This window comes from Nitrospirota bacterium, assembly GCA_016180645.1.
GTDB lineage: Bacteria > JACPQY01 > JACPQY01 > JACPQY01 > JACPQY01 > JACPAV01.
The window spans coordinates 1-57,671 of the sequence record JACPAV010000026.1 but is presented as its reverse complement, the minus strand read 5'-3'; the positions used below and the strand labels follow the sequence as shown (position 1 = coordinate 57,671).

The following is a 57,671-nucleotide window of genomic DNA, read 5'->3' as shown; positions in this document are numbered from 1 at the left end:
TCGAAGGGAAAGCCGATGCTTTGGCTCATGGGGGCGCACTCCATCAAGGTCGGATTGAGCCTCGTCCTTCGCCGGCTCATTCAAGATGGATTTGTTTCCCACCTCGCGGCCAACGGCGCCGTACCCATTCACGAATATGAACTCGCGACCTTTGGTCGGACGTCCGAGGAGGTCGGCGATACGCTGCCGGATGGAACGTTTGGAATGGTCGAGGAAACCCTCCGCGACATCAACCGTGCTATTCGCGACGGCGCCGCCCGCGGGATCGGGCTGGGGCAGGCGCTTGCGGAATTCCTCTCCGAACAAAAACCACCCCACGCCGAAGTGAGCGTCCTGCTTCGTGCCCGCGAGAAAGACGTCCCGATCACGATCCACGCCGCCATCGGGACGGATACCATCTACCAATCTCCCCACTGCGACGGCGCCGCGATCGGCCAGACCAGCTACCTCGATTTCAAGATCCTCGCGCATTCCATTTCGCGGCTCGGCGATGGAGGCGTGGTGGTCAATCTCGGAAGCAGCGTGATACTCCCGGAGGTGTTTGTGAAGGCGCTTTCCGTAGCCCGAAATGTGAAGGGCCCCATCGGCGGTTTCACGGCGGCGGTGTTCGACATGATCGATCACTACCGACCGCGCGTCAATGTACTCCAGCGGCCGACGAAGGACGGCGGTCGCTCCCTCTTCGTTCAAGGCCGTTTCGAGCAGACGCTGCCCCAACTCGCCCGGGAGCTGTGCGGACGAACATGACCGCGCCGAGTCCCACGCTCTCTCGGGCGCGCAGCTTGGCGCTCATTCGCGCGTTCCGTGGAAAACGGATCCTCGTCCTGGGCGATGTGATGCTCGATCGATACGTCCGAGGCAACGTCAGCCGTATCTCCCCGGAGGCTCCGGTTCAAGTCGTCCACGTCCAAAAGGAGGAATACTCGTTGGGAGGATCCGGCAATACCGCGAGAAACATCGTAGCCCTCGGAGGTCAGGCTTCCGGAATCGGCGTCCGCGGCGCCGATGCGCACGGTCGGGAGCTGGCAAGCCAGTACCGAAAGGCCGGGATGGCGCCGCACAACCTGGTGGTCGACCGCACGCGTCCGACCACCGTCAAAGTGCGCGTCGTCGGTCACAGCCAGCAGCTTTTGCGGCTCGACTATGAATCCGCCCGCCCCATCGATGGATCCCTCCAAATCGCCCTCGTTCGCTGTCTCAAACGCGAGGTCCCTCGATCGGATCTCATCGTGGTTTCGGACTACCAGAAAGGCACCGTAACCAGAGAAACCATGACCGCCTTGATGCGGTTCGCCCGGCGTCACCGCAAGGCCGTGGTTGTGGACCCCAAGCCCGCAAACGCCCTCCTCTACAAGCACGTCTCGCTCCTCACTCCCAACTGGTCGGAGGCCCGACTGATGAGCGGCCTCGACGAGGCCGGAGCGGAAGACCCGCATGCGGTGGGCGTGGCCCTGCGGAAACGTTTCGGAAGTTCGATCCTCATCACGCAGGGGGAGAAGGGCATGATGCTTTTCGAACGCTCCAACCGCGGCGGTCGATCGACGGTAGCCCCGGTTTCCATCCCCACCCAGGCGCGCGAGGTCTATGACGTGACCGGCGCGGGCGATACGGTTATTGCCACGCTGGCACTGGCCCTCGCCGCCGGAGCCGGCGCCATCGAAGCCGCGCTGCTGGCCAACGCAGCCGCGGGCGTTGCCGTGGGCCGTGTCGGTACGACAGCCGTTACCGCGGAAGATCTGATCCGTGCCACGCAAGACCAACCCTGAGCCCGGCGTCAGGAAGATCCTCCCTCGCAACCGGCTCTTGGCGCGAGTGCGACAGCTCCGCCGCGAAGGCCGAAGCATTGTGACCACGAATGGTTCTTTCGATCTCCTTCATGCGGGACACGTTCGATACCTGGAGGAGGCGCGGCGCCAGGGGGACATCCTCGTCGTGGGGCTCAATACGGATGCTTCGGTTCGCCGGAACAAAGGGCCGAATCGCCCCATCGTCCCTCAGGCGTTCAGAGCTCAAATGCTCGCCGCGCTTACATGCGTGGACTACGTCACTCTGTTCGATGAGAAGGATCCCCGGCGTCTGCTCGGCCTGATTCGTCCGGATGTGCACGTGAATGGCGCCGAGTACGGTAAGAATTGCATCGAAAGCGGTGTGGTCCGGAAGGCCGGTGGGCGGCTTCATCTCATCCCGAAATTCCACGGCCTCTCCACCAGCCGCCTGCTTCGGAAGATCCGCAGCCTTCCCAAGATTTAGTGCGTCTAACAGAATGCGTAGGGGAGGGTCTTCAGACCCTCCCGACAAGAGGGAGCATCTGAAGAAGCTCCCCTACGAATCGGCATTCTGTTAGAGGCTCTTCGTTCCGCGGTCGACTGTCATCGCCGCCGTTTTCTTTATCTTCAAACGGTGGTGAATCCCGATTTGACGCTCCGTAGCCCGCTCGCTATCATGAAACCATCATGAAAAACGGGTTCGTCGCCAACTATTTTTCCGCCTTGAAAGGATTGATGGATCGGATCCCTGCGGAGAAGTTCGACCATCTGTGCGAGCGGTTCCTGGAAGCGTACCGGGAGGACCGGCAGGTTTTCACCTTCGGCAACGGGGGTAGCGCCACCACCGCTTCCCACTTCACGCAGGACGTCAACAAGAGCGTCTCTTCGGAACTGCCCAAGAGGTTTCGCGTCATCTGCCTCAACGACAATCTTTCGATCCTCATGGCCTACGCCAACGACGTGTCCTATGAGGAAGTATTCGTTCAGCAGCTGATCAATTTCCTCCGCCCAGGAGACTTCGTTCTAGCCATATCCGGAAGCGGCAATTCAAAAAATGTTCTGAAAGCGGTTGATTACGCGAATTCGCACGGCGCCAAGACCTTCGGCCTGACCGGATTCAGCGGCGGCAAACTGATTGGCATGGCCCACGAGTCCATCCACGTTCCCGCCCACGACATGCAGAAAGTGGAGGACCTCCACCTCGTCATTCTCCACATGGCCGTTCAGAAACTTTACGGCGTGCTGCACAAGGACGAATCCGTCACCGGCGGCCTTTGCCACATCCGCTGCTGACCCCCTTCCTCTCCTTTCTTCCTCCCTCTCTCTGAACAAAGGCCCAGCCCCAGTGACCCGTATCCGGGGATGGCGCCGCCGTTCTTATTTTCGGAACTTGGAAAACTCGGGAGGCCGCTTTTCTTTGAACGCGTTGAGACCCTCGTGGGCTTCGGGGGTTTGGACGAACAAGGCCAGCGCGCTTTCGCTCATGCGGCCGATGCCTTCGATATGGTCCGTATCGGCGTTGAAAGACTGCTTAAGAACCTGGATGGCCGTGCCGCTCTTGGAAAGGATTTCCCGGCCCCACGCCCATGCTTCATCCATGAGCTTGTCGGGAGCGACAACCTTGTTCACCAGCCCCATGGCCAGAGCTTCCTGCGCGGTGTACTGGCGGCAGAGGTACCATATCTCGCGCGCCTTCTTTTCACCCACCACCCTCGCGAGGTAGGCCGAACCGAAGCCGGCGTCGAAACTCCCCACCTTCGGGCCCACCTGTCCGAACTTCGCCGTGTCCGATGCAATCGTCAGGTCGCAGATGACATGGAGGACGTGACCTCCCCCGATGGCGTATCCATTCACGGCGGCGATCACGGGTTTTGGAACGGCGCGAATGATCCAATGCAACGTTTCCATGTCGAGCCCGATGCCGGTCTTCGCATCCCCGTACCCCTTCTCTCCACGGTCTTTCTGGTCGCCGCCCGTGCAAAACGCCTTGTCGCCGGTCCCCGTCAAGACGACCGCCCCGATTGCCGAATCGTGCCATGAGTCTTTGAAGGCCGCGATCATTTCGTCCACCGTCTTCCCCCGAAAGGCGTTGTAGACTTTCGGTCGGTTGATCGTGATGACGGCGATACCGTCTTTCTTCTCGTACAGGATATCTTCGTAGCTCATGGCCGCTCCTATCGTTTCAACCCACCATCGTCAGTCCGCCGCTGACGCTCAGAACCTGTCCGGTGACAAAATCCGCATCCGGCGACGCGAAATAAAGCACCGCACCGGCGATATCTTCGGGCTTCGCCAGCCGCCGCAGCGGAGTGGCCTTGATCATGGCATCGATCACTTTCGCACCCATCTCACCGCCGGTGACACGTTTGAGAAAGGGAGTATCGGTCGGCCCCGGACAAACCACGTTCACGGTGACCTGGTGGCGGGCCAGTTCACGTGCCAGCGTCTTTGACAAAGCGATGATCGCCGCCTTGCAGCCGGCGTAGACCGATTCGCCACTCGACCCTACCCGACCGGCATCCGACGATATGCTGATGATTTTCCCCTTCTTGTTCCGGATCATGCCTTCCACCACCGCGCGACACAGGTGGAGAGGTCCTTTGTAGTTGATGTCGATGACTTTGTTCCAGTAATCCTCCGTCATCTCAGCGAAGGGAAGAATCATGTCCCACCCGGCGTTGTTCACAAGAACGTCGATCGACCCCCGCGCCTCCTCGATCTTCGTCACGCACGATTGGACCGCGGCGTATTGAGTGATGTCCGCCCTGAAGGCGCCGCCCGCACCTCCACGCGATTCGATTTCCTTCACGGCCTCGAGAGCGCCTTCTTCATTCAGGTCGACGACACCGACCCAGGCTCCTTCCTGAGCAAGACGCCCCGCGATGGCGCGGCCGATTCCGCTCGCCCCGCCGGTCACGATCGCTGTCTTCCCTTGCAACACACCCATAGAACCCTCCTTCTTATCCAGCGGAAACGCCGCAGGGGATCCCTCCCGAAACCCGGCGACGGATCGGCACGCCTCCGTGTTTCCAACACATCGGATCCGACCCGGTGATGTCGCCCGAGTAAAAGTACGCATTGGCCCGGCAGCCCCAGCACACGTCGCTGTCCGCGCACTTCGCGCACGGTCCGTGGATGTCAAAGTCGTAGCACAGTTTGGTCGCATTTTTCGACACAATTTCCTTCAACGGCTCCCGGTTCACATTCCCAACTTCAAAATCATACAACACCGCGCAGGGCAGCACTCGCCCGTCGTATGTAATGTGGAACTTCGAACGACAGTAGAATTTGCCGCATTCCGTCGGACCGATTCTCAGCCAATGATCGCCCATCTTCTTCGCCCGATACTCATAGGCCCGTCGGATTTCATCCCTGTTCGGCGTAAAAGCATCGTCGGTCCCCTGCCCGATTGGATGGTAAACGAACATCGGCACGTATCCGGCGCCCCACTCGTCCACCAGGTAGTCCAGCGTCCGTTCGATCGACCGCGCGATGGGCTTGGTCAGTGTGAGGCAGGGCATGATCCGACTCGGATGAAACCCCGCTTCCTTCAGATTCTCCAGCGCCTGGTATTTGATCTTCAACACCCTGCCCTGCGTGTGCGTCTTCGCGAACTCTTCAGGGTCGATGGTATCGAAATTAATCCCTACGAGGTGGAGGTTGGGAAGCGAGGCGAGGATTGTCGCGACCCGCTTGGAGACGATGCCCGCGACGAAGACACTGTTGTTGAGGCCTTTCTCCCCCGCGTACGTCACGACCTTCTCCCAGTCCGCGTGGAGGATCGGATCGCCCCCGCACCACTGCACCTGCGAAATCCCCAGTTCCACCAGCTCATCCACCAAACGGAGCGCCAGCTCGGTGGGCATGTCCTGCCCCTTGAAGAACGGGCTGCTCGTGTAGCAATACGTGCAGGCGCCCGCGCACTTCGATGTCAGTTCGAAATCCACGATCCTCGGCCGAAGATTCTCCGCGGCGTGCCGCTTTCTCGGACTGAGGTAGCGTTCGAAGTAGTACTTGCTCGAAGGGATGGGTTTGGAGATGAGCGAGTGACTCACGGGGCTTCCTCAAGGTCCTTCATTTCCAATGCTTCGCCCGTAATCACGATCTCACCCTTCTGGTTGGTCAGGGTGTGCTTCACCCGAAGCTGACGCTTTTCGGGGATCAGCTCCGTGATTTCGGCCACCGCCGATATCGTGTCGCCCGGACGAACGGGCTTTCGGAACTCCAGGGTTTGCTTCAGCGATATCCCACCCCCGATGCCCAACAGCCATCCGTTCAAAGTGGACACGAAGCTTCCCACCAGCATTCCATGGGCGATCCGCCCGCCGAAACGGGTATGCCTGGCGTACTCCTCGTCGATGTGGACCGGGTAGTTGTCCCCGGTGAGACCCGCGAACAGAATGATGTCCGTTTCCGTAATGGTGCGCGTCAATGCGACACGATCTCCGACTTTCAGATCCTCGTACCGTTTTCGGGTCAGCATGGATTCAAATCACCGAATCGATCCGCCGCACGATTTCCTCCACCAGCGTTCCCGCGGGAAAAACATCGTCCGCCCCGGCAGACTTGATCTTCGGGATGTCTGTGTTGGGAAACACGCCGCCTACGAACAGTTTGACCACGGGGCCTTTCTTTCCCACCAATCCCCGCTTCTTCATCAGACGGATGACGTCCCGGGTGTACGTGACGTGCTCGCCGGACAGGAATGAAAGGCCGATCGCATCGGCACTCTCCTGGATGGCGGCCTCGACCACGGTATCCGCGGTGAGGAGCTTTCCGAGATACACCACTTCGAAGCCTGCTTCACGAAGGAGCGTGCTCACCACCTTCACGCCCCGGTCATGGCCATCCATGCCCACCTTGGCCATCAGGATTCTACGTCGCCTCATTCGAACGGATTCATCAAGACACCCATGGGATCGTACGGTTCCCCAAATCCCTCGCGAACGACGCCGAGGACCTCGCCCAGCGTGGCCCCGTATCGAACGGCGTCACGCATCGCGGGAATCAGATTCACATCGGAGATCTCGCCATGGCCGGGCGAGGCGATGGGGGCAAGAGGTGTCGACCGCCCTTTCAACGACTCCCGCACTTTCATCGAGAATTCCCGGGCGCGCCTGGCCCTCTCACCGAGTTTCCGGAGGGCCGTATTCACGGACCCACCATCCCGGCCCTCCCGGAGGAAGACCAGCCTCCGGATCTGCTCCTTCTTTGATGACGCCGGCGCCTCTTCTCCGACAACCTGCGTATCCTCCGTGGGAGAAATCGTGAACGCATTAACCCCCACGATTGTCCGCTCCCCCGATTCAACTTCTTTCTGGTGCTGGAGCGCCGCCTTGTCCATCTCCCGATCGATCCAACCCGAATCGATCGCCTCGACCATTCCTCCTTGTTCGACGATCGTATTCAGAACCTGGCGCGCCTCCTCCTCCAGCCGATCGGTAAGCGATTCTACGTAATAAGATCCTCCCAAGGGGTCGGCCGTATTGGCCACGCCCGTTTCGTAGGCCAGAACTTGCTGCGTTCGAAGCGCCAGGCGATGTGACTCCCGGGTGGGCAAGGCAAACGGTTCATCGTACGCGCAGCAGTGGAGCGAGCCGGCGCCGGCCAGAGTGGCGGCGAGCGCCTGATAGGCGATACGGACGACGTTGACCATCGGCTGTTGCGGATACAACGCGCAACCCGCGGTGTGAACGGCAAAGTGGAATTTCATGGAATCGGGATTCTTCGCTCCGTATTTCTCCATCATCATCCGGGCCCACATTCTTCGGATGGCGCGCAGCTTGGCCACTTCCTCGAGGATGTCGATATGGGCGGACATGTAGAAAGCGAACCGCGGCGCGAAGGAATCGATCGGAAGTCCTCGCGCCAAGGCGGCCTGGATGTACGCCTCGGCCTGCGCGAGGGCGAAGGCCATTTCCTGCGGCGCATTGATCCCGCTCTCCCGGAAATCGTATCCGTTCACGTTGATCGGATGCCAGCCGGGAACCTTCCGCGTCGTGTATTCCATAATGTCGACCGCCGTATGCAGAGCGAGGCCGATCGGCGCAAAGGCCGCGGGGTAGCCGCAGTATCGGTGATGCAACGGATCGTTTTGAACGGTTCCCCGGAGCTTCGAAGTGTCCACCCCCCGTTTCGCCGCCAACTCCAGGAACATGGAGAGAATGACCGGCGCGGCGGAAGAAGTGACGACAAGCGAAACGCTCAACTCCTCGATAGGGATTCCGGCGAAGAGGTCCACCATATCTTGAAACGAAGAGACGGAGGTTCCCTGCACGCCGATTTCATGGGGAACGCGCGGATGATCCGCATCCAACCCCGTCATGGTTGGAATGTCGAAGATGACATTGACACCGGTCTGACCCTCTCGCTGAAGATACTTGATGAGTTCATTCGTATCCTTGGGCCCGCCGATCCCACAGACCTCCCGGCGCGTCCAGAACCGGCCGCGGTACATGTTCGGATGAATGCCGCGAGTGAAGGGATATTCCCCCGGCGGTTCGCGGTCGGACGGTGCGTCCTTCCGCGAGTAGGATTCCTGAACCTCCAGCCCGGACCAAGTGGTCGTTCGCTTGGGACGCTCACGGTAGCCATCCGACCGTGATCCCGGCCGCTCCGGACTCCTGTCCTCCCGCGGCACTTCCTCCTTCCTGGAGGTCGTGATCCCGTGATCCCGTGATCCGGCCTTCTTCTTTCGGTTCACTGGATCACCGCTCACTGGCTCACACCCCCCGTGGCTCCCGCCAGGAGGGACCGGGCGATGACCAGACGCTGGATCTGGTTCGTTCCCTCAAAAATCTGGGTCACCTTGGCGTCCCGCATGTAACGCTCGACGGGATACTCCTTGGAATAGCCGTACCCTCCGAGGATCTGCACCGCATCCGTGGTCACCCGCATGGCCGTGTCGGAGGCGAAAAGTTTCGCCATCGAAGCCCCGGATCGGGATCCATCCGATCCTCGGTCGGTCTGCATGGCCGCATGGTAAACGAGCAACCTGGAGGCGGCAATCGACGTGGCCATGTCCGCCAGCAGGAACTGAATCGCCTGGAAATCCGCGATCGGCCGGCCGAACTGCTTCCTCTCCAGAGCGTAGGCGGCGGCATAGTCCAAGGCCGCCTGGGCAATACCCACCGATAGGGCGCCGATGCCCGGGCGCGATCGGTCGAAGAACCGGAAGGCCAGCGCGAATCCATCCCCTTCATTGCCGAGACGATGGTCTTCGGGAACGACACAGTCCTGGAACTCCAGGGAGCAGGTGACCGATCCGCGGATGCCCATCTTGTCCTCCGCGGGACCCGCGTGGAGACCCCTGGTCCCGCCCTCGACAACGAAGGCGGTGAATCCCTTCTTGCCGGCGGCCTTGTCCGTTGAAGCGAAGACGACGAAAATCCCGGCTTCTGTTCCGTTGGTGATGAACATCTTCCGGCCATTCAGGAGATATTCTCCAGAACGCCTTTCCGCTGTGGCTGCCATGGCTCCGATATCGCTTCCCGCCTGTGGCTCGGTGAAAGCAATGGCGCCGATTTTCTCGCCGGTGGCCAGGGCCGGAAGCCAACGCTGTCTTTGTTCCTCCGAGCCGGCCATCATGATCGGATATGCGCAGTGAGTTTGGGTGGCGTAGGCCGTCGCGGTTGAGGCGCACGCTTTCGCGATCTCTTCAATCGCCAGGCAGAAACTCAGCGCGCCCTCTCCGCTCCCACCGTTCTCCTTCGGCATGGCCAACCCGAGAAGGCCGAGTCGAGCCAGCAGATCCATGTTCTCCCTGGGGAATGATCCGGTGGCATCCGTCTTCGCGGCACGCGGGGCAATCTCCTTTTGCGCAATCTGGCGCACATGGCCGCGGATCTCTCTCTGCTCCCCGGTCAGCCACTGGTCCGCGTCCCCTACCACGAGGCCGTTTCCCCGCCATCGATTGTGAATACCGAGCCGGTTACGAATGAAGAAGCCTCCGAGGCAAGGTAGACAACGAGCGGGCCCAACTCCTCCGGCCGGCCAATTCTTCGCATCGGTATCCGCCCGAGAATGGCGTCTTTCACCCGAGGCACCTTCATGGCCTCGTCGGTCATGCCCGAATCAAAGTATCCCGGCGAGATGGCGTTCACGCGCACTCCGAAGCGGGCCCACTCCACCGCAAGGGCATAGGTGAGACTCACCACCCCGCCCTTTGAGGCGGAATAGGCGGCCATCCGGTTCACCCCCATCTCCGACCAGATCGATGTGATGTTGATCACGCTGCCCGACCCGGCTTGGACCATGTGTTTTCCCGCACCGCGGCACAGCCGGTAGCATGCGCCCAGATTGGTTTCGATGACCTGTTGCCACTCCCGCTCTTCGATCTCCAGGAAGGGTTTCTCGAGTAGAACTCCCGCATTGTTCACCAGAATGTCAATCTTGCCGAATTGCTTGTGGGTCTGGTCGACGATGGAGACACAGTCGGCGGAAGAGGACACATCGGCGGGGATGGCGAGAAATTCACCGCCGGCTCGTTTGACCGCCTCACCGGTTTCGTCCAGGCCCTTCCCGCTTCGCGCCGCCGCGGCCACCTTCGCACCCGCCTCGGCCAGCGCGATGCAAATCGCGCGTCCGAGTCCCCGGCTGGCTCCAGTGACAATCGCAACCTTGCCCTCCAAGGAAGTGTTCATGCCGGCGGCTCGCTTTCGCTTCGAACAGCAGCGATGGCCTCCGGCGTCAATCCGGCGGAGCGGAGAACTTCTTCCGTGTGCTCCCCCAAGACGGGTGGCGGGCTCGCGGCGGTTTCCGTCAGTCCCCCCAGTTTCCAGGGCGCACCTGCAAGCCGAATCCTTCCCAGGCTGGCGTGTTCCAGTTCCGTGATCATCTTCCGTGCGATGACCTGTTCATCTCCTACCACATCTTCGCAGGTGTTCACCGGACCGCAAGGCACGCCGGCCTCGGAGAAGATACGAATCCAATCGCGTCGCGTCTTGGTCTGAACTTCACGCTCAAGGGCATCGAATATCACATCCTGGTTTTGCTTTCGGTCCGCGTTCGTTCCGAGACGCGGGTCATTCATCCAACTTTTCATTCCGAGAACCTTGCACAATCGGGCCCAGATCTGATCGTTCCCCACGGCCAGCGTCAAGTATCCATCCTTTGCCTTGAAGGATCGATAAATGGCAATGGGTGATTCCGCGCCACCCCTGCATCGCTGTGGTTCATCCCCCACCAGGAATGCCGCCAGGCGCGGCGCCATGAAAGCGATCTGTCCGTCGAGCAACGAGATGTCGATGAACTCACCGCGGCCCGTCCTTTGTCTTCGGTGGAGGCAACTGACGATCGCGAATGCCGCAAACATTCCGGCAACGATATCCGAAACCGCCGTTCCCACCTTGAGAGGCCGCCGCCCCTCTTCCGTGCTCACACTCATGATTCCGCCGTATCCCTCCCCAAGGAGATCGTAGGCTGGAGAATCTCGGAGCGGCCCGTCCATGCCGAATCCGGTGATGGCACAGTAAATCAACGCGGCGTGGTTCTTCGACAGTTCCTCATACCCGAGTTCGCTTCGTTCCAGGGCGCCCGGTCGCATGTTCTCCACGAATACGTCGGCCGATTCCACGAGCGCATTTAGCGCGCTCCGACCGGCGGGCGACTTCACGTTGAGGAGAACGCTCTTCTTATTGCGATTGGCGGATAGAAACCACGGACTCTCACCGCCCCTGAATGGCGGGCCCCACGTGCGACACTCGTCTCCTCCGGGCGGACGCTCTACTTTGATGATCTCCGCCCCCATATCCCCAAGCATCATGGTGCAGTAGGGCCCCGCGTAGGAGCCCGTGAGATCCACGACTCGAACGCCGGCGAGTGGCAGTGATGGATCTGAGACGGACATGCCCCTACGGTACTTCGTCCTCCTCAGCCTCGTCCCCGGAGTCCACGCTGCCCCGCCGCCCCGCGGCCACCAGTTCCATGAACCGACCTGTCGCCTGATCCATGCTTGCTTCCGCCGGCGACGCACCACGCGGCCCGGAGACCACCCCCACGAATAGCGTAAACGGGTACAACAGCAGAAAACACCCTACGAACAATGTGAGCTTCACGAAAAGCATCAGTCGTTTTGGTGTAGCCATGTATCCCGCCATACGCGGACTGAGCGCAATCGAAAAGAAGTCGTCCCAGCACTGCTTTTGCATGCCGATGACATAGTTCCAGTTCACGGGAGCTTTGACCGCTCCGGTGAGAACCAACTCCCGCCCATCGTCTTCGACGTTTTCCGTGCCGATCTCGATGACCATGCTTCGTCGCCCCAGACCTTTGGACCAGAATTCCATTCGTAGCTCTCAGCTTTCAGCGGTCAGCTTTCGGCCTGGGCTTTCGCCCGCCGGAGGCGAATCGCCGGCGTCCATCGATGCCGAGGACGGCTGACGGCTGATCGCTGACGGCTTCCTCAACCAGCTCATCACGTAGTACCCCACGAACTTCGCGCTGTCCATCACCACCTTGATCCACAACCTCATGCCTCCGTGGCGGGCTAGAAAGGCGCGGACGTCGTTTCGGTTGACGAACCGCACGAATCGGATCATGTCGTCCTCCGACAACGCCATCTTGTACCACCACCGCACCTTGCGAACGGGAATGATCCCCTTCAGGACGACACCGCCATCGCCGAGCGCCACTTCGGCTTCACAAAGATTCAGCGGTAGGATGTACTTCGATCCCAAGCCCTTGGACCAGAGCCTCATGGCGAACTCTTTCGGTCTCCCCCCCCACCCTTTCCCTCCCCCGCCGGGGGGGAGGGAGTGTTGAGGGGCGGCAGATAGCCTTTTTGCCGGGCTTCGGCCACCGAAGAGTCGTCGCTCTCAATCGTTCCCAGCGATAGATCGGCGGCGACGACGCGCGCCGCGTTGTACCCCGGTCCGAGAATTACCATTCCTCCGGGATGCGCGCTCGCCCCGGCCACGTAGAGTCCGGGAATCGGGGTTCGATAACCCGAGCAGTCCGGCGAGGGCCGGTTGTACCCCATCTGAAGCGTCACGTAGGCGCCGTGTTTGATCGCCCCTCGCTTCATCGTGGGAATCTCACGCTCGATATCCAGGGGCGACCAAGGGATGCGGACACGGACATTGTTCATCCGGATGTTGGGCGCATACCGAGCCCACGTTTCCATACACTTATCCGCGAAGGGTTCCTTCTTTCCTTCCCAATCTTCACGGTAGGGCGCCCAGCACTCCCAGCGAAGGACGTGATGCTCGCCGAACGGCACATGGTTGGGCGCCAAAAGGGGATCGAAGAGGGACAGGCAGCTTCCGTGTCCGGCGATCGTTTCCGGAAGCTTACCCTCCCGCAGTTCGGCCGCATGTTGGAGGACGTCCTCCGCGGAATCGAATCCCATCACGACGACGAGGGCGCGGTTCGCCTCCTCTGCGTAGCCTTCGTAAAGTGGGGCCTGCCCCACCACGCCGGAGCTGCACACAAAGAGGCTCCACTCATCCCATTGCCATTCCTCCGCCATCTCCTTCAACTCGCCATCCTTCATGGCTGGAAGGAGTTCACTGAATGTCTGGAGTGGATTCAGAGTACTCACGACCGCCCGCGCGCGGAGTTCTCCATCCCGCAGCCGGATTCCGACGACACGTCCGTTTTCAAGAACGAACGATTGGACCTGGCTGTTCGTGATCACCCGTCCGCCCGACTCCTCCACCGTGCGACGCAATCCCGAAGCCAATTGGTGCGACCCGCCGCGGACGAGGGCATTCTGCGTCAGCCGGTGAACATAGATCGGCGCCATGAATCCCATCCCGCTCTCCTCCGGATCGAGGCCGAACATCGAAGCCAGGTAAAGGACACCGGCCTTCACTCGCCGATCGGAAAACTTATATCGATTGATCACTTCGAGGGGAGAACATTCTGAGATATCGGCGATGACTTTCCCGAGCTGGTCGGCGTTCTGGAGCAATTCCACCTGCTCCAGCGGTTCAACCGGCGGGGCGTACGTCGCGGGAATCAGAAAGGCGTCGCACATCCTCTGAAACTCATCATGGAGCCTTCCGTAGGCTTCGGCATCCTTGGCGGACAGGCGCGCGATCGATTCCTGAGATTTCTTGACGTCGGTGTAGAGTGTGAACGAGGATTTGTCCTTGAACAGGAAGGCCGCCTGGGCTTCAGGCCGCACGAAGGCCACACCGCGGTCGGCGAGATTCAAATCCGCATAGGGGATCATCCGCTCGGCGAGCATCATGTACGTCGCGTGATGGTTGAGTTTGAATCCCGAGATTTCCTGCGTTAGAAGGCCGCCTCCGGATTCCACGTTTTTTTCAACGACCGCCACCTTGCCTCCGGCTCGGGCCAGATAGGCCGCGCAGGCCAACCCGTTGGGTCCGGCGCCGATGACCAGGACATCGAGATCAGGTATTGCGCTTGTCGCCATCATCGGTTCCTCAGAAGCTTCCCGTGAGGAATCCGCGCCCCTGGAAATAATCCAACGGTCGATGATTCCACCAGGGCTGCTTCCGGACACCGAGATCCTCGGCCACGGCGCATGCCGCCACATATCCATTGCCGAGGTGTGTGAGCGAGGCGGGCCAGACTCCCTGGCTGAAGTAGAGACCGCCGATCTTGGACCTCGAAGGCATCCGTCCGAAGTACCACTGACCTCCGCTCACGTCTCCGCCGAGTTCGTGGCCGTAGATGGCCGAGGGATTCCGGCGCCAGTTGTCGATCGGTGTGTAGTAGGTGTGCGCGAGGAGTTGGTCCTTGAATCCGGTAATCAGTGAACCCAGATCTTCGAGATGCGATTGGTGAAGCCGATCCGTCAGTTCGCGGTTGTCCCACGCCTTGATTCCGCCGTATCGGCGGAGATTCATGGGGTATTCGACCTCGTAGACGACGACGGTCCGCCCTTCCGGCGAGACCCGGCTGGGATCGACCGACGAGAGGTTGTACATCTCGCCCACATCGCCCGCCACGGAAAACAGTTCCTCGTTCTTCGCATATTGGAAGGATCGCTTCGCGTGGTCCCACGAGTCCCACGCTCGCAACGGGAAGGCGCAGAGATTCACATCCGGGTCCCACGTTTCCGAATCCCATCGAGGCGGTTTCTTGAGGAGGACGTAGGAGGTGAACGCGCAGTGGCCGGTCATGTCCCAATCCTCCATCTTGCCCCACAGTTCGGGATCCTTCGTCGCGATCGCATCTTTCCCCAGCATGTTTTTCGCCAAGGGCGGGCTGACGTGCATCACCACGGCCTGGCGGGCCTTGAACTCGCGCGTGGGATACGGCGCCGCATCGTTCAGAACGATTCGGCGGGGCGCCCCGTTTTCGAACTCCACGTGCTCCACGGGCGCGTTGTAGAAGAGCGATCCGCCGTGGTGGCGGAAGCATCGGACAAGCGAGTGGACCAGATTGTGCATGCCTCCCCGGGGGACGCCGAAGGCAAGCGTGAAGCCCAGGAGCGACATCAGCATGCCCTCGCCTTTTTCGGCGGGATCACCGAAGACGCCGATGGCGGAGCCGCCCATGCAACTCATCCGCACGTAGTCGTTTTCATAAATCAGGTCGAACAGTTCGAAGCTGTTCATCGTCTTCGCGTCCCGCGCGCTGAATCCCGCGTGCTTTCCCAGCTCCCACATGTATTCGAGATTTTCCTCCGAGGGGGCGCTGAACACGGCGCGTTCGAGAATCTCGGGGGCCTGCGGGATGAGAGAACCGGCCACGCGGAAGAACGTGTCCGCGTCCTTCTTTGAAAACCGGGCGAAGGCGTCGTAGGTTCGAACCGGATCGGTGCTGTAGAGCAGATTCTTCCCATCTTTCCATACCGTGCCCGCCGGCACTTTTGGGATGATGAGATCGAGACCGAACTTCTCGAGTTCCAGATCGCCCCAGGCGGGGCTCATCACGATGAAGCAGACGCCGGCGTGCGTGTCGACCGGCACGCCTGCGCCGAAAATATCCTCGGTGAGCGCGAAGGGTCCACATTCGTTCCGTTTTTCGAAGACGGCCACTTGGAGACCGGCTTTCTGGAGGTAGCATCCACAGGCGAGGCCGTTGATGCCGCCGCCGACCACGATAACGTCGAACTCGGTTTTCATTGAATTTCCCCTTTGCCTTTGGCCTGCGCTACCGATGCGATCGGATCGGCTAGAATGGGTTTCAGCAGCGCCTGCATCAGCTCGGCGTTCGCTTCGGGCAACCGCCCCAGCTGCCGCGCCACAATCATGTAGTGGTAGCCGCTCACGAAAATCCAGCGCACGAGTTCAAGATTCACGTCTTTTCGGAAGACTCCCGCGTCGATTCCACGTTGGATGCCTCCGAGAAGGATACTCTCCGCCCGCGCGATGTTGTCCTCGAGGACCCCGCGGAACCGTTCATCGCCGGAATCGGCAAGCGCCGAAAGCACGAGCCGTCCATACCCTGGAAAGCGGTTCAGGTGGTCGTAGAAATAGATGTATGCTTTCGCGAACGCGGCGAGCGGGTCTTCCACATGGTCAGACAGGATCCGCTCAAGTTGGTCGTTGAGCTCCTGACTCGCCTGCCGGAGTGTCTCGACAAAAAGATCCTCCTTGTTCTTGAAATGCTGGAAGAGGAGGGCCTCGGAGATTCCCGCTTCAATCGCGACGGTCTTGGTCGTGGTCCGGTGGAAGTTGGTTTTTCCGAATGCCCGTACCGCACGGTGGAGGATGTCGATTCTGCGATGGTCTCTTGAGAGGCGATGCTCGATGCCCATTTATAAGTGAGTACACACTCAGCAATGACCACGCCAAGACACGTATGGATTTCATAGCAGTGACGCGACAGATGGAGGGGTTGCCGAGGGATCTCTTATTCATGAGAGGACGTATCGCCACTCCTCTCCGGCCATGGGAAATAGCTGAAATGGGTGAATCTGATTGAGAGGGAACAGCCACACGTGCTTTGGTACAGCCCTTGCTAACTAACTGTTCAGACAGTCTCCATATGCAACAGGAAGTGCGTTCAATAGCGATCAGCGATCAGCGTTCAGCTTTCAGCCGGGCAAGATGAAAGAGCAGGATTCGGAGAGGACTACGACTTCGGCGAGACGGGGCGGGCGATCCGGAACCGTCCGGATTTGGAAACGCGGTCGCGTGGTCCTCGTCTACCCCGCCTCGAGTCGTTACTCCGGTTTCATGTCCACCAACCGCTTCCCGCTCATGTACACGGCCCACGCAGGCCTCCCCATCCTGGCGGAAATCCTCGAAAGAGATGGGCACCAAGTGGACGTTCGCGATGAAATGATCACGCCCTTCTCCCCCTCTTGGTTTGACGGCGCGGGGGTTTCATCGCCATTCCATTCGCCGTCCTCAAAGCGAAGCGGAGAGGGCGGCGTCGCATTGGTGGGTGTCTCCATCGAAACACTGTGGGCCGTTCGCGGCTACGAAATTGCCGCCGAAGCACGGAAGAGAGGCATACCCGTCATCTTCGGCGGGCCCCACGCCACGCTCAATCCCGACGACGCGTTGAAGCACGGCGACTATGTCGTGCGCAATGAAGGCGAAGAGACGCTGCCGGACCTTCTCGACGCGCTGGAACGGGGCCGTCCGCTGGAAAGCGTCAAAGGGCTGTCCTTCAAATCGAATGCCGGCGCCCACATCCACAACCCCGCCCGCCCTTTCCTGACCTCCGAACAACTCGACACGATTCCCTGGCCGAGACTCGGCAAGATCCACGGCTGGAACTCCCGGACCAACTGGGTCAGCCGATTCATCCACTTCACGATGGTCTCGCGCGGCTGCCCGTTCCACTGCAATTTCTGCTCGATTACACCGGAATTCGGCAAAGCCTACCGAAGCCGCTCAGTAGAAAGCGTTATCGACGAACTGACCGAACGATTCGACCCCGAACAACAGTTCCTCTTCTTCATGGACGATTCGATCTCAGGCGATAAGGAGTACCTCAAGGGTCTGCTGGACCGGATGCTCACGAAGAACCTCGTCCCCCGTCTCGGATGGCATTCCCAGATGCGATCGGACACGGCGAAAGACAAGACGCTCATGAAGCTCCTCCAAAGGACCAACTGTTTCTTCGCCACGTTCGGATTTGAGTCGATCGACGACCGAACCCTCCGCTACATGCGGAAAGGTCAGAACTCCAAGCTCATCCGCGAGTGCATCAAGACCATGCAGGACCACGGGATCATCGTGAATGGCTTCTTCATGTTCGGGTCAGATCACGACACGCTTGAATCCATCGACAAAACGCTGGAGTTCGCCAAGGAGAACTGTGTCCTCGCGGGCTTCATGCCGATGACGCCCTTCCCCGGCACGCCTTTCTACGACGATCTGGAACGACAGGGGCGCATCTTCACCAAACACTGGGAGTTCTACGACGTGCAGCACGTCGTCTATCAGCCGAAAAACATGACCCCGTATGAGTTGTACATGGGATGCCTCAACGCGTACCGGCGGTTCTACTCGGACCGCCGCAGCATGGTGACGGTGAAAATCCGCCGCGCCGCGCCCCGATTGTGGAAATCCCTCGGCCTCTCCAATCCTCTTAATCTGTTGCAACCCCGAACGTACGCCTTCAACTTCATCACACTTTGGCCCCTCTTCAAGCTCGTCGATTACGGGAAGGAAATCGCCGCCAACTTGGATTACATCCATTACATCCGGAATCTCGACCCGGACCGGCCCAAGGAGTTCGTTCCCCACACCGCCCCGCTGCAAAACGTCCTCAACTGGAAGCACGCCAAGTCCCTCGCGAGCAACATCTTCGGGTCCCGGGCCCTGCCCTCGTAGCACTCCCGGTCGCCTCCACAATGGCCGGATCCCCTTCGCGACCGCACCGTGCGGCTGCTCATTTGACCTCACGTCGGGAATTTCTCCGACGCGGTGTTCAGGGCGCCGGCGCCCTCTATCTCACTCGTTTGCTGCCCATCCGGGCCAAGTTCGCCCACGCCCAAACTAAACTACCCAAGGCGCCCTCGCCGAATGTGTTCGAAGACGCCTACCGAAGCCGATGGACGTGGGACCGGATCGAGAAAGGCACACACGGCTGGCTCAATTGCGCCTCCGCCTGCGAGTTCGATCTCTACATCAAGAACGGCCTCATCGTCCGCGAGGAGCAGACGGCGGCGTATGAGCCCGTGCGATCCGATGTGCCCGACTTCAATCCTCGCGGATGCAACAAGGGAAGTTGTTTCACCAACCTCGTCTATTCCAGCTCGCGGCCGATCCATCCGCTGCGTCGTGCCGGAGACCGGGGAAAGAACCGGTGGAACCGGGCTTCGTGGGACGAAGCCGTTACGGACATCGCCCGGCGTCTCCTCGACATCATCGAGAAGGACGGGGCGGAGTGCATCATTCACGATCTCGGCCCGCATTTCGATGTGGGGCCGACGACGGCCGCACGGGTGCGATTCTTCAACTTGCTCGGGGCCACCCTGCTCGATTCGTGGGGCGAGATCGGCGACCTCAGCTACGGCGCAGCGCTCACCATGGGGATCACGCACGTGGGTGGCACTTCGGACAACTGGTATCTCTCCGATTTCATCGTGCTGTGGAACTTCAATCCCTCGGTGACCCGGATTCCGGATGCCCATTTTCTCTGGGAGGCGCAATATCGGGGATCGACCGTCGTTTCCATCTCGCCGGAGCAGAACGCCTCGTCCATCCACGCCGATTATTGGATCAACCCGAAACCGGGCACCGACGCCGCGCTCGCCCTCGCGATGGCGCACGTCATGATCGAGGAGAAGCTCATCAACCGGGATTTTATCGCCGAGCAGACCGACCTGCCCTTTCTGGTCGATCCCGCTACCGGCACGTTTCTTCGCAAAGAAGGACAGGACGTCTACTACGTCTGGGATGCTCCATCAGGGAATCCCATCGAGACGCCGGGATCGAAAGCATCGGAAGAACGCACTCTGCGATGGCGCGGACAGCAGCCGGTCCTCGAAGGGGAATGGGATTGGGAGGGACGGCATATCACAACGGTGTTCACTCTTCTCAAAAGGGAGTTGGCGCGCTGGACGCCGGAGCAAGCCCATTCCATCACCGGAATTCATCCCGACACGATCCGATCTCTCGCACGCCGGTTTGCCGGCGCGAAGAGTGCGCTGATCATCTCTAGCTGGGGCGCGAACCGCTACTACCACAGCGACCTCATGATTCGATCAAGGATCCTCCTGGCCGCGCTCACGGGAAACATCGGCCGCCCCGGCGGCGGATTCGACGTCATCGGCTGGTTCCCCGTCGAAGGTTTCGAATTCCTGTGCGCCGCCGAAGACGCGGGCTTGCGCGGTTCGATGGGGATGATGATGCAGAAAAAGGACCTCGGACGGAACCTGTTCCGCATCGCCACCGGCCGGCAGACGGTGGCGGAGTTCCTGTATGCCTTCCAGAAGGAACATTTTGAAGGCCGGCCTCTCACATTCAACTCGACATTCAACTACGCGCACGGAGGATTGCGCGAAGTTCTCAACCGCAAAGAGTACCACGACCCGTCATACCGCAAGTCGATGGACGACATCTTCAAGGAGGCTGCGGAGCGTGGAGAAACGCCGGTGTACCCGGCGCTTTCGAAAACACCGCGTGCGTGGTTCACGGGAGGAAACAATGTGCTTCGACGAACCGGCGACTACCCCGTGCTCCTGGAAAAGCTCTGGCCGAAACTCGATCTGGTGGTGGACGTCAACTTCAAGATGACCTTCACCGGAATGTGGTCCGATTACGTTCTCCCTGCCGCCACGCCCTACGAAAAAGTCACGCTCAAATACCCCATCTCGTACGTGCCCTATCTCCACTTCTCCAGCCGGGTTGTGAGTCCGCTCGGCGAATCGAAATCGGAATGGGAGATCTATTCCCTCCTGGCGAGAGCCATCCAGGAGGAGGCCCGGCGGCGGGGGAACATGAAGTATTCGGATTTCCACGATCGGTTCTCGTTCGGCGGGCGGTTTGGTCCCGGCGAAGAAGAAAAGGTTTGCCAGGAGATCCTCACCCTCACCTACTCCACCATGGGCACCACCGTGAAGGAAATGAAACGGAAAGGCATCAAGCGATTCCGGAACTCCATGTTTGTGTCGTATCACGCGCAGACGCATTCGGATTTGAGGCGAGATCAGCCGCTCTCCCCATGCCAGGACTTCACACTTCACAAAAAGCCATGGCCGACGGCGACGGGGCGCGTCCAGTTTCTCATCGATCAGGGCCGCTTCAGGGAGGTCGGTGAAAGCCTGCCCACCTTCAAGCCGCCCGTGAACGCCGGGGGTCGTTTTCCGTTCCGGCTGACCTCCGGTCACACGCGCTGGAGCATCCACTCCATCTGGCGCGACGATCCCGTGCTGCTGAGGCTTCAGAGAGGCGTGCCCCTCCTGTACATCAGCGCCGAGGACGCGGCTCGGAAACACATCCAAGATTTCGGTTTAGTCCGGGTATTCAACGAGCTCGGTTCGTTCGAGATCCATGCGAAAGTCTCGCCCCAGCTCCAGCCCGGCCAGCTCTTTCTTTTCCACGCCTGGGAGCCGTACCAGTTCAAGCGACACCGTTCGTACAAGTCCATTCAGCCCGGCATGATCAAGCCGCTCCATTTCACGGGCCGATGGGGGCACCTCCACCAGATCATGGGCCAGGCGCAGCCGGGACAGCATGTCAATGACACGCTGTGCGATTTCGAGAGCGCATAGGGCAATGAGCCGGATCAGCATTCGGCTCAAGGCATTCGCAGGCTTAAGCCTGCGCCTACCCCGGATTGGGATCTCCGGTAGCCGCGGGCCATGTTCCATGCCGCACCATCCGTGGTGCGGCGACATATCATGGTCCCATACCCTCCGTGGCATGGGGCTTCAGCCCGCGCCATAGCGCCAGAGGTTGTTCACCATGCCGCAATTAGGAATGGTCCTGGATCTCAACAAGTGCCTCGGCTGCCAGACGTGTACCGTCGCCTGCAAGAAGTTGTGGACGAGTGATCTGGGACAGGAGGGCATGTGGTGGAACCACGTCGAGACCAAGCCGGGAGAGGGATGGCCGAGAGGCTGGGAGCGCATGAACCCCGTCAACACATCGGGGGCGGTCGGCGGGATGCCCACACCGGCCACCCTCGGGCGTCCATGGTCGTTTGGATTTGAGGAGCAGGACAACAAGGACGTATTCGGCCCAGGCGATCAGCAAGAGCCGTGGGGGCCGAATTGGGACGAGGACATCGGCGGCGGCACGTACCCCAACTCGTACTATTTCTACCTGCCGAGGATGTGCAATCACTGTGCGAATCCGGCCTGCGTCCCGGTCTGCCCCAATCAGGCGATCTACAAGCGAGAGCGAGACGGCATCGTCTTGATTGATGACACCCAGTGCAAGGGCACAAGGCTCTGCCACATGGCCTGCCCCTACAAGAAGATCTACTTCACTGAAGCGAAGGGGGTGTCACAGAAATGTATTTTCTGCTTTCCGCGGGTCGAGAAAGGGACGGCGCCCGCTTGTGCGCGGCAGTGTCCCGGTCGGCTACGCTACGTGGGCTTTGCGGACGATCCCGCCGGACCGATTCATGCCCTCGTCAAAAAGTGGAAGGTGGCTTTGCCTCTTCATCCGGAGTTCGGCACGGAGCCGAACGTGTTCTACGTCCCCCCTCGTGCCCCGGCCACGTATGATACCGAGGGGCGGCTTCAGAGCGCGCCGAGAATACCCCTCGCTTATCTCGTCCAGCTCTTCGGCGATGGCGTGCAGTCGGCTTTGGACACACTCGAACGTGAAAGGGCGGTCGCCCGCTCCGGTCGCCGCTCCGAGTTGATGGACCTCCTCATCGGCTACCGGTTCTCCGACCGATTCAGAATTCCGGTCGCAAGAGCCGAGGGGACCATCACCTGAGAACCGGCGTCTTCAATACCCGGCCAGTCGGAAGAGGAGTGAGGTGATCGCTCGCACGGGGGGGCCGAGGACGGGGCTGAAGACGTCGAGCTTGAACAGAAAGCTCACCATGAAGATGAGGAAGATCGCCTTCGAGGCCTGGACGGCGAATGCTTCATACGTTGGCAAGTAGCGTCGCGGCAGCATATTTTCCAGAACGCGGGACCCGTCCAGGGGAGGAATCGGCAGCAGATTGAATACCATCAGGTTTACGTTCAGGACCACCGAGTAGTACAGAAGCGTCGCGACCCCGCCGAGCTGATTGAACAGGAAAGGGTGGAGGGTTGACCCCCCCGGCATGAACCTCAGGACCAGCACCGCCACGATGGCGAGCAAGAGGTTGGCCGCCGGTCCCGCCGCCGCTACGAGAATCATGTCCCGCCTCGGCTTCCGAAGATGAAATACATTCACGGGAACCGGTTTGGCCCAGCCGAACTGCGCGAAGATGATCAGGATCAAGCCCAATACATCGATGTGCGCCAGCGGATTGAGAGTGACCCGCCCGGCCATTCGTGCCGTCCGGTCTCCGCATCGTTCGGCCACCCAGGCGTGGCCCAGTTCGTGAAGGGTCAGTGCCAGCAGAATGACGGGCAACGTCATCAGGATTCGACCGAGAGAGTCCACCATCTTACACCTCCGCCACTTTTCTGACTTCCGACCGGATGTCCTCCAGCCGGCGTTCGTCCTGAATCTTGCCTCTGGCCACGTCCTGCACGTAGAACACGTCGATGGCCTTTTCACCTTCCGTATTGATTTTGGCCAGCATGATGGTCATCCCCAATTCGCTGAGGCGCGTAGCGAGCGAATAGAGCAGCCCCAGCCGATCCTGCGCCTGCACTTCGATCACCGTGTGGCGAAGGGAGATTTCATTGTCCACAAGCACCTGCGCGCGCACACGGGGGAGGTACCTCTGGGGGCTCGGGGCATTGCGGAGCGTCCGGTTCACGGCTTCCCGCACGTCCAACTCGCCCGCGGACGCTTTCTTCAAATCTTCCTTCAAGGACTCCCATCGGTCCAACTCTTCGTAGAAGCGACCGCCGGAATCCTCGACATGGTAGAGATCCAGAACGCGTCCGTCCGCGGTGGTATTGACTTGAACCTTGAGGATGTTCAGCCCGTAGGACGTGAGGGTCCCCGCCAGGCGCGCCAGCAGGCCCGGCGAATCCGTGGTGCACACCAGGAGTTCGATCATCGGCCGCTTCCAGGGCCGTCGCAGGGTGGCGATGAACTTTTTCGCGCGCACTTCGGAAAGAATCTGGAGATGGCGCGCCACTTTCCAGGGTGGATTCGCCAGGATGTAGCTCGTGGGCAACGCCGCCAGCTCTTTGCGTGCCTCCTCCTCCCGGATCTTCCCTGAAACTCTTCGGACAATTTCGTCCATTCTCTCTTTGAGCCGCTGGTGTTCATCCCGGAAATCGCTGGGATTGATGATCTCGCCGACCTTGACGAACAGTTCCTGAAGGAGATTCCCTTTCCACTGGTTCCACGTGGTGGGACCCACGGCCCGAGTGTCCGAGAAGGTCAGAAGGTAGAGAAGAGTCAGACGCTCCTCGGTCTGAACAAGATCCGCCACCTGGCGGACGAGGTCGGGGTCATCCGTGTCCCGTCGGTAGGCCGCGGTGGACAGAAGGAGATGATGCTCGACGAGGAATCGTACGGTGTCGATTTCGGCATCGGTCAGGGTCATCCGGCGTCCGATGGCCTCGATCATCTCGGCTCCCCGATGGGAATGGCCTTTTCCCGTTCCCTTTCCAATATCGTGGAAGAGGAGCCCCAGGACCAGCACGAGATCGTCCGCGAGGCCTTTCGCCAGCCGCGTCAGCATGGGGAAGTCCCGATAGTATTTTCCCGTCCGTAGAAGTTTCCATTCCTGAATGGCGTGGATGGTGTGAACGTCGGTCGTGTAGATGTGATAGGCATCGTGCTGGGCTTGGCACCGGAGCGCGCCGAATTCGGGAACCAGCCGTCCGAGCACGCCCGATTCGTTCATCTGAAGCAGGACCCGCGCCGTTCCTTCCGGCGCCCTGAGAATGGAAAAGAAGAGTCGCCAAGCCTCTTGGGATGGCCGGCATTGCCGGTCCACCGCGTCCAGATGCTTCTGGCTCTCCGCGAGCGTGGCGGGGTCCACTTCCACGTTCTTCTCCGCGGCCCACTTGAAGGTTTCGATCAGGGTGTCCGGTTCCGCCAGGAACACACCCGGTTCGACCACACGCAATTTTCCGCCCGTCATGACCCAATTCCGCCCGATGGTGGAGGCGGTCTTCACGACCGGCGGCGAGAGTCGGTCCACGATTCGGTGCAGGACGCGGTCGGCAAGATGTTGGATTTCCGCGGCGCTGAGATAATAGTCTTTCATGAAGGATTCCACGGCGCCCCAGTGACCATCGTCCGGATAGCCGAAGGCCTTGGCGACACGTTCCTGCTGGTCGAAGGTCAGCCGATCGTTTTTCCGGCCCAGCGCAAAATGCAGATCGTTCCGAACGCGCAGCATGAAATCCTGGGCCCTGCGCAGCCGGGCCGCCTCCTCCGCCGTCACCGTGTCCCCCTCCTGGTCGCTCAGGCCCTTGAAAGGCCGATACACCTTCGCCGCCCACTCGAGCACATTGAGGTCCCTCAAACCGCCCGCGCCCTCCTTGATATGCGGCTCCAGCATGTAGACGGAATCGCCAAACTTCTTCCTCCCCTCTTCCATGTCCTTGAGCTTCACTCGGATGAACTCCACCGGCTCGCTGAAGATCCGCTCTCGCAGCGCCTGGCGGTATTTTTCAAGTAGGGCGGGATCCCCGGCGATCAGCCGATGGTCGAGAAGCGCGGTGCGCGCCCGATTGTCCTCACCGGCCACGTTGACGCATTCCCCCACGGTTCGGACGGCGTATCCAACTTCCAAACCGGCGTCCCAGAGAAAGTACAGCACGGAACGGATCATGTCCTCCGTCCACCGGGATTCCCCATCGGACCGCAGGAACAGGAGGTCGAGGTCCGACCACGGGCTCAGCTCCCTCCGGCCGAAGCTCCCGAGCGCGATTACCGCGGAATCGGACAAGGCCTCGGGGGGCAGGGTGGCCAGGAACCGCATGAGCCACTGATCCATAGCCGCGGAATGCCGACGAACCAGATCGATGCCCGACGTCCCGGCGCGATGGGCGGCCTCCAGCTCGCCGAGATGCGTTCGGTAGTCGGCGAGAAATCCGTCCCGCCCCGGTGGGGCGACGGACGGGCCGTTCGTCCTGTCGATAGGTGACGCCCGATTCATGATCTTGCTCCGCGAATGACGACGTGGGTTCCGGTGAGCGTGAACTTTATGCCGCGCCGCCCTTGGGTTCGTGGACGTCGATCCCGTACTGCTTGATCTTCCTCCACAAATGCGCGCGGTCGATCCCGATCGCCTGGGCCGTCCGGGCCACGTTGAATTGGAACTCCTCGAGTTTCTCCAAGATATACTTTCTCTCGAAATCCCGACGCGCCTCACGCAGCGTGAGATCCCGAATGTCCTGAAGCAGCTCGCGGTGCCGGGCCACGTCGAACCGCTTGAATCTTTCCGGGACATCTTCCTCCGAGATCACCAGTCCTTTGGACAGGACGACGAGCCGTTCGATGGCATTCTTCAGCTCCCGCACATTGCCGGGCCAGGGGTACTTCACCAGGACTTTGAGCGCCTGCGGCGAAATGGATTTTCCCGGTTGATCGGCCGCGGTCGGTCGGCCGTCTTCAGACGAGAATTCAGCAAGGAATGCGTGTGCGAGGAGCGGGATGTCTTCCGTCCGGTCCCGGAGCGCGGGCACGACGATCGGAATGACGTTGAGCCGATAGTAGAGGTCTTCACGAAATCGCTTTTGGGCGATCTCCTGCTCGAGATCCTTGTTCGTTGCGGCAATGACGCGGACATCCACTTCGACTTGCGCCGTTCCCCCCACCCGCTCAAACGTCTTCTCCTGGAGGATTCGGAGGACCTTGGACTGCGTCTTCAGGCTCATGTCTCCGATCTCATCCAGAAAGATGGTGCCTCGGTGCGCAAGATCGAACCGACCGAGCTTCATCTGCTGCGCTCCCGTGAAGGCGCCCTTTTCATAGCCGAACAGCTCGCTCTCGATGAGTTCATCCGGGATGGCCGCGCAGTTCACCTGCACGAACGGCTGGCCCGCCCGGCGCCCCAGGCTGTGCAGTGACCGCGCCACCAGCTCTTTTCCCGTCCCGTTTTCACCGGTAATCAGGACGGAGCTGTTGCTCGGCGCCACTCTCGCCACAAGATCCCTCAATTCGCGGATGGTCCCGCTGCTCCCGGTGATCTCGACCGTGGCCGCCTTCTTGGGCGCAGGACTCAGGCGCTTGCGCTCCTGCCGCTGCGTTTCGAGCGCACTCTGGATGAGGTCCAGCACGTGGTCGGCATCGAAGGGTTTCTCGATGAAGTGATACGCACCCAGCTTCGTCGCCTTGACGGCCGTCTCGATCGTGCCATAGGCCGAGACCATGAGCGTGACGAGTCCGGGGACGTCCTCCCGAACGCGCCGGAGAACTTCCATCCCGTCCATCCCCGGCATCGCGATGTCGAGAAGCATGAGGTCCGGCGCCTGACTCTTTTCCGCAACCATCTTCAACGCTTCCTCCCCGCACGATGCCGTGCGGACGGAATACCCTTCGTCTTCCAGAAGCTCCCGCATACTCTTGCGAATCTTCTCTTCATCGTCGACGACCAGGATTTTCGCCATCTCACGCCTCCAGGGGGAGTTCAATGCGGAACACGGCGCCCTTGGGTGTGTTGTCTTCCACGGTGATGACTCCGGAGTGGTCTTCGACGATGTGTTTCACGATGGGGAGACCGAGACCCATCCCTTTCTTGCCGTACGAGAAATACGGTTCGAAGATTTTCTCTCTCAGGCCCGCGGGCACCCCGATCCCCGTGTCCATCACCCGGATCACCGCCCTCCCCGCGCCGGGGACGATTTCCGTCTGGACGCTGACGCCCCCCCCCTCGCCCTGCACCGCCGTGACGGCGTTGTCGATCAGATTGATCAACGCGCGACGCATCTGCTGGCGATCGACATACAGTTCGCGAACGCCGTCCGGCGAGTAATCGAACCGGATCTCGGAGTGGGCCTGGCGATAGAGCGAGACGATCTCCTCCACCAGCGCCCGGAAATCGCACGGCGCGGGCTGGAAGGGCGGGATGTGGGCGAGGTCCGTCAGCACATTCACCAACGTCTTCATCTCTTCAACCTGGGACACGATCGTCTTGGTGCATTCGTCGAAGGCCCCCGAAGCGTCTCCGAGGAGTTGGGGGTATTTCTTCCGGAGGCGCTGGGCGGAAAGTTGAATCGGGGTGAGCGGGTTCTTGATTTCATGTCCGATCCGCCGGGCCACTTCCCGCCAGGCCATGTCCTTCTGCGCGCGGATCAGATCCGTCACGTCGTCGAATGCGACGACGATCTCGGATTCCGTTTCAGCCTTCCCCGCGCTCTCCCCCCGGTCGCGCACCAGGCGCGTCATCACCACGCTGTACGTCCTCACCCCCTGGGGCGTCTTGAACGAGAGCTCGCGGCTGAACAGATCGCGCTGTTCGGTCATCAATTGAAGAATCATTTCCGCGAGGGGTTGCGCCAGCTCGGGGAAGACCTGCGAGTAGGAACGTCCGACGCTCTGCTGGGGGTCCACATTGAACATGCGGACCAGAGGCGCGTTGACCGTGAGGAGCCGGCCCTGGGCATCGAGCGTCATGACGCCGGAAGCCACGCTCGCCAGGATGGCTTCGGTGTGCTGGGCGCGCCGGCGGACTTCCCGGTGGGCGTCCTCGATTTCGTCCGTCTTGCGTTTGAGATCGGCGCTCATCCGGTTGAAGGATTCGAGCAGCACGCCCATCTCGTCTCCGCGCTTGAGGTTGACCGTGAAGCCGAGTTCGCCCGAGGCGATTCGTTCGGTGGCGCTGGAGAGTTCCCGGATGGGCACCGTGAGCCAGCCGGAGAGGTGAAAACCGATCCACGTCGCGGCAAAGAGCGAGAGAAGCCCGATGATGGCGATGATGGGCTGCTGCTGGCTCCGGTTAAGCGGCACGCGCATCATGCGGGTGGAAAGGAATTCGTTGTAATCGTGCCTGGCCTCGCGAATTTTCCGGACCAGATTCGTGGGAACGGCGCTGCTGGCGATCAGGACTCCGCTGATTCCACCGGAGGCCGATTCGATGGGCACGGCCACCTTCACCATCTCCTGCGACTCCTCCTGGAACGGCAGGATCCGATGGACCGTGGCGCCCTTCATCGCCTCGGCGATGAGATCCTCCGGCGTTTCGAGAAACTGGCCGCCGTGGTCCACGTTCACGCGGGTGATCGACCGCCCGTCCCGCAGCCTGAGCTCGATGTGGTCCAGTTCGTACCGCTTGAGCCGTTCCGTCAGGAGATCGTGGAGCATTCGCATTTGCTCGTCCTGGATCTCGCCGAGGGCCGCCACGTCGCGGACCGCCTCCGAGGCGGACACCCGCGTCTGGTCCACCACCGATTCGTAATAGCTCTGCGCCACTTCCATCGCCTGCGAAAACGTCCGCTCCACTTGGGAGCCGAACCACGTCTGCACGGACAACCGGATGAAGTTCGAGGCCGTATACAGGAGGAACGCCATGGGGATGAACGACAGGCTGACGAATGCGATGACGATCTTCGTCCGCAGCGAACTTCCAAGCAGCCCTTTCCGCCGCTCCACAATCAGCTTGACCGTGTTGCGGAGAACAAGGAAGAGAAGGAGAAGAATCAGAAGCGCGTCGAGATTGACCAGTGAAAAGAAAAAGATCTGGGCGGAACCCGGGATGGGGAGCGGGATCAACCGGTGCTGGACATAGAGGGTGACCGGAATGACGACGCCGAGAATCGCGATGATGATGAATTCGCGCTTCCGTCGCTTTCTTTCCTTGTGCTCTTCAAGGGTCTGCTGCGTCGGTTCCGCCATGATTTTCAATGGGCAGTATACCGCCCCTGCCTTGAAAAAAGAACGCGCCGCAGGGCAGGACGGGGGCGGCTGCTTCTATGGAGGCCGAACCTCGATAGCCGCCATCGACGTCCGGCCTCGAAGAGGGAGAAAGCTACTTCAAGCGACCTAGCGTTCCCGAACGAGCGTCCGCTTCATATCGACCAGGAGCTTCTCCTGATCTTTGGTCACCTTGGGATACTTCAGATCCAGCTCTTCCAGATGCTGCACCAGAATGTCCGCCACCGTCAGGTGGGCGAACCATTTATGGTTGGACGGGATGACGTACCACGGCGCCTGCTTCGTGCTGGTATTCTTGAGCATGTCCTCGAAGCACTCCATGTAATCGTCCCATCGCGCCCGCTCGGTCATGTCGCTCTTCGAGATCTTCCAATTCTTGGCGGGGTCGTCGATGCGGGCCAGAAAGCGTTTTTTCTGCTCGCCCTTGGAGATATTCATGAAGAACTTGAGGATGACGTAGCCGTTGCGCACCAAGTACTTTTCGAGATTGTTGATGTCCTTGAAGCGATCCTCCCAGATGTCGTTGTGGATCATTGCCTTCGGCAATCTCTGGCCGGCCAGGTGCTCGGGGTGGACGCGCACAGTCAGCACCTCTTCGTAATAGGACCGGTTGAAAATGCCGATCTTGCCGCGCTGAGGAAGCGTGCGGGTCGTTCGCCATAGAAAATCGTGGTTCAGCTCCCGTGAGGACGGGGCCTTGAACGAATAGACTTCGCATCCCGCGGGATTGATGCCCGTCATCACGTGCTTGATCGCGCTGTCCTTCCCGGCGGCATCCATCGCCTGAAAGATCATGAGGACGCCGTACCGATCATCGGCGTAGAGCTTGTCCTGTAGCTTCGTGAGCCGATCGATGTCACGAGTCAGCTTGTCCTTGGCCGCCTCATGATCCACGTGCTTTCCCGTGAAACTCGGATCGTAATCTTTCAGGGAAACTTTTCTGCCGGGCTTGACCTGGAATTTGTCGATATTCACACCACACCTACCCTTTGTTGGGATCTCGCCGACTGGGCGGAACTGACATGGTGTGGGAGTATAACAGACGGGGTTCCGCTTTTACATTGCAATTCATTCCGGATGGACCATACTTGGTGACGGATCATGTCCAGGACCATCGTCATCGGCGACGTGCATGGATGCTACCGAGAGTGGGTGGAGCTCCTGCGGGTGTTGGAGGTCAAGCCCGAGGATCGGCTGATCTCCGTGGGGGACCTCATCTGCAAGGGACCCGACAGCCACGCGGTTTTGGAATCCGCCATCGCCCTCCCGAACCTCGAGTGCATCCTCGGAAATCACGAAACCCGATTCCTGGGATATTGGAAGAACGGAGGCAAGGAATTCTCCAAGCCCTACGACAAGGAGGCGATGGAGCAGCTCAAACCCGATTTCGAGCGGTACATGAAATTCGTCTCCAAGTGGAAATGGTACGTCGAGCTCGACGGCGCCACGACGGCAAAGCCGTCCCGCGACGGGCCGGATGCCCCAAAGCGGGAAGACATGATTGTCGTGCATGCGGGTGTTCGGAACGGAATCGCACTGGAAAAGCAGACGCTGGAAGACCTCACCACCCTCAAACGTCTGCCTCCGGACAATCATCCGTGGTACGACGACTACAAGGGCACTAAGACGATCGTCTTCGGCCACTATCCACAACGGGAGCCTCTGGTCCGCGACCGTCTGATCGGGCTGGACACGGGGTGCGTGTACGGCGGAACATTGACTGCGCTGGTCCTCCCGGGCCGGAAAATCGTCTCGGTCCCCGCCGAGAAGGCCTACTACAAGAAATCCCGCTCGTAGTATAATCGGTGACCGTATACTCTATTTGATGTAATATAAGTATACTGTCACCGATTATACTCTAGAGCGGGATGTTCATGAGGGAGGCGACGCGCTGCTGGAGGTCCTTGGCCACCACCCAGATCGGGCGATTGGCGTTGATGACCTGAAACCCATACACATCTTTCATTTTCAGGAACTGCTGGCGCATCCGTTTCTGGTAGATGATGAAGCTGTCGAACACGTTGTCGTGCAGTCCGATGTCCATGCCCGATTCCCAGTAGTCCAGCGTGGGATTTTTCGCGAAGTTCCGCTCAAGGAGAATTTGGGGCGAGACGGAAAGATAGAAGACGGAATCGGGAATAAGCGCAATGTGATAGAGGTTGGTCAGCCACTCCGGTTCGACGCCCCGCACGAGCTCGCGGGCCATCAGGGTGTAGATGTACCGATCGGCGAGCACCACAAATCCCGCGCGGAGCGCCGGGACGACCACGTGTTCGAGCTGATCCGCAAAATCGGTCGCATAAAAAAGCCCCATGGTGATCTTGCCGAGCGTGTTCCCCTGTTTCGCCAGCTCCAGTTCCTGACCCACCAGGGTTGACCTCTTGATCCCGAAGGTGGTGACGGCGTGTCCATGGCCTTCAAGCCACGGTTTGAGAATATCGATCAGGGTCGTCCTCCCGCTCCCGTCCGCTCCCTCGATCACGATGAGTTTTCCCGCCAGTTTGCTCAGATCCACGCCGGGAATTCCATGGCCGTAGAATCGCTTGATCGAGTTCCCACCTGAACTGCCGGAGGAAACGGGTCCCGTGGGCTTCGAACCCGACGGGCCGGCCGCAGGGCGGTTTGATTCAGCCGGCGTCGTCACGCCGCGAGCCTCCCGACGGCCCTCGGGGGCACTTTCCACCGGTAGCGGTCCAGCGCGATCCGCTTCTGCACGATCTGCCTCATCTGCTGCTGCTGTTTCTCCACGGGCTGCGTGGCATCGATGACCACGAAACCGAATTCCTTCTCCATGGATACGTACGCATCATGGATGCGGGACTGAAAAATGCGGAAACTTTCCTCGGGCACGGGCGAAAGGTTCAGGTCCATGCCCGCCTCGTGGTATTTCAATTTCGCGCGCCCTTCCAAGATGCGACTGACCGCGGTCTCGGGGGCGAGCTTGAAGAAGAAGGTGATATCCGGCGGGGCGGCGAACCGATAGACGCTCCGAACCCAATGGGGATGGCATCCCCGAACGCCGTCCCGCGCGAAGGCGGTGAACGTGAATCGATCGCACAACACCACGTAGCCTCCGCGCAGGAGAGGGGCGATCTGCCTCTCGTACCGGTCGGCAAAATCCGTGGCATGGATGAGCGAGAAGGTCGTGGGCGTCAGCAACTTCTGTTTCTTGGCCTTCTTTGTGGCCGGTTTGACGAGCAGCGAGGAGTTCCACTCGGTGAAGTACACCTTGACGTGCATGGAATCGAGCCACTGCTTCAGAAGCTGCATCTGCGTGCTCTTTCCGGAGCCGTCGAGTCCTTCGACGGCGATCAGTCGGCCGGGTTCAATTGCCATGGACTAAACAAACGCTCGCATCTGCTTCGGCGCGAGAAAGAACTTGAGGACACCGCGACCCTTGGGAGGCATCTCGGCGATATCTATTCGGCAGAGGCCCCCTTTCTTGAAAACCATGGCGACCTGCGACGGCGAACCGCTGAGCAGAACGGATGCCGTCCGGCTCATATCCGGCTCATGGCCAACGAGCAGGACCCGCGCCGTGGAATTCTGGCCCGCGAGGATGGCCAGCAGCTCAGAAGCGTTCCCTCCAGGTGCTAGGGGTTTGCACTCCTCGAGGCGGGTAAGTGACCATCCGTACACCTCGGCCACGATCTGGGCGGTCTGCCTCGCCCGAACCAGAGGGCTCGTGTACATCCGGTCGAACCGTACGCCGATTTTCTTCAGGCCCGTGGCCGCGCGGCGCATGCGGATTTTGCCCTTGGTACTGAGCGGGCGGTCTTCGTCGCGTTTGAGGGCCGGACTCAAGGGGAGCGCGGAGGCGTGTCTCAGGAGATAGACTTCCACAGCTTTGGCTCCGCTTCTACCATCTTGCGCACCTTTTTTCCATGAGCGGACTCCATTTTTTCGGCTTCATCCAGGATTTCACGCACACCTTGTGTCCACGTTGCCCGATCCAGGGGCGCGGCTCCCCCTCGCTCGGACGCCGCCCGCACTCCGTGCCCCTCCCGCACCTGCCGCAGCCAGAGGGAAAGCACTTCCAGGTCGTGAAGGGCTCCCAGCCGTCCCTGGAGCTTGGCCAATCGTTCGAGCGTGGCATGTTCCCCGGTACCGTGATGCTCGTGATAAATTTCTTCGCCGTACCGCAACTGTTTGACGGCGATTCGAAACATGTGGAGGTCTTTCTTCCGCCCGCGATTCAGATAACGCTTCCGACGCTTCCGCGAACGCTTCCGGAGCCGCTCCACCTGTGTGCGCCCCATCTCTTCCAGAGCTTCGGGCGTGGCATGCACGTGCGGCATCGAGAGAATAATCCGCACCTCCTGCCCCATCCTCTGCAAATGGGACTGGCGAAGAACTTCAAGGCATCGGAGCGCCGCCTCCTTGCGTTCCCTCAACGCCACCGCCTCCAGTCGCCGCCTCACGGCACGCGATTCAACGGTCTTGAGTCCGTCCATCTGGTGGAGGAGAACCGCCGTCACGTCCCAACTGCGGACCGTTCCCAGCGACTCCGTGAGGGCCTGCAACTGGCGCCGGATCCGTTTGATTTCCGGAACGTGATAGAACGGCATGACGTATCGGAGCGCCACCCGCAGCCGGCGCGAGGCCACCCGCGCCTGGTGGATCGCCTCGGGCGTCGGGGATTCCATCGCCGATTTCCCCCAGCGCAAGAAGCGCGACAAGCGGACCTGAGTGGGGTGGATGGCCGACCAGAAGGTGTTGGGCGAGCGGGTTTGCACGGTGCGCCATCCTACGGGCAAGATCCGGTGAAGTCAAAACAACGGATTGCAAATCCCCCCCCACCATGCTACAGGGGCGACATGTTTGACAAACTTCTTCCCAAGAAACGAGAATTCTTCGACGCCTTCGAGCTTCACTCCGCCAAAACACTCCAGGCCGCGCAGGTGCTTCTGGAGATGTTCAAAACCCCCAAGGACCTGGATCTCCGGACCCGCGACATCGAGGAGCTGGAGCACGCGGGAGACACGATCACGCACGACACGATGGCCCTTCTCCACAAGACCTTCGTCACGCCGCTCGACCGCGACCAGATCCACGAACTGATGAGCTGTCTGGATGATGTTCTCGACCTCGTAGACGCTGCTGCGGAATTGGTTGTCCTCTATGAGATCAAAGAGATTCCCCCCGAGGCGCGCGCCCTCGCCGACGTGCTCGTGCGCTCGGTGGATGCCGTCAAAAAGGCCGTCGAAGGGTTGAAAGACTCGAAGAACAACGAGGATGTGCTGAGGACCTGCATCGAAATCAACCGATTCGAAAACGAGGCCGACCAAATTCTTCGCCGCGCGGTCGCCGGACTGTTCAAATCCAAGGGGGACCCGCTCCTCGTCATGAAGTGGAAGGAAATCTACGAGCAACTTGAAACGGCCACGGACCGCTGCGAAGACGTGGCGGATGTCATTCAGGGCATCATCCTCGAACGGGCGTAGAAGTGAAGACGGCCGGATCCCCCAGAGATTGCTTCGGTCCGGGCCAGGACGCCCGTCCCTCGCAATGACGCAGACGACGGGTCATTGCGAGTGAAGCGAAGCAATCTTTTCAAACGGCAATCATGACGCCCGAGTTCGCCCCCCTCCTCTGGATCGTCATCCTGGCGGCACTGTTTTTCGATTTCGTCAACGGCTGGAATGATTCCGCGAACGCCATCGCCACGATAGTTTCCACGCGCGTCTTGCGCCCCCTTTGGGCGGTCCTGATCGCCGGCGCGCTCAATTTCATCGGAGCCCTCATCTCCGTAAAAGTCGCCAAGACCATTGGGGGGGGGCTGGTCGATCCGACGATGGTGACCCATCAGGTTGTGCTGGCGGCCATGGTGTCCGGCGCCCTGTGGGTCACGGTATGCACACTTCTTGGACTTCCCATCAGCGGATCTCACTCCCTGATCGGCGGCGTGATCGGTGCGGTCCTCGCCGGCCACGGGTCGGAGGCCCTGAAGATGGGTGGCATTCGAACGGTGCTTCTCGCCCTGTTACTTTCCCCGATCCTCGGGTTTCTCCTCGGCTACGTGCTCCAGTACATCACCTATATCGCCGCCTCGCGGATGTCCCCGGCGCGCGTGAGGAGCGTCTTCTCCAGGCTCCAACTCGTGTCCATGGGCTATATGGCGATTCAACACGGCCAGAACGACGCGCAGAAGGTCATGGGCGTCATCACGATGGCGCTCATCGCGGGCGGACACTGGCCCGGCATCGACGCGGGCATCCCCCTCTGGGTCAAACTGATTTGCGCCATGGCCATGGGCATCGGAACGGCCGCGGGAGGTTGGCGGGTGATTCGAACGTTGGGGATGAAACTCGCTCACCTGCAACCGATTCATGGATTTGCCGCCGAAACCGCCGCGGGAAGCGTTCTTCAACTGGCCGCCTCGTTCGGCGTCCCGGTCAGCACCACCCATACCATCACGGGTTCGGTCATGGGCGTCGGGGCCTACAAGCGACTCTCGGCCGTGAAATGGGGAATCGGGGCGAAAATCGTCTAACAGAATGCGTAGGGGAGGGTCTTCAGACCCTCCCGACAGGAGGGAGCATCTGAAGATGCTCCCCTACGAATCGGCATTCTGTTAGACGCTCTAAGCCTCCGTTCAGCTTCACCGCTGAAGCTGAACGGCCCGGAGAACGTTCCTCATCAGCATGGCCACGGTGAGGGGGCCGACGCCTCCCGGCACCGGCGTGATCGCCGCCACCTTCTTCTCCAGCCCCGGAAAATCCACGTCTCCCACCAGCTTGCCCTCTACCCGCGTGATCCCCACGTCGATCACGACCGCCTTGGGAGAAACGTCATCAGCCTTCAAGAATCCGGCCCGCCCGACGGCTACGATAATCACGTCCGCACGCCGTGTATGCTCCTCCACGTCCCTCGTGTGAGAATGACACGTGGTCACTGTTGCATTTCGCCCGAGCAAAACGGCCACGAGCGGGCGGCCCACGATGGGACTTCGTCCCACGATGACGACCTCGCGGCCCTGGAGAGGCAGGCCGTAGTGGTCCATCAACGCAAGGACCCCTCCGGGTGTGCAGGGAACGAAGTTCGGCCGCCCCGCGAATAGTTTCCCGACATTGAAGGGGTGGAATGCATCCACGTCCTTCATCGGCGACACAATCTCCTGAATCCGCAAAGGGTCGATCTGGGGAGGAAGGGGAAGCTGCACCAGAATCCCATGAATGTTGGGCGAATCGTTCAGCTTGAGCACGCGGTCGACCAACTCCTCCTCTTCGATGGTGGCGGGAAGCTCCATGCGGGTGGATCCGATGCCCACTTCGGTGCAGGCCCTCTCCTTCTGACCCACGTACACGCGGGAGGCCTCGTTGTCCCCCGCAAGCAGAACCGCCAGATGCGGATGGACGCCTTCCTCCCGCTTGAGCCGGTCCACCTCGGTCTTTACCTCCTGCCGGATGTTCGCGCCGAGGGTGCGGCCTTCCAATATCTTTGCCATGGGCAGGAGGTATCATATCCATTAGGTTGACGCCAACTCACCCGGTGGGTAACTTAGTTGCCGGCACTCCAACCCATGAAAAATGTTCAGACCCGAATCGACGAACTCCGCCGACTGATCGTACAACACGACCACCGGTACTACGTTCTGGACTCGCCGGAACTCGAAGATGCAGAGTACGACGCCTTGTTCCGGGAGCTCGTCCAACTCGAATCCGCGCATCCGGAGTTCGCCTCGTCCGACTCCCCCACGCAGCGCGTGGGCGGCCGCCCGCTCGACAAGTTCGGCCAGATCCGCCACAGCGTCCCGATGCTCAGCCTTGAAAACGCTTTTTCGGAGGAAGAAGCGCGGGAGTTCGACGAACGCATCAAGCGGTTCCTCGCCACGAAAGAGGAGATCGCGTACGTCATCGAGCCGAAACTGGACGGTCTGGGCATCGAACTGGTCTACGAGTCGGGCCGACTCGTCTCCGGATCGACGCGGGGCGACGGCGAAGTGGGTGAGGACGTGACTCAAAATCTCAAGACGGTGCGCGCCATTCCCCTCCGTCTCCGCGCCGGCCCCCCCCCTCCCCCCCCCCGGCTGGAAGTCCGCGGTGAAGTCTTCATGAAGCGAAACGATTTCCTGGCCTTGAATGAACGCCAGGAAGCCGAAGGGGAAAAGACCTTCGCCAATCCGCGGAACGCGGCGGCCGGATCCCTGCGGCAGTTGGATCCGGCGATCACCGCGCGTCGCCCGCTGAGCGCGTACTTCTACGGCCTTGGAGCCGAAATCGGCCTCGCCTCTCATTGGGACTTGTTCCAACGGCTCCCATCATGGGGCCTGCCCACCAATCCGCTCAATGCGCTCTGTCCAAACATCGGCGAGGCCGTCGAATCCTATCATCGCCTGCGTGAAAGCCGGGCCACACTTCCCTATGAATCGGACGGTGTCGTCTTCAAGGTGAACGATGCGCGTCTACAGCGGAGACTCGGCGAAGTGTCGCGTCATCCCCGCTGGGCGATCGCGTTCAAGTTCCCCTCGGAGGAAGCGGTCACCCGAATCAAGCAGATTCAAGTTCAGGTGGGCCGGACGGGTGCTCTCACACCCGTCGCCCTGCTGGAACCGGTCCGCCTCGGAGGCGCCACGGTCAGCCGCGCCACGCTCCACAATCAGGATGAAATCGACCGAAAGGATGCCCGCGCGGGCGACTGGGTGTTCGTGAAACGGGCGGGGGACGTGATCCCCGAGGTGATCCGCGTCGATCTCGGCCGACGTTCCCCCGGAAGCCGGCCGTTCAAGATGCCGGATTCCTGTCCGGTCTGTGGATCGGTCGTGGTGCGACCCGAAGGCGAAGCCGCACATCGCTGCGTCAATGCGGGCTGTCCGGCTCAGGTGAAGGAGCGGATCCGGCATTACTGCTCCCGCGATGGGATGGACATCGAGGGGCTGGGCGACCGGTTCGTAGATCAGCTCGTTGATAAGAATCTCTTGAAAGATGTGCCGGGGATCTACACACTGCGCGCGGAGGATTTCTTCAAGTTGGACCGGATGGGAGAAAAACTGGCACAAAACTTTCTCGATGCGATCGGGAGGAGCAAGTCGCGCCCCATGGACCGCTTCATCTTCGCTCTCGGAATCCGGCACGTCGGCGATCATCTCTCCCGCGTACTGGCGCAGAGATTTCCGTCGATCGAACGGCTCGAAGCGACGCCCCTGGAGGACCTTCAGGCGATCCGCGACATCGGTCCCGAGGTCGCCCGGAGTCTTCGTGCCTTCTTCGAGCAGCCTGAGAATCACCGCATGATCCGCGCGCTGATTGAACGGGGCGTTCGACCGACGCCGGTCAAGCCGCCGGTCGATTCCCCGATTTCAGGGAAGACGTTTGTACTGACGGGCGAGTTGCAACAGTGGTCCCGCGAGGAAGCGGAGCGGCAGATTCGAGAGGCGGGCGGACGCGTCACGTCCACCGTCAGCCGAAAGACCGACTACGTGGTGGCCGGTACCCATCCAGGAACCAAGGCGAAGAAGGCAGGCGATCTGGGCGTTCGCATCCTTCAGGAATCGGACCTGCGCAAACTCCTGGAGCCGACATGACCCTCCAATTGACCAACAGCCTTACGCGGCGGCTCGAGCCGTTCGAACCGCTTCGGAAGGACCGCGTGGGAATCTACGTCTGCGGCGTGACGGTGTACGACGATTGCCACATCGGCCACGCGCGCGCCGCGGTGGTGTTCGACACACTCGTGCGCTACCTCCGGTTCAAGGGCTACCCCCTCACGTACGTTCGGAATTTTACGGACATCGACGACAAGATCATCCAGCGCGCGCAGAAAGAAGGCGTCGAGTGGTCCGAAATCGGCCGACGCTACGTGGAAGCCTACTACCGGGACATGGGGCCGTTGAATCTGTTGAAACCGGACGTAGAGCCGAAGGCAACGAACCACATCCCGGAGATGATCCGGCTCGTGGAAACGCTCGTCGCCAAAGGACTGGCCTACGAATCGGGCGGCGACGTGTATTTCGCGATCGACAAGTTTCCCTCCTATGGCAAGCTCTCGGGCAAACGGACGGAAGATCTTCTGGCCGGGGCCCGCGTCGAGCCGACGGATCTGAAGCGCCACCCGCTCGACTTCGCGTTGTGGAAAGGAAGCAAGCCCGGCGAACCTTCTTGGCCGAGCCCCTGGGGACCCGGCCGCCCCGGCTGGCACCTCGAATGTTCCGCCATGAGCATGAAATACCTGGGAGAGTCCTTCGACTTGCACGGCGGCGGACTGGACCTCATATTCCCGCATCACGAAAATGAAATCGCCCAGAGCGAGGGGGCCACGGGCCGGCCGTTCGTCCGGATGTTTCTCCACAACGGCTTTGTCAACATCCGGGAAGAAAAAATGAGCAAGTCGGTCGGCAACATTGTCGGCCTCAAGGACATCTACAAGGTCTACACCCCCGAGGCGCTCCGTCTCTACCTGCTATCGGCCCATTACCGCTCGCCTCTGGATTACTCGGACGAAAGCTTGCGGCAATCGGAACAACGTACTTTCCGGATCTATTCGCTTCTGCGGAAGGTGGCGGCCTACACGGCGGGCGAGCACGAACCCTACGTTCTGCCCGAGGCCGCTCGCCGGTTCGAGGAGGCCATGGACGGCGACCTGAACAGCCCCGCGGCTCTAGCCGTCCTCTCCGAAGCTCTCGACGAGATGGGCTCACTCCTCCAGGAGAAACGGCACGCGGGAACGGCCGGCCACCTGACGGCGTTGGGCCACACCCTCTTGCACCTCGGAGGCGTCCTCGGCCTCTTCGCCACCGCGCCCGTGGCCTACATCGAACGGCTCACCCGAAATCATCTCCATCGCCTCGGATTGAATGAAACCATGATCCGGGAGCAGATCGATCTCCGGGCGGCGGCGCGTTCCGCCAAGGATTGGTCGCAAGCCGACGCCATTCGAACGTCACTCCTCGGTCAGGGCATCGCCCTGGAAGATTCTCGCGAGGGGACCTCATGGCGCGTGGAACTGTAGCGGAGCGGCGCAGGGACGGAAGTGGGTAGCCGCAGGCTTCAGCCTGCGTCGGGGAGCGCACCCGTAAAGGGTGCGGCTACCGATATCAACAACCGAGAAGCACCCTTCAAGATCGTGTCGCCGTTCGAGCCGAAGGGCGACCAGCCGCGGGCCATCGAGGAGCTGTCCCAGGGCCTCTCAGCCGGAAAACGGCACCAGGTCCTCCTCGGGGTCACCGGCTCCGGAAAGACGTTCACCATGGCGAACGTCATCGCGCGCGCCAACAAGCCGGCCCTCATCATCGCCCACAACAAGACTCTGGCCGGCCAGCTCTACAACGAATTCAAGGAGCTTTTCCCGGAGAACGCCGTCGAATATTTCGTGAGCTACTACGACTATTACCAGCCGGAGGCGTACATCCCGACGAGCGACACGTACATCGAGAAGGATTCCTCGATCAACGACGACATCGACAAGCTTCGACACAGCGCCACGCACTCGCTCCAGACGCGAAACGACACGGTCGTCGTCGCCAGCGTCTCCTGCATCTACGGCCTCGGGGCGCCGGACGCCTACAGCGAGATGGCCGTGCGGCTGGAAAAGGGCCAGAACGTCGGGCGCGAGAACGTCACGCGGAAGCTCATCGAGATCGCCTACACCCGGAACGACATCGATTTCCGCCGGGGCACGTTCCGCGCGCGCGGGGACGTTCTGGAAATCTTCCCCGCCTACGAGGACGAACGCGCCGTCCGCGTGGAATTCTTCGGCGACACCATCGAAACCCTGTGGGACATCGATCCCCTGCTGGGACGGAAGATCTCCCGGCTCGATCGCGCCGCCTTGTACCCCTCCAGCCACTACGTCACGCCCGCCGACATGATGCAGAAGGCGCTCAAGGCCGTGGAGAAGGAGCTGATTGAACAAGTCACCGCGTTCAAATCCAAGGGAATGCTCCTCGAGGCTCAGCGCATCGAACAACGAACTCGATACGACGTCGAGATGCTCCAGGAAATGGGTTTCTGCAGCGGCATCGAGAATTATTCACGACACCTCACCGGCCGTCTTCCCGGCGAACCGCCCTACACTTTGTTTGATTACTTCCCAAGAGATTTCCTCCTCTTCATCGATGAGAGCCATCAGACCGTCCCCCAGCTTCACGCGATGTACCTCGGCGACCGCACGCGCAAAGAGACCCTGGTCCGCTACGGTTTTCGACTCCCCTCCGCGATGGACAACCGCCCTCTCAGCTTTGAGGAGTTCGAGCGACGCGCGCCGCAGGCGATCTACGTTTCAGCCACCCCCGCCGATTACGAACTCCGGAAGTCCGGAGGGGTGGTCGTGGAACAGGTCATCCGGCCGACAGGCCTGGTCGATCCCGCTTTGGAGGTTTTGCCGGCATCCCATCAGGTGGATCATCTCATCGGCGAAATCCGAAAACACACGGCACAGGGGGACAGAGTTCTCATCACCACGCTGACCAAGCGGATGGCCGAGGAGCTGACGGAATACCTTCGCAACATCGGCATCCGCGTTCGATACCTGCATTCGGACGTGGAGACGCTGGAACGGATGGATCTCATCCGCGACCTTCGAAAAGGCGAATACGACGTCCTCATCGGCATCAACCTCCTGCGCGAAGGACTCGACATTCCGGAAGTGTCTCTCGTTGCCATTCTGGACGCAGACAAGGAAGGATTCCTTCGCTCGGGGCGCTCGCTGATCCAAACGGTCGGCCGGGCGGCACGCCATGTCCGCGGCACGGCCCTCCTGTATGCGGACCGTCAAACCGATTCAATCAAGAAGACACTCGACGAAACCGGCCGACGCCGAAACATCCAGTTGGCGTACAACCAGGAACATGGGATTACGCCGGAATCGGTTCGGAAGAATATCCGCGACATACGCGATTCGGTTTGGGAACAAGATTACTACACGATCCCCACGGAGAAGGAGATCCTGCCCGTGGCCGAGAAACGATCGTACTATGGAAATCCGGACAAACTGGGCAAGGCGATCGAGGAGCTTCGAAAACAGATGCGGGAGGCGGCGGGACGGCTCCAATTCGAGAAGGCCGCCGAGATCCGCGACAAGGTGAAGGAGCTTCAGAAACTCGAATTGACACTTCGGGAGAATCCCCACCCGTATTCTCCGATGGAATGACCGGCACGGGTTCGCGATCCCGAGTTCTCCTTCCGGCCGCGGTCCTCGGCTTTTGGCTCTTCTTCTTCCTCGCCTACCCCTACCGGCTCCTGCACGACGATTCTACGTTTAGCGACATGCTCCAACACAAATATTTCATCTATCACCCGGGGGTGCGGTTCTCCCGATTGCTGCACGACGCCCTGGTCTACCTCCAGGGCTACCTCGATCCTTCGATGGAGAAAGCGATTCTCGTTTCACTCCTGGGCCATTTGCTCGCCGGCTGGGTCGCCTGGCGGTACCTCATCCCGCGGATGAAACCGGCCGCCCGCCTCGCGGCCTCGGCGGGACTTGTCGCATTCCTGGTCCACCCCGTCTCGCTCCAAACGGTCGTCCACGTCTCCCAACGGGGCGAGATTCTGGGCGTCCTGTTCATGGCGTCGGCTCTCGCCCTCTTCCTGGAATGCCTTCGGAGCGGAACCACGCCGCGCCGGTGGGTCATCCTGACGGCGTTCAGCGCCGCCGCGATGGCCTCGAAGGAATCGGCCGCCCTGGTCCCCATCTCGCTCACCCTTGTTCTCGCCTATCGAAGCCGATCCCGTGCGGGCTGGGTGGCCGTCGGCGCCGCGGGGATCATGCTCGCCGCCGGCGTCTACAACCACCCTTTCTCCAAATCGAACATCCAAAACGAGGAAAATTACCGACGAAGCAAGGCTTTCCACGAAGCCGTTTTCCAAGGCCGGGAGATGACGAACGAAGATTCCCTTTTCTACCCCCTGCGCACTCCCGCGGAGAACGTCCGCCTTCAAGCCGCGCTCGTCCCGCTCATCCTGAAGGACGTCTTTTTCCCGTTCGCCGTGGTGAAGGACTACGGCCACTTTCCTTTCGGGAGGCAAACCTACACGTGGAAACCGCCGTGGATCTGGGTGGGACTGACGTGCATCCTTGCCGGCACCGCCTGGCTGCTTCGCCGAAGGCGCGCGGTCACACTCCCCGAATGCGCGCTCGTGATATCCCCTCTCCTCCTGTACTCCGTCTACTGGGCCACCATTCCGTACGACCCGCTGATGCTGTACCGGCTGTATGGCGTGGTGTTTCTCACGCTTGTGGTCGCGCTACCCCACGCCTTGGACCTTCGAACTCCTCGCAATGACATCGTAGGGGAGAAGAGGGAGCCTGGTAGGGGAGGACCTTCAGGTCCTCCCAAGATGAGGGAGCAGCTGAAGCTGCTCCCCTACTCCTTGGCTCTGACGATCGTCCTCGCAGGCATCGCCCGCGGGTGGGAGATGGCCGATCCCGTCCGCGAAACACGCTTGGAGCTGAATCGCCAGCCCTACAACAGCCGCCTCTACGCCTTCGCGATGCAGGAGCGCATTCGCGCCGGAGAAACGGTCGACTGCCGCGCCGCGCTCGCCCCGGCGCTAAAGCTCGCCCCGAGCACCAGCGCCATCTACATCGAATGGGCGTGGTGCCTCGATCGCCAAGGTCGCGCCGAGGAGGCCCGTGAGTTCGCAAGGAAATCGCTCGAACAAGAATCCGTGGAGGGCTACGTGCGGCTGGCCCTCGACTACCTGATGACTCCGGAAGGCGCGCAATTGGATCTCCCCAAGATCCATCCGTTCAATCGCTTGTTCATTCCGATTTCCCCCGTGCCTCTCCCCGCACCGACGCCCTCCGGCCCGTAGCCCTCCCTCCCCCGGCGTCCGGTTGAGACAAAGCGGCTTCCCGCTCCACCGGAATCTGGTGATACACCTCACATCGTGGAGCAGGTGTAACAGTTTGAGTCCAAAGACTAGACATTCTCCGCCGAAGCCACCGAAACCCGTATCCATTGCGCCCAACATTCCGAGCCTTCCTAAACGTATTGGAACCCATTCCTTCTCCACGCACAAACTAAATCTTCCCGATAGCTTGGCACGTTGCTTGCCCCTATTGTAGGCTGGGTGAATACCTATGCCCTTGGCCCAAGATCGGTTGACGTAGAGTTGAAAAGATGAAACAATTACAAGAACATACGGCGGAAGGGCTGAGCTTCAGGATGAAGGGCATGCTAAGTCTGCGGTCCCATGGACGTTTGGGAATTGTGCTCCTCTGCTTTGTTCTCTCCTCTTGCTTCGGAAACAGTTCCAACACCACTGAAGTAAAGTTCCGACTCGCGAATGGCTCCTCCGTAACCGAGAGCGAGCTCTCCTTGGTCAAGATCCGGCTCTACGGCGAGGATGATCGCTTCCCCTTCGCCTACGCCACGGACGCGGCGAAAGTTTGCTCCCAGAAACCCGAGGATCTCGCCACGGACTCCCCCCTGTACGAACAGGAGTTTGACTACAACGCCCATTCCGCCCGGATCCTCGCCACCCTCCCGGATGGAAAGATCAACATCGTTCTTGAGTTCTACAGGAAACAGACCAACCCGGACAAGAGCGAGGATCTCGTTCTCGTCGCTCGCGGGACCCGGTCCGGCGTACCCGTCGCGCTTTCGGGCAACACGGATGTGGGCGACATCAAGTTCGTGGACGTGCTGGACAGCGTTCGCCCGGCCGGCGTCACCGTGCTCGGTCGCACCAAGAAGGTGGATGTTTCCCTGAAGGCCACGCCCGCGGCCACGGACTACATTGTCTGCTATGGAACCTCGGCCACGAGCACCATGGAATCGGCCGTCTTCACCCAACCATCCGGGACGATCGATTCCCTCGGAGGGGAACCGCTCCAGGATGATACTCAGTACTCTCTCCGCGTCTACGCTCGAAACGACGGAAGCCTCAGCCTCCCGGCTCTCCGGTCCTCCACGGCGCCGGTGGACCCCAAGACCTCGCCGACGGAATCCGAGGCCGTGGTCTTCACGGCCACCACCACCCAGCAGATCGCCGCCACCGTCCAGGCCGAAGTCTCCACGGGCAAGGCCATCTTGAGCTGGGATGCGGTGACCGGGGCCACGGGCTACTGCATCGATTCCCCCTGTTTCGACCCGACCAACACAACCTGCACGGCGGATCCGTCGAAAGCCGTCGCCAGTCCGACCTCGCCGGCAAAATTGACCGATGCCGCCGCCCAGACCCATTGCAAATCGGGCTCCGGCGCCGCCCGCCGATGCTACACCGTGACCGACATCGTCAGCGGGCGCGACTGCGCGTTCAACATCTATGCTCTGGGTCCCGACAACGGCATGGGCGATCCGCAATCCGTGACCTTCCGATCCCTCGCGCCTCCGAGATTCATCGATGCGCGCGCCCGATCCGGTTCCATCACCCTCAACTGGTCCGCCAGCGAGGGCGCGGACGACTACGTGGTTCTCATCAACAATGGGCGGTCGGGCGAGCCCTACGACTGCAAGATCAACGATTTCAAAGGAAAGCTCACCGCCAGCTTGAATGAATCCGTTCTCGTCCCTCCCGCCGCAGTTTGCACAACCACACAAACAGTTACTCCCGGCAAGACGTACTACCTCTCTCTCCAGGCCAAAGCCCTCGGAACCAACATCAGTTCACCTTCCCCCGAGGTGTTCGTCACCCCGCTCGCTCCACTGGCCGCCACCCTGGCCAAAGCCGGAACGGGGAAGATCCGCGTCATGTGGAGCACGGCAACGGATGCCGCGGGATATCTCGTCTACTACACAACGTCGGCGTCCGACTTGCTCTTCGCCGGCAGCGGACTCACCGAGGGCGACTCTCCCCTCTGCGTGGAGAAGGAGAAGGGCCGCAGCGAGTGCAAGGGCCGCCCGAAGGGCAAGGAAAGCAAGCTGGTCCCCACAACGGTCAGCGAAACCGTGGCGGGAAAAACGACCTCCCTCAACATGATCGAGATCACCCCGCCGGCCAATGGCGCCCCGTACTTCCTCACGGTCACGTCCTTCTCGAACGACCCCAAGACGGATTCCGACAACGCCGAACCGGAAAAGGAGCTGCTGGACGAGGCCGAATCCGATCCCGCACCCAAACTCTCGGTCACTCCCCTGGCCCCCCCGACAGGGGTGAAGGTCAACGCGGGCGACGCCTCCGTCCGCCTCGCCTGGTCGCCCGTCACCGGGGCGGACGCCTACTGCGCGCAGTCGGATTGCCTCCCCGGCGCGCCGAAATGCACGGACGCGCTGACACAGAATCTCGCCAACGAGATCGGGGACAAGGATGCCATGACCTGCCCCGTCGAATCCAGCGGACGCCGGTGCCTCGAACTCAAGAACTTGACCAACGGCGCGGCCTGCGCCTTCCAGGTTTTCGCGATGCACGGCGCCACGGACCTGAGCGATCCCAGCGCGGCCCTCTCGGGCACACCGGTGGCCACGCCGAAGGATGTGGCGGCCGCCGGCAGCACAGGACAGGCGACACTCACGTGGCCCTCCGCCATCGTGGGCGCGCAGGGCGTGGAGGTACAATACGACAAGGATCAATCCGGCGTTCCCTACCAGTTCAAACAAAGTTTCTCGGGCGCCGGACTGAAACAGGCGACGGTCACGGGCCTTACGAACGGCGTCCAGCACTATTTCGTCGTCCAGGGCTCCAACACCTCCAATGGCTTGAGTCCGGCCTCCGCGGAAGTCACCACCCTCCCCCTCGCCGCGCCCGTGATCTCCATTCAGTCCGGCACCCAGACGGTAACCGTTGCGTGGACGGCGGTCACCGGCGCCACGGAATACGAAATCCATTACGACACGGACAATGGCAACGAACCTTTCATCGGCACGGGCGCCGCGGCGGGCAATTCGCCCGTCACGAAAACGGATGCCGCGTCGAAGGCCGCCTGTCCGGCGGGTTCCGCCGACACTCTTCGCTGCGCTCCCCTCACCGGCCTCACCAACGGTCAAAAATACTATGTGGCCGCAAAAGCGACCCAGTCCACTCTCCGGTCGGTCAGCTCCCTCTCCAACGCAAAATCCACGCAACCCATTCCCACCCCGACCAATGTCCGTCTGAATGCGGTCTCCGATGCGACCAGCTCCTCCGTTCAACTTTCGTGGGACGCCGCAACGGGCGCCACCGGCTATCGGGTCTACCATGACACGAACCCTCTCAAACCTCCTCTCAAACAGGGCACCAAGCTCACGCCAACCGGCACCGCCACCACCTTGCTGATCTCGGGGCTCACGGCGAACACAGCCTACTACTTCTCCGTGGAGGCGCTGAACGCGGAGGGGAGCAGCGATGCGAGCGCCGCCTACCTGGCGGCCACGCGGCTGGATACTCCCACCGGCGTGCGCGCGCGCGGAGGCACCGCTCGCGCGGCCGTCTCATGGTCGCCGGTCACCGGCGGCAGCAACTACCGGGTCTACTGGGATCCTGTCGCAGGGAAGGCTTCGGCCGGCACCAGCGTCAAGCCCCCCGTACTCTCGACGTGCGCCCTCCCCGTGGACGCCCTCTGCCCGGGCGGAACATCCGCTTGCTGCGGCATCGTCTGCGGCGATGACGCGTCCGGATGCGCCGCGCCCAACCTCGTCAACGGTTCCGCCACCTACTTCGCCGTGCGCGCGGAAAAAGCGGCTTGCGCCGCCGTCCCGCCCGTGGACCTGACAAACAATTGCAGCGGGTACTCCACGTGCAGCACGGCCTCGAACTCCTGCGCCCCCCCCGAGTCCAAGGCCGTGCCCGTCGCCCGGCCCTCGGACTTCAAAGTCCTGTCGCCCGCCACCCTCCCCACCGGCAACGTAACCAGCAGTCGCATCGACATCGGATGGACCCCGCCGGGCGGCTCGATCACCGGCTACAAATTGTATTATGACCTCGATGCGCCGGGCACGCCCTACACCGGCACCGGCGCGACCCAAGGCTTCTCACCCATCCTCCTCGCCAATTCGCTTTCAAGCCTCCAGTTGACCGGACTGACGTCCAACCAAACCTATTTTGCGTCGCTCACGGCCTACATCGGCAACTCGAACGATCCCGACAGCGAGAGCGACCACTGGCGGACCACCCTGGCGGCGGCGGCCGGCGCGGCGGACGACGTGTTGAAAGTCGATTCCGTGGCGGGCTTCCCCGCGGCGAACATCCGTCTGCGGATCGACTCCGAGTACATCGTTTGCACGGGGACAAACCCCGGTGCGACACCCGACGAATTCACAGGCTGCCTCGCCGGGAGAGGCAAGTTCGGCACCGCCGCCGCCGCTCATTCGATCGGCGCCCTCGTCCACGGCGATCTCTTCCAAGCCACCCTGATGCCCTCCCCAACCACGGTGTCACTGAACGTCGGCACCGGAAAAGCCAAACTCACCTGGTCGGCCGTGACCGGGGCATCCAACTATGAGGTCTACTGCGGGTCGAAACTCGAAGGAACTCAACCGGACGTGCCCTACGACGACGTCCTGAACAACTGCAACGCAAGCGAAAACGTGCCCAAGGCGGACGTCGTCAGCCCGACGGTACAGTACCTGTTCACCGGCTTGGACAACGGAACCTCCACGGCCTACCGATTCGCCGTGCGCGCGAAAACGGCCCCCGACTGCGCGCCGGGACCCCCCACCGAACCTCCCTACGAAAACCTCACGTCCTCCAACAACTGCGGCGATCTCTCCTCGCTGACCAATCCCCTTCTCTCCGGAACCCCGCTGGCCGCTCCGGCGCCTGCGGTACTGGCCCAAGCTGGAAACCAGATCTCCCTGAGCTGGCCCGCCGTGTCAAAGGCCGGCGGATATCGCATCTACTACTGGACCGCCGGCTCGCCCAACTGCGCCGCACCCGCCGTCCCAAACTGCCCCTCTCCCGGGGACAACTGCGGCCCCTTCTCCGTCTCCGGAACCCCGTGCAGCACGGTGTGGAACGGCACCGGCGCGACCCAGGGCGCCTCTCCCATCCTGCTCTGCAACGGCCCTACCACCACTCTGGCCGCGGCAGCCCTGGGCGGAGATACCGAACTCCAAGTGAACTCCTTGTCCGGATTCACCGTGCCTACGACATTGAAAATCGAACTGGAGGAAATCTCCTGCACGGGAACCAACTCGAGTTCGTCCCCGGTCAAATTCACCGGCTGTTCCCGGGGCGCCAATGGCACGGCCGCCGCCGCCCACGCCCTCAACACCGAGGTCGCCACGGCCTCCGCCACCTCCATGGTGCTGACCGGACTCGTCCCCGACATCCGATACTGGGTCACCATGACCACGGTGAAATACAGCGGCTCGAATTGCACGGGCACGCTCATGACCGAGAGCGACCTCGCGGGCGCGCCGACGGGCGTGTTCAAGGACACCACCATTCCCCAGCCCACGGGAGTCATCGCCACGTTCAACGAAGGGACCAGCGTCGTGGACGGCCCGAACTACAAGCGCGACAACAAACCGCACATCTTCCTCTCCTGGAACGCCGAGCCGGCGGCCACCAGCTATAGAATCTTCTATGACGACGTGGCCGTCTGCCCTGTGGGGGGATCGCCCACCTACGGCTTCACCGGCACCTTGCCTAACCTGGCGATCAACCCGAACCCACCCGCGGCCTCCCCGATCTCATACACACCCCCCGTAAACAGCGGTGTCATCACCGTCACCCTCACGGGCGCGGCCTATGGAACCACCTACACGTTCGGCGTTCAGACGGTGAGCGGAGCATCCGAAAGCACGCCCGCATGCGACTCCACCGGCTCCCCTCCGGGGACGGTCATCACGCCCATCGCCGCACCCCCCGGCATCGCGATCGCCCCGAGACGCGACTCCCCCGGCGCAGCCATCTTCTCGTGGGCCACCGTGCCGACCGCGGACAGCTACGTGATCTACTACGGCCCCTCCACCGACAACTACACCTGCACAGGTCCTCCCGACCCCTCCTGCCAGAAAGCCACAGCGCTCACTCCCGTGGCCGACATCAACTGCGCCGGGACCAGCTCCAAGCCGTTGAATACCCCCCCCCCGGTGGACATGTGCAACGGCACCTACACCGGCGCCAGCTTCACCGGTTTCTCCACGTCCATAAAGTACTACTTCTCCCTCACCTCCAAGAACGAAGACGGTTCCGGCGACTACTCCAACGAAATGACGTTCCTCCCGATCAAACCCACCTGGGCGACTCCCCCCATGCAGTCGGTCACGGGCACTTCCATCCGACTGCTGTGGACGCGAAACGGCCTCGCAACAGACTACGAGATCCACTATGACACGGCCGCCCGCGACACCGACACCAACTCGTCCACCAACCCTCCCACCACCGCGGCCAGCCCCTATCTCGGCGCGGCGGGACTGACCCCGACCGCTGCGCCCAACGTGGGGCTTTCCTGGGCCGCCAACCTCAATACCGCCCTGGCCTCCGCGATTACCAATACCGACACCAACGTGACCGTCGCCAACATCGGCAATGCCGGCACCTTCAACCTACCCGTCGACGTCAGCATCGAATCGGAGATCCTCTCCTGCCCGACCGTCAATGTCCTTGCCTCGCGCTTCGAAGGATGCCTCCGCGGCCAGCAAAGCACGGCAGCCGCCGCGCATTCGGGGGGCGTCATCGTCTCGGCCGGCCCGTGCCGGGACACCAACTCCTCGGACAGCCTGGCCGAGTGCGTGATCGGCGGCCTCACGCCGGGAACCGTCTACTACTTCGCGGTCCGAATCGATTCGAGCGGCGGAAAAAGCTCTTTCTCGGACGAGAAACGGACGCTCAGTACAGCCACGCTCAAGAACCCCATCCCGGCCACAGGACAGGTCAAACTCGAATGGTCAACCGTTGCCGGCGCGGACCAATACAAGGTCGGGCGCAGCACGGCCACCGGCGCCTGCAACGCGGACTTCGGCGGCGTAACCTGCCCCTCCACAACCGTCGCGGGCCAGGCACCCTCGTTCCCGCAGACCTTGAGCGGGCTCACCAATGGAACGCAGTACTTCTTTGTCGTCAGGGCGGAGAACTCGACCGACGGTTCGATCAGTCCCAACTCTACTGAGAAAACGGCCAAACCCCTCGCGGCTCCTACCCTCTCGGCCAGCTCCGGCACCCAAGTGGTGCGACTGAGCTGGGTCGATATTACCGGCGCCGGCCAGTACATGATCGGACGAGCCACGGCCGGCCCCGGAACATGCTCGACATGGCAGTACAAGATCGGCCCGGACCCGCCGGCCGATCCGGCCCCGGCCGGCTGCACGGCCCTGCCGCCGGTGCCCGATGGCGCCCCCACTCCGATGCCGCAAACGCAGACCCCGCTGACCGACGGCACCCTCTACTACTTCGTCACGCGCGCCGAAGACACCGTAAACAACGGCGCCAGCGACTGGTCGAACGAAATCCAGGCCAAGCCGGTCGCCAAGCCCACAGTCGTATCGGCCGTCGGCAGCACGAGCCAAGTCAAAGTCTATTGGTCCAGCCCCGTCGCCGGCGCCGATTCCATCGAGATCAGCCGGTACCTGGGCGCCGGTTGCTCAACGATCGACAGCACGAACTCCGTGGCGGATTCCTCGCCCGCCATGCAGGTCGCGGCGAACGCCGTCCTCTATAGCTTTTCGCTCGTGGCCAACAACAACGCGTCAGGCACCGTCGGCACAAGCTCCACCTCCACCTGCGTGGAGGCGATGCCCCTGAGTATTCCCGCAAATCCCGCCGCCGCGGCGGGTTCCCTCACGGCAACGGTCAACTGGGACTCCGTCGTGGGGGCAACCGGCTACCGCATCTACTACGACACGCCCGCACTGGCAGCCTGCCCGACTCCAGGAGGTCCCCCCGTGCCCAAAAACGTCGGCACGGCCTCCTGCGGCGCGCCTCCGTGCGACGATACGGTCGCCTCCCTCTCCGGAGGCGTCAACTACGACTTCTACATCACGGCCACAGGAACGAACTCCGAGAGCTCCTGCTCCGCCAAGGTCTCCGCAACCCCTCTGTACGGCGAAGTCACCGGAGCGCCGTTCGACGATCTCGCCCCGATGCCGTCTTCGCCGCTGGGGGTAAACCTGGACCCCGGTGACGCCATTTTCGAAATCCTCGTCGGCTCCACCGGCGCCTCCAGAATCTACGCCAAGAAAGGCAACAACCTGGCCGTGGACCTGGGCGGCTGGCCCCCGGGCACCAAGCCCGCCGGCGCCGTCCAAGCCTCCGCCGCCGTGGCCGAACTCGACAGTTCCAGCGCCGACCAAGAGGTGGCAATCGCGGCAGACGACGCCACAATCCGCATCTACAGGCGCACCGGCGCGCAAGACGATGTCAAGGCGATTGCCGGGGCGGCCGGACTCTCGACCCCCGCCATCGCGGATATCGATGGCGATGGAGATCCTGAAATTGTCATCGTCGCGAAAAACGGCGCCGCCAATTCCAGTCTTCATCTTTTTGATGTCAATCCCGCCACAGGCGTCATGACGGAGATCGTGGCCGGGTTCCCCATCGCTCTCGGCGACCTCGTGGCCACGGGAGCCCCGGTACGCGGCGTTACTCCCGCCCTCGTCAATCTCGACGGGGTGGCCGGCAGTGAAATCGTGGTGGGCGACGCCTCGGGCAACATTCATTTCATCGATTCGACCGGCTCCGAAACCGCCGTGTGCGCCGGTTTCCCCCTCACCCTCGCCGCCTCGCCGCTCAATGTCTCGCCCGCCGTCGGCGACATCGACGGTGACAACCCCCTCTTCCTCGAAGCCGTGATCGCAAACGATGCGGGAACCGTCTTTGTCGTGAACGATTCCAACGGGGCGAGCCCCTGTGCCGTGGCCGCCTCCCGCACCCTCGCCGGCGCAGGGCCCTTCCGCTCCTCACCCGTCATCGCCGACCTGGACACCGCCACCCCCGGCCTGGAAGTGGTCATCGCCGGGGCGGATGGCAAATTGTATGTGCTGAAGGGAACCAACCTGACCGACCTGAACGCCTCGTGGACCAACGGCAAACTCCTGAGCGCGCCGGCCACCGCCGTTCTTTCCTCGGCGGCCATAGCCGACGTGAACAACGATACCGATCTCGAGATCGTCATCGGGGACTCGAACGCAAAACTCCATGCCCTCAACTGGCAGGACGCGACGGAACTGCCCGGATTCCCCACGCTCCTCAACGGCGCCGCCACGTCCTCGCCCGCCGTCGGGAACTTCGACAACGTGAGCACCACCCTCGAAATCGCGATCGGGGATGATGTCGGCAAGCTCCACGTTTTCCAGGTGACGGGCCTCTCCGGCATCGGCGCCCTTCCCTGGCCGACCTTCCACAAGAACGCCACCCGCACGGGAAACTGATCCCCCGGTTGACGTTGGGACATCGGCTCCGTAACATCCCGACGGAATCGAGCACGCAATGAACATAATCGTCCTCTGGGTTGCGCTCGTTGCCGTTCAAGGAGGCGGAACCATGGAACTGAAAAGCTCTGCATTCAAAGCCGGCGATGCCATCCCGGCAAAGTACACGTGCGACGGCCAGGATATTTCACCGCCCCTGGATTGGTCCGGCGTTCCCACCGGGGCGAAGAGTCTCGCCCTGATTTCAGATGATCCGGATGCTCCCGTGGGAACCTGGGTCCACTGGGTGATGTGGAACATTCCCGCCACATCGACGTCTCTGCCGGAAAACGTCGCGAAAAAAGACAAACTGCCGGACGATTCAAAGCAGGGTACCACCGATTTCCGAAGGATCGGCTACGGCGGACCGTGTCCGCCTTCGGGCACACACCGCTACTTCTTCAAACTGTACGCGCTGGACACGGCTCTCAATCTACCTTCCACCGCGACTAAGAAAGATCTCGAAGCGGCCATGAAGGGGCACATCCTGGCCCAAACCGAGATCATGGGACGTTACAGCCGGAAAGGTTGAAATTGCGCCTCTTCCCGCCCCGCTCATGCTTCGACAGCGCTCAGCACGAGCGGTGGTTTTCCACTCACCCTGAGCACCGTCGAAGGGTCATCCTGAGCCCGTCGAAGGACGAACGGCGCGCTCGCCCTACAGGGGTCGCTTTCCTGCTTGCACTTCTATTCCTTGGAGCACGCCTCGCCCGCGCAGACGAACTCCGCGCGGCCGTCGGCACCATCCGCACCACATCTTCCGAGGAAAAGGATCCCCTTCCCTCATTCCGTCAGGGCGAGTTTCTTCTCTACCTCGACGGCAAAATCCGAAACATCTATCAGGCCCCGGACAATGAAGCATGGCTTCGGCCCTTCGCGCGGCTGGACATCGAAGCCCTCATCTCGTTCGATTTCATCCGCCCCTACCGCGTGTGGAAGAACGAATACCGCGTGGACGCGGATCTGATCGGCTACCGATATCGTCCTGGACACGGTGTGGGGCTGTTCGCCGGAGGCGATTACTACCGTCCACGCCTCGCCAGCAACGCCGTCGGCTGGAACGACGGGATCAATGATCGATTCCCGCATCTCCAATATTTCACCTGGCGCACAGCCGGGGTCAGAACCTTCCACGAGATTCCCGTGGGACCGCTCGAGCTGGGGGCCTCTCTGGGCGGTTATCACGTCCTTTCACAAAACTCCTCCCTCCCCATGCATGACAAACAGGACGCCTGCGAAGAGGTGGACGACAAACCGAAAAACAAGATCAGCCCCGTCTTCATGGGCAAGTGCAACACGAAACAGAACTACTACTTCTCACAGGGATTCCTGGCGGAGGCAGGACTGGAAATTCGGGATGCTCGATACGGAGAGATTCTACTGCGCGACTTGTTCATCGCCTTCCAACCTCTGCTCCACGACGCCCCGGTGCGGGATACCGTCCACCGCCCGAGAGCCATCCTGCGCTGGTTCGCCACGCCGCACCTCGACGCGGAAACGGGAGTCGAATTCTGGACGCTCTGGGGTCGCCTCAACGACGAACGGGAGACGCGGCGATGGGGATCCCTCTGGTTCGCCGTGGCCTATCGCCTGTGATCCGCATCGCTCTCCTCCTAGCCGCTGCGGCCCTGTCCGGCCTCTTCCCCGCCCGCGCCGGCGCCTTCCCCTTCAGCTTCATGGAATCGGAGGAGGATCAAGCAGGTGAAGAACTCTCCATGACAGGCGAGCCCGAAGGTCCACGCCGATTCTGGCGAGCCTTGTTCGAGCAGGTCTTTCTGAACGGGCTCGGCGAGGCCCAGTATTGGATTCGGCAGGACGCCAACATTCCGGACTGGAAATACCAGCCCACCGCGGAAGGATTCGAAAAGAAATTCACGGACGGATGGGTGTGGGATACGAACACCTTCCGGACCAACACCGTCTATCACTCCTACTCCGGCGCCCTCTACTACCAAATCGGACGCGCCAACGGCTTTGGGCCGGTCGGTTCCACGGCCTGGGCCTTCACCGGAAGCCTGATGTGGGAATACTTCGGCGAGTATCGGGAACAAGTCAGCACGAACGACATGATCGTGACCGGAGTGGGGGGAAGCATCCTCGGAGAAGGACTCCGGCAAGCCAGCCTGGCCATCGAGCGCCGGTCGCCGCATAACCCCGCGGCCACGGTCTTCGTCTATCTCTTCGATCCCTTCCGCAAACTCAACGACTATCTGGATCGGAAATTCACGCCGAAACGGTACAGAGTCCGTCTCACCCTGATTGGCGCCAACTTCCCGGTCCAAGCCGCCGGGGATCGCCTTGCAAGTCGGGGCCGGCACCGGTAGGCGCAGGCTTCATGCCTGCGACATTTTTTCCTCGCGTCCTTTCCCGCCTACGGTCCGGTTTCATGCTCGCCGTTTTCCTATTCGCCACGATCGCCTACCCGGCGTCAGCGGAGACCGGCGTCCTCCGCGTCATGACCTACAACATCTTCTGGGGAAAGTATGGAATGGAAGGCATCGCGGAGAATATCCGCCAACAGGCTCCAGATGTGGTGCTGCTCCAGGAAGTAGACCGCAAAACGGCGCGAAGCCAACGCCTCGACCAATTCGACTACCTCCGCCAGGCCCTCGGATGGGAAGGGGCCTTCGCGCCCGCCTACAGCTATCCGGATGACCAAGGCGTGCACGGGCTGGCCGCTTTCTCCCGCCTTCCTTTGCGTGACGTCGAGATCTTTCCACTGACGCAGGTTCCCGGTCACAAGAACCGAGTCCTCCTACGGGTGAGAGTCGATTGGCAAGGGCGCGCGATTTCCTTCTACACCACGCACCTGGTGGCATGGGGGCACGGCCGGTGGACCGCCCGCGCGGATCGGAATGCGCAAGCCCGGGATATCCGAAAAATCCTCGACGCCGACCCCAATCCCGTCGTCCTCACAGGCGACTTCAACACTTCTTCCCGATCGAAAGCCTTTCGAATTCTCTCGCAAGGTCTCGTGGACGCATGGCGGGCGGCCGGGCGGGGTTGGTGGGGCGGCACGTCGTACAGTTTCCTTCCCCTCTTCCGCATCGACCACATCTTGGCGGATCCCCGTCTTCGCGTCCTCCAATGTACCGTCGTCCACAGCCTCGCCAGCGACCACAACGCCGTTGTCGCCGACCTGGTTTGGGACGATCCCGAGGCCAAGCCTCGGTAGCCGCAGGCCATGTTCCATGCCGCTCCATCCGTGGTGCGGCGACTTCTCATGGCCCCATGCCCTCCGTGGCATGGGGCTTCAGCCTGCGTTCAAGACTAAGCCTCGGTAGCCGCAGGCCATGTTCCATGCCGCTCCATCCGTGGTGCGGCGACATATCATGGCCCCATACCCTCCGTGGCATGGGGCTTCAGCCTGCGTTCAAGACGCGGGCGTAAAGCCCGCGCCTACCCGCAATGACGCGCTCCGCTTGAATCGGTCGCACCCCGCGGCTAGGATTCGGCCATCGTGCAACCCGACCCCGCCCCGGAGAATGACCCTCAGTCCACCCTAGCCTACAATCAGTCCTTCTACGCAACCCACTACCGGAACCCCTTCCTCGCGCTCCGCTACGACCTGATCTATCGCTCGCGCCGATTGCGCCAAATCCTCGCAGGCGCCCGTATTGACCTGTCGAAGCCTGGATTCCGCTCGTTTGAGTACGGGTTCGGAGCCGCCCATTTTCTAAAGACACTCAGGGCCTCCGAAACGATCGTGGGCTGCGAGTTCTCCCGTTCCGCCGTGGCCGCCGCGCGCTCCGACCGGCCCGCCTCGCATCCTCACTGGCACATGCTCGATTGGGATGACCCCACCTCGCTTCCGTTCCGGAACGGCTCGTTCGATCTCATCTCCTGCTGTCACGTCCTTGAGCATCTACCCGATGACGAGCCGATGATTCGTGAATTCGTCCGCATCGCGCGCCCAGGCGG

The 57,671-nt window shown here is 61.4% G+C and carries 44 protein-coding genes (1 of these 44 running past the window's edge); 20 read left to right on the top strand and 24 right to left on the bottom strand.

What is annotated here, in order from left to right; translation table 11 throughout:
• The 4 genes from HYT87_15315 to HYT87_15300 all read left to right on the top strand — a co-directional run.
• Nucleotides 1-747, top strand: the 3' portion of a protein-coding gene (locus HYT87_15315) for a hypothetical protein (protein MBI2061108.1). 174 nt of this gene lie to the left of the window's left edge; only the last 747 of its 921 coding nucleotides appear in the window; its start codon lies off the left edge, out of view; its stop codon occupies nucleotides 745-747.
• Nucleotides 744-1,766: a bifunctional hydroxymethylpyrimidine kinase/phosphomethylpyrimidine kinase gene (locus HYT87_15310; GenBank protein MBI2061107.1), complete on the top strand. Its 1,023-nt coding sequence runs from the start codon at nucleotides 744-746 to the stop codon at nucleotides 1,764-1,766. Before HYT87_15315 ends, HYT87_15310 begins: the two co-directional genes overlap by 4 nt.
• Before the next feature lie 16 nt (nucleotides 1,767-1,782).
• Entirely contained in the window at nucleotides 1,783-2,250 is a 468-nt protein-coding gene (locus HYT87_15305) for an adenylyltransferase/cytidyltransferase family protein (GenBank protein MBI2061106.1), read from the top strand.
• 203 nt (nucleotides 2,251-2,453) lie between these two features.
• The gene (locus HYT87_15300) at nucleotides 2,454-3,059 is read left to right on the top strand and encodes an SIS domain-containing protein (protein ID MBI2061105.1); all 606 of its coding nucleotides are present in this window, start codon (nucleotides 2,454-2,456) and stop codon (nucleotides 3,057-3,059) included.
• Between the two features lie 84 nt (nucleotides 3,060-3,143).
• Here the strand turns inward: HYT87_15300 and menB are convergent, their stop codons facing one another.
• Genes menB through HYT87_15230 form a run of 14 tightly spaced genes read right to left on the bottom strand, consistent with a single transcriptional unit; the run spans nucleotide 3,144 to nucleotide 16,443 of the window.
• Nucleotides 3,144-3,932: a 1,4-dihydroxy-2-naphthoyl-CoA synthase gene (menB, locus tag HYT87_15295; protein ID MBI2061104.1), complete on the bottom strand. Its 789-nt coding sequence runs from the start codon at nucleotides 3,930-3,932 to the stop codon at nucleotides 3,144-3,146.
• Between the two features lie 16 nt (nucleotides 3,933-3,948).
• The gene (locus tag HYT87_15290; protein MBI2061103.1) at nucleotides 3,949-4,713 is read right to left on the bottom strand and encodes a glucose 1-dehydrogenase; all 765 of its coding nucleotides are present in this window, start codon (nucleotides 4,711-4,713) and stop codon (nucleotides 3,949-3,951) included.
• A gap of 13 nt (nucleotides 4,714-4,726) precedes the next feature.
• Nucleotides 4,727-5,821, bottom strand: coding sequence for a radical SAM protein (locus HYT87_15285; protein ID MBI2061102.1), 1,095 nt, complete (start codon nucleotides 5,819-5,821; stop codon nucleotides 4,727-4,729).
• Nucleotides 5,818-6,249: a MaoC family dehydratase gene (locus HYT87_15280; protein MBI2061101.1), complete on the bottom strand. Its 432-nt coding sequence runs from the start codon at nucleotides 6,247-6,249 to the stop codon at nucleotides 5,818-5,820. The genes HYT87_15285 and HYT87_15280 overlap by 4 nt, the downstream gene beginning before the upstream one ends.
• Nucleotides 6,250-6,253: 4 nt before the next feature.
• A complete protein-coding gene (locus HYT87_15275) occupies nucleotides 6,254-6,655 on the bottom strand; it encodes a cobalamin B12-binding domain-containing protein (protein ID MBI2061100.1) in 402 nt (133 codons plus the stop codon).
• Entirely contained in the window at nucleotides 6,652-8,469 is a 1,818-nt protein-coding gene (locus HYT87_15270) for a methylmalonyl-CoA mutase (protein MBI2061099.1), read from the bottom strand. Before HYT87_15270 ends, HYT87_15275 begins: the two co-directional genes overlap by 4 nt.
• Before the next feature lie 11 nt (nucleotides 8,470-8,480).
• Nucleotides 8,481-9,632 carry an acyl-CoA dehydrogenase family protein gene (locus tag HYT87_15265; GenBank protein ID MBI2061098.1) on the bottom strand — a complete coding sequence of 384 codons (1,152 nt, stop codon included), beginning with the start codon at nucleotides 9,630-9,632 and terminating at the stop codon, nucleotides 8,481-8,483.
• Between the two features lie 17 nt (nucleotides 9,633-9,649).
• Nucleotides 9,650-10,408, bottom strand: a complete 759-nt coding sequence (locus HYT87_15260) for a 3-oxoacyl-ACP reductase FabG (GenBank protein MBI2061097.1) — start codon at nucleotides 10,406-10,408, stop codon at nucleotides 9,650-9,652.
• Entirely contained in the window at nucleotides 10,405-11,613 is a 1,209-nt protein-coding gene (locus tag HYT87_15255) for a CoA transferase (GenBank protein MBI2061096.1), read from the bottom strand. Before HYT87_15255 ends, HYT87_15260 begins: the two co-directional genes overlap by 4 nt.
• Nucleotides 11,614-11,617: 4 nt before the next feature.
• Nucleotides 11,618-12,052 carry a hypothetical protein gene (locus HYT87_15250; GenBank protein MBI2061095.1) on the bottom strand — a complete coding sequence of 145 codons (435 nt, stop codon included), beginning with the start codon at nucleotides 12,050-12,052 and terminating at the stop codon, nucleotides 11,618-11,620.
• A 9-nt stretch (nucleotides 12,053-12,061) separates the two neighbouring features.
• Complete coding sequence (locus HYT87_15245; GenBank protein ID MBI2061094.1) at nucleotides 12,062-12,463, bottom strand: hypothetical protein; 402 nt, start codon at nucleotides 12,461-12,463, stop codon at nucleotides 12,062-12,064.
• Complete coding sequence (locus HYT87_15240) at nucleotides 12,460-14,148, bottom strand: NAD(P)/FAD-dependent oxidoreductase (GenBank protein MBI2061093.1); 1,689 nt, start codon at nucleotides 14,146-14,148, stop codon at nucleotides 12,460-12,462. The genes HYT87_15245 and HYT87_15240 overlap by 4 nt, the downstream gene beginning before the upstream one ends.
• Nucleotides 14,149-14,158: 10 nt before the next feature.
• Nucleotides 14,159-15,808, bottom strand: a complete 1,650-nt coding sequence (locus HYT87_15235; protein MBI2061092.1) for an NAD(P)/FAD-dependent oxidoreductase — start codon at nucleotides 15,806-15,808, stop codon at nucleotides 14,159-14,161.
• Entirely contained in the window at nucleotides 15,805-16,443 is a 639-nt protein-coding gene (locus HYT87_15230; GenBank protein ID MBI2061091.1) for a TetR/AcrR family transcriptional regulator, read from the bottom strand. The genes HYT87_15235 and HYT87_15230 overlap by 4 nt, the downstream gene beginning before the upstream one ends.
• 421 nt (nucleotides 16,444-16,864) lie before the next feature.
• Here HYT87_15230 and HYT87_15225 point away from each other — a divergent pair, with 421 nt between their 5' ends.
• The 3 genes from HYT87_15225 (at nucleotide 16,865) to HYT87_15215 (ending at nucleotide 22,537) form a co-directional block, all read left to right on the top strand.
• The gene (locus HYT87_15225; protein ID MBI2061090.1) at nucleotides 16,865-18,475 is read left to right on the top strand and encodes a radical SAM protein; all 1,611 of its coding nucleotides are present in this window, start codon (nucleotides 16,865-16,867) and stop codon (nucleotides 18,473-18,475) included.
• Nucleotides 18,476-18,537: 62 nt separating this feature from the next.
• Nucleotides 18,538-21,360, top strand: coding sequence for a molybdopterin-dependent oxidoreductase (locus HYT87_15220; protein MBI2061089.1), 2,823 nt, complete (start codon nucleotides 18,538-18,540; stop codon nucleotides 21,358-21,360).
• A 208-nt stretch (nucleotides 21,361-21,568) separates the two neighbouring features.
• Complete coding sequence (locus HYT87_15215; GenBank protein ID MBI2061088.1) at nucleotides 21,569-22,537, top strand: 4Fe-4S dicluster domain-containing protein; 969 nt, start codon at nucleotides 21,569-21,571, stop codon at nucleotides 22,535-22,537.
• A 12-nt stretch (nucleotides 22,538-22,549) separates the two neighbouring features.
• Here the strand turns inward: HYT87_15215 and HYT87_15210 are convergent, their stop codons facing one another.
• The 5 genes from HYT87_15210 to HYT87_15190 form a co-directional block, all read right to left on the bottom strand.
• A complete protein-coding gene (locus tag HYT87_15210; GenBank protein ID MBI2061087.1) occupies nucleotides 22,550-23,203 on the bottom strand; it encodes a site-2 protease family protein in 654 nt (217 codons plus the stop codon).
• Between the two features lies 1 nt (nucleotide 23,204).
• Nucleotides 23,205-25,829 carry a [protein-PII] uridylyltransferase gene (gene glnD / locus HYT87_15205; GenBank protein MBI2061086.1) on the bottom strand — a complete coding sequence of 875 codons (2,625 nt, stop codon included), beginning with the start codon at nucleotides 25,827-25,829 and terminating at the stop codon, nucleotides 23,205-23,207.
• Between the two features lie 46 nt (nucleotides 25,830-25,875).
• Nucleotides 25,876-27,282, bottom strand: a complete 1,407-nt coding sequence (locus HYT87_15200; GenBank protein ID MBI2061085.1) for a sigma-54-dependent Fis family transcriptional regulator — start codon at nucleotides 27,280-27,282, stop codon at nucleotides 25,876-25,878.
• Nucleotide 27,283: 1 nt separating this feature from the next.
• The gene (locus HYT87_15195) at nucleotides 27,284-29,506 is read right to left on the bottom strand and encodes a HAMP domain-containing protein (protein MBI2061084.1); all 2,223 of its coding nucleotides are present in this window, start codon (nucleotides 29,504-29,506) and stop codon (nucleotides 27,284-27,286) included.
• 147 nt (nucleotides 29,507-29,653) lie between these two features.
• Nucleotides 29,654-30,520 carry a polyphosphate kinase 2 family protein gene (locus HYT87_15190; protein ID MBI2061083.1) on the bottom strand — a complete coding sequence of 289 codons (867 nt, stop codon included), beginning with the start codon at nucleotides 30,518-30,520 and terminating at the stop codon, nucleotides 29,654-29,656.
• 126 nt (nucleotides 30,521-30,646) lie between these two features.
• Here HYT87_15190 and HYT87_15185 point away from each other — a divergent pair, with 126 nt between their 5' ends.
• Nucleotides 30,647-31,342, top strand: coding sequence for a metallophosphoesterase (locus HYT87_15185; protein ID MBI2061082.1), 696 nt, complete (start codon nucleotides 30,647-30,649; stop codon nucleotides 31,340-31,342).
• Nucleotides 31,343-31,403: 61 nt separating this feature from the next.
• Here HYT87_15185 and HYT87_15180 read toward each other — a convergent pair whose 3' ends face one another.
• The 4 genes from HYT87_15180 to HYT87_15165 all read right to left on the bottom strand — a co-directional run bounded on the left by HYT87_15180 (nucleotide 31,404) and on the right by HYT87_15165 (nucleotide 34,281).
• Nucleotides 31,404-32,093 carry a thymidylate kinase gene (locus HYT87_15180; GenBank protein ID MBI2061081.1) on the bottom strand — a complete coding sequence of 230 codons (690 nt, stop codon included), beginning with the start codon at nucleotides 32,091-32,093 and terminating at the stop codon, nucleotides 31,404-31,406.
• A 92-nt stretch (nucleotides 32,094-32,185) separates the two neighbouring features.
• The gene (tmk, locus tag HYT87_15175; protein MBI2061080.1) at nucleotides 32,186-32,881 is read right to left on the bottom strand and encodes a dTMP kinase; all 696 of its coding nucleotides are present in this window, start codon (nucleotides 32,879-32,881) and stop codon (nucleotides 32,186-32,188) included.
• Nucleotides 32,882-32,884: 3 nt separating this feature from the next.
• Nucleotides 32,885-33,388 (bottom strand): phosphohistidine phosphatase SixA, encoded by a 504-nt coding sequence (gene sixA / locus HYT87_15170; protein MBI2061079.1) that lies wholly within the window; start codon nucleotides 33,386-33,388, stop codon nucleotides 32,885-32,887.
• The gene (locus HYT87_15165; protein ID MBI2061078.1) at nucleotides 33,370-34,281 is read right to left on the bottom strand and encodes a CHAD domain-containing protein; all 912 of its coding nucleotides are present in this window, start codon (nucleotides 34,279-34,281) and stop codon (nucleotides 33,370-33,372) included. The genes sixA and HYT87_15165 overlap by 19 nt, the downstream gene beginning before the upstream one ends.
• A gap of 81 nt (nucleotides 34,282-34,362) precedes the next feature.
• On the opposite strand from HYT87_15165, the gene HYT87_15160 reads away from it, so the two are divergent.
• Nucleotides 34,363-34,989: a DUF47 domain-containing protein gene (locus HYT87_15160; GenBank protein MBI2061077.1), complete on the top strand. Its 627-nt coding sequence runs from the start codon at nucleotides 34,363-34,365 to the stop codon at nucleotides 34,987-34,989.
• A gap of 122 nt (nucleotides 34,990-35,111) precedes the next feature.
• Nucleotides 35,112-36,038: an inorganic phosphate transporter gene (locus HYT87_15155; GenBank protein MBI2061076.1), complete on the top strand. Its 927-nt coding sequence runs from the start codon at nucleotides 35,112-35,114 to the stop codon at nucleotides 36,036-36,038.
• Between the two features lie 108 nt (nucleotides 36,039-36,146).
• On the opposite strand, the gene HYT87_15150 is transcribed toward HYT87_15155, so the two are convergent.
• Nucleotides 36,147-36,992, bottom strand: a complete 846-nt coding sequence (locus tag HYT87_15150; protein ID MBI2061075.1) for a bifunctional 5,10-methylenetetrahydrofolate dehydrogenase/5,10-methenyltetrahydrofolate cyclohydrolase — start codon at nucleotides 36,990-36,992, stop codon at nucleotides 36,147-36,149.
• A 75-nt stretch (nucleotides 36,993-37,067) separates the two neighbouring features.
• On the opposite strand from HYT87_15150, the gene ligA reads away from it, so the two are divergent.
• From ligA to HYT87_15100, 10 genes are all read left to right on the top strand, one after another.
• On the top strand, nucleotides 37,068-39,068 hold the full coding sequence (ligA, locus tag HYT87_15145; protein MBI2061074.1) for an NAD-dependent DNA ligase LigA: 2,001 nt from the start codon (nucleotides 37,068-37,070) through the stop codon (nucleotides 39,066-39,068).
• Entirely contained in the window at nucleotides 39,065-40,492 is a 1,428-nt protein-coding gene (locus HYT87_15140; GenBank protein MBI2061073.1) for a cysteine--tRNA ligase, read from the top strand. Before ligA ends, HYT87_15140 begins: the two co-directional genes overlap by 4 nt.
• A gap of 84 nt (nucleotides 40,493-40,576) precedes the next feature.
• Nucleotides 40,577-42,631, top strand: a complete 2,055-nt coding sequence (uvrB, locus tag HYT87_15135) for an excinuclease ABC subunit UvrB (GenBank protein ID MBI2061072.1) — start codon at nucleotides 40,577-40,579, stop codon at nucleotides 42,629-42,631.
• Complete coding sequence (locus tag HYT87_15130) at nucleotides 42,628-44,295, top strand: hypothetical protein (protein ID MBI2061071.1); 1,668 nt, start codon at nucleotides 42,628-42,630, stop codon at nucleotides 44,293-44,295. The genes uvrB and HYT87_15130 overlap by 4 nt, the downstream gene beginning before the upstream one ends.
• Before the next feature lie 308 nt (nucleotides 44,296-44,603).
• Nucleotides 44,604-53,711, top strand: a complete 9,108-nt coding sequence (locus HYT87_15125) for a fibronectin type III domain-containing protein (GenBank protein ID MBI2061070.1) — start codon at nucleotides 44,604-44,606, stop codon at nucleotides 53,709-53,711.
• Nucleotides 53,712-53,823: 112 nt separating this feature from the next.
• Nucleotides 53,824-54,282: a YbhB/YbcL family Raf kinase inhibitor-like protein gene (locus HYT87_15120; GenBank protein ID MBI2061069.1), complete on the top strand. Its 459-nt coding sequence runs from the start codon at nucleotides 53,824-53,826 to the stop codon at nucleotides 54,280-54,282.
• Nucleotides 54,279-55,346 carry a hypothetical protein gene (locus HYT87_15115; GenBank protein MBI2061068.1) on the top strand — a complete coding sequence of 356 codons (1,068 nt, stop codon included), beginning with the start codon at nucleotides 54,279-54,281 and terminating at the stop codon, nucleotides 55,344-55,346. The genes HYT87_15120 and HYT87_15115 overlap by 4 nt, the downstream gene beginning before the upstream one ends.
• On the top strand, nucleotides 55,343-56,074 hold the full coding sequence (locus HYT87_15110; protein ID MBI2061067.1) for a DUF3943 domain-containing protein: 732 nt from the start codon (nucleotides 55,343-55,345) through the stop codon (nucleotides 56,072-56,074). The genes HYT87_15115 and HYT87_15110 overlap by 4 nt, the downstream gene beginning before the upstream one ends.
• 11 nt (nucleotides 56,075-56,085) lie before the next feature.
• Nucleotides 56,086-56,925 (top strand): endonuclease/exonuclease/phosphatase family protein, encoded by an 840-nt coding sequence (locus tag HYT87_15105; protein MBI2061066.1) that lies wholly within the window; start codon nucleotides 56,086-56,088, stop codon nucleotides 56,923-56,925.
• A gap of 285 nt (nucleotides 56,926-57,210) precedes the next feature.
• Nucleotides 57,211-57,671 (top strand): class I SAM-dependent methyltransferase (locus HYT87_15100; GenBank protein ID MBI2061065.1); only part of this gene is annotated, 461 nt, incomplete at its 3' end.

Excerpts from the sequence above, each read along its gene's own strand:
- HYT87_15310 (MBI2061107.1), top strand. The coding sequence starts at position 744 with ATGACCGCGCCGAGTCCCACGCTCTCTCGGGCGCGCAGCTTGGCGCTC.
- HYT87_15300 (MBI2061105.1), top strand. The coding sequence starts at position 2,454 with ATGAAAAACGGGTTCGTCGCCAACTATTTTTCCGCCTTGAAAGGATTG.
- menB (MBI2061104.1), bottom strand. The coding sequence starts at position 3,932 with ATGAGCTACGAAGATATCCTGTACGAGAAGAAAGACGGTATCGCCGTC.
- HYT87_15290 (MBI2061103.1), bottom strand. The coding sequence starts at position 4,713 with ATGGGTGTGTTGCAAGGGAAGACAGCGATCGTGACCGGCGGGGCGAGC.
- HYT87_15280 (MBI2061101.1), bottom strand. The coding sequence starts at position 6,249 with ATGCTGACCCGAAAACGGTACGAGGATCTGAAAGTCGGAGATCGTGTC.
- HYT87_15275 (MBI2061100.1), bottom strand. The coding sequence starts at position 6,655 with ATGAGGCGACGTAGAATCCTGATGGCCAAGGTGGGCATGGATGGCCAT.
- HYT87_15260 (MBI2061097.1), bottom strand. The coding sequence starts at position 10,408 with ATGAACACTTCCTTGGAGGGCAAGGTTGCGATTGTCACTGGAGCCAGC.
- HYT87_15255 (MBI2061096.1), bottom strand. The coding sequence starts at position 11,613 with ATGTCCGTCTCAGATCCATCACTGCCACTCGCCGGCGTTCGAGTCGTG.
- HYT87_15250 (MBI2061095.1), bottom strand. The coding sequence starts at position 12,052 with ATGGAATTCTGGTCCAAAGGTCTGGGGCGACGAAGCATGGTCATCGAG.
- HYT87_15245 (MBI2061094.1), bottom strand. The coding sequence starts at position 12,463 with ATGAGGCTCTGGTCCAAGGGCTTGGGATCGAAGTACATCCTACCGCTG.
- HYT87_15240 (MBI2061093.1), bottom strand. The coding sequence starts at position 14,148 with ATGGCGACAAGCGCAATACCTGATCTCGATGTCCTGGTCATCGGCGCC.
- HYT87_15235 (MBI2061092.1), bottom strand. The coding sequence starts at position 15,808 with ATGAAAACCGAGTTCGACGTTATCGTGGTCGGCGGCGGCATCAACGGC.
- HYT87_15230 (MBI2061091.1), bottom strand. The coding sequence starts at position 16,443 with ATGGGCATCGAGCATCGCCTCTCAAGAGACCATCGCAGAATCGACATC.
- HYT87_15225 (MBI2061090.1), top strand. The coding sequence starts at position 16,865 with ATGTCCACCAACCGCTTCCCGCTCATGTACACGGCCCACGCAGGCCTC.
- HYT87_15215 (MBI2061088.1), top strand. The coding sequence starts at position 21,569 with ATGGTCCTGGATCTCAACAAGTGCCTCGGCTGCCAGACGTGTACCGTC.
- HYT87_15210 (MBI2061087.1), bottom strand. The coding sequence starts at position 23,203 with ATGGTGGACTCTCTCGGTCGAATCCTGATGACGTTGCCCGTCATTCTG.
- glnD (MBI2061086.1), bottom strand. The coding sequence starts at position 25,829 with ATGAATCGGGCGTCACCTATCGACAGGACGAACGGCCCGTCCGTCGCC.
- HYT87_15200 (MBI2061085.1), bottom strand. The coding sequence starts at position 27,282 with ATGGCGAAAATCCTGGTCGTCGACGATGAAGAGAAGATTCGCAAGAGT.
- HYT87_15195 (MBI2061084.1), bottom strand. The coding sequence starts at position 29,506 with ATGGCGGAACCGACGCAGCAGACCCTTGAAGAGCACAAGGAAAGAAAG.
- HYT87_15185 (MBI2061082.1), top strand. The coding sequence starts at position 30,647 with ATGTCCAGGACCATCGTCATCGGCGACGTGCATGGATGCTACCGAGAG.
- tmk (MBI2061080.1), bottom strand. The coding sequence starts at position 32,881 with ATGGCAATTGAACCCGGCCGACTGATCGCCGTCGAAGGACTCGACGGC.
- HYT87_15160 (MBI2061077.1), top strand. The coding sequence starts at position 34,363 with ATGTTTGACAAACTTCTTCCCAAGAAACGAGAATTCTTCGACGCCTTC.
- HYT87_15155 (MBI2061076.1), top strand. The coding sequence starts at position 35,112 with ATGACGCCCGAGTTCGCCCCCCTCCTCTGGATCGTCATCCTGGCGGCA.
- HYT87_15150 (MBI2061075.1), bottom strand. The coding sequence starts at position 36,992 with ATGGCAAAGATATTGGAAGGCCGCACCCTCGGCGCGAACATCCGGCAG.
- ligA (MBI2061074.1), top strand. The coding sequence starts at position 37,068 with ATGAAAAATGTTCAGACCCGAATCGACGAACTCCGCCGACTGATCGTA.
- HYT87_15140 (MBI2061073.1), top strand. The coding sequence starts at position 39,065 with ATGACCCTCCAATTGACCAACAGCCTTACGCGGCGGCTCGAGCCGTTC.
- HYT87_15130 (MBI2061071.1), top strand. The coding sequence starts at position 42,628 with ATGACCGGCACGGGTTCGCGATCCCGAGTTCTCCTTCCGGCCGCGGTC.
- HYT87_15125 (MBI2061070.1), top strand. The coding sequence starts at position 44,604 with ATGAAACAATTACAAGAACATACGGCGGAAGGGCTGAGCTTCAGGATG.
- HYT87_15120 (MBI2061069.1), top strand. The coding sequence starts at position 53,824 with ATGGAACTGAAAAGCTCTGCATTCAAAGCCGGCGATGCCATCCCGGCA.
- HYT87_15105 (MBI2061066.1), top strand. The coding sequence starts at position 56,086 with ATGCCTGCGACATTTTTTCCTCGCGTCCTTTCCCGCCTACGGTCCGGT.